Origin of the sequence: Pseudocitrobacter faecalis (assembly GCF_965231525.1) — a bacterium.
Classification (GTDB): Bacteria; Pseudomonadota; Gammaproteobacteria; order Enterobacterales; family Enterobacteriaceae; genus Pseudocitrobacter; species Pseudocitrobacter faecalis.
Map to the genome: position 1 here is coordinate 1 of NZ_CBDDNJ010000003.1, position 53,409 is coordinate 53,409.

Genomic DNA, 53,409 nt, shown 5'->3' on the forward strand with positions numbered 1-53,409 from the left:
TCTAAAGTAACATAAATCGCCATACTCACGATATCTAAAGGCATACAAAGGTGGGTTACTTCTCCAAAGTATGGCAAATTATGAGGTTAACTACCCCTTAAACTTAACGTAATTCCTATGGCTATAAAAAACGAACTCTCAATTCTTACCAAAGCTGAGCAGCTTGATCTATATTCTCCGCCACTATTAACCCTTGAACAGCAACGATTGTATTTTACGCAAAACGAGATCGAGTTAACAGAGTCGAAAAGCATTCGCCTAAGGAGCCATCGATGCTATTTCATTGCGTTATTAGGGTATTTTAAGTCTAAGCCTGTCATTCTTTCACCTAGCTTTAACCTCATCTTTAACGATATGCAGTTTATTTCAACGCAAGTTCAAGGAGGCAAAGGGCTCAGGCCTTTCAGCATAAATAAGATGCAGCGTGACCGTATTTATCAAAGAATACTGAGGCTACTAAACTATCAGAAATGGGAAGAAAGTCTGCACTTTGCGCCGTTGTACGATCATCTTGTAATGGTCGGCAAAGCTTGGCTTGAGCCTCGTTATCTATTTGATGCAGCCGCTGAATATCTAGCAACGCATAGAATTGCCATCCCTAAATATACTGTCGTACAAAAGCTTATCAGTCGTGTTATCCAACAGGTCAAGAAGACGTTAAATAATAAGCTTCGTATTCATGTTTCATCTGAACTACACGGATTTCTAAATACTATTATCGATGACAAAGATGGGCTCTCCTTAAGCCAGCTTCGAGCAGGTGCAAAAAGCGTTATGGTGACAGAGCTAAAAAAAGAACTGATTGTTTATCATCAGTTACAGCCTTATACAAGACAGATTGATGATGCTGTTAAGGACTTAGCCTTATCGTCTAAAAACCAACAACACTTCGGTGAAATGGTGGATTATTATGGTAGTAAACTAAAACGCTTTAAGCGTCCACAGCAACACCTATGGTTGCTGTGTTTTCTGACTCAACGCATACGGCAAAGCTTAGAGCGACTGACTGATGGTTTTATTCATCATATCCGGAAACAACAAGAAGCTGCGCATGCGTTTGCCCAACAGGCAGTGTTTGATTCATGGAGGTCAGCTGCGGACAATGTCACCAAAGCTGCAGAATTACTCCATCTGTTTGTTGATGACAGTATCGACGATAATCAACCATTTGCAACGGTTAGGCAACAAGCATTAAGTGTAATGAATAACCAAGATATAGAAACGCTATGCCTGTACTTAAAAAAGCAAAAACGCACAGTAGAAGAATATCAATGGCAATATTATGATGATCAAAACACCTTACTTGAACAGTTATTAAGGCCCGTGTTTCTATGTCTTGAATGCCAAGCAGGTAAAGGCTCAGAAGTATTGGTGACACAGCTCAGAACCACAAAAACAGAACTATTAGCAGGTAATACATTGCAAACAATGGATAGTACACTTATCCAACAAAAACATCGTCCATGGTTACTCAACAACGATGTTGTTCATCCACAGCGATACGAATGGTTGCTTTACCGTCAACTGGCTTCTCGGCTTAATGGTCGAATTTACTTATCAAACGTCACTAAATATCGTGCGCTAGAAGACGACTTAATTGCATCGTCAATACAGTCTGATCTATTGGCATCGTCAACGTTGGAAAAGCTAAAGCAGCCGATTCAGAAGCTACTGCAAGTAAAACAAATACGCTTAGCAACATCCCTAGAAGATGTTGCTCGTCACATTGATAATGGTGATAACCGCAATGTGATCATGAAGAGCCGAAGTGGCGCACGATGGCGACTGCCAGTTAAAGGCTCCCGATCATTTGTCAACAACCCCTTCTTTAAACAGATGATCCCCGTCAGTATTGCTGATGTGTTGCGTTATGTTGAACAAGAAACCAACTTTATGCAATGCTTCGCACACGTGCTGCCAATCCAAAAACAAGTAGGCGCCAATCAGGATGATTTATTGGCTATTCTCATTGCGAATGCGACACATCGTGGCGTATATGGGATGGCACAAATATCTGATCGCAGTTATGATCATCTAAGCACTATACAAGCTAATTATATTAGGCCTGAAACCTTGCAAGAGGCAAGTGATATCATCAATAACGCAGTAGCGGCACTCCCTATTTTCCGTCACTATCACATCCAAGAAGACGTCCTACACGCCAGTACCGATGGGCAAAAATTTGAAACTCACCTTGAGACTTTTAAAACTCGCTACTCCTCGAAATACTTCGGCACCAACAAAGGTATTACGGCCATGACGTTAGTTGCCAATCATAGTGCGTTAAATGCCCGTATAATAGGATCTAATGAGCATGAGTCCCATTATATTTACGACTTACTACAATCTAATACTAGTGATCTTAAGCCTGACGTACTCTCAACCGACACCCATGGTGTTAATCATGTTAATTATGCCTTATTGGATTTATGCGGTTATAGTTTTGCGCCTAGGTATGCTCAGTTCACCAGTGTGATCAATGACCTATTTAACGTAACTGAAAGCGACGACGGAAATACGCATCTGGCGCTGAAAAAGCCGATAAAAATGAATGTGATTGAGGAAGGCTGGCAGGATATTCAGCGTATTGTGTTATCCCTTCAAGAAAAACGCACAACACAGGCATTGCTAGTACGCAAATTATCTGGTTATCCATCTGGACACCCTATATTACAAGCATTAACGGAATATAATAGGCTCATCAAAGCCCAATATTTACTTGATTATATTGATGATGCAAGTCTGCGCCAATATGTTCAACGAGCACTGAACCGAGGCGAAGCCTGGCATTTCCTCAGGCGAGCCATTGCATCGGTCAATCGTGACCAGTTCCGCGGAAAAAACGAATCAGAAATAGTCGTTTGGAACGAGTGTGCCCGTTTGACGGCAAATGCAATTATTTACTTTAACTCGATGATCCTAAGTCATCTACTACTGCACTTTGAAGACGTTGGTGACGAGGAAAAAGCTGCAATAACTCGACAAGTATCACCCGTTGCATGGCAGAATATTAATCTAAGCGGCACTTATCAGTTCGCTAGTAACCGCAAACTACCTGATTTACAGGAAATAACTAGGCCTATTGTTCAAAATGAAGTCTAAAATGAAAGGTAACCCAGCTCCACAAGCCACTAACTGCTTGGGTTATGGCGATTTATGTTACTTTAGAGGGGAAAATCCCTAGAACCCCTGTTGCGAAGTCTACCAATGCTTGATCGACTTCGGTTCCGCAAACACCAGTGCTACAGCATAATGCGGGATCAAATACTTCTAATTTTTTCATATCTCAACCTTATATATGTTTTTTCGAATATGTTAACTTAAAAATTTTTATATAGAACAGCTACTCGCAGGTTCTTTTGTCTCTAAGCTTTTGAGTAAATCTGCAACTCTATTTTTCTCTGTGGCATAGGTGACATCAATGATACTTTTCACCCACGGTAGTAATGCTGGAGATAATCGATAATGAACCCATTTACCCTGTTTTGAATCGAGCAAAAGACCCGACTCTCTAAGCATTGCTAGATGTCGAGAAGTCTTTGGTTGCGATAAATTCAAGGCCGTATAGATGTCGCAAACACACAGTTCACCAGATGCTTTTAGCAGTAGCACGATATCCAGTCTGGTTTGGTCGGCTAAAATTTTAAACAGCAGTAGTGGTTCCATACTTTCTCCTATATTTAATGTGTGTAAGATATACCAAGGAAATACATTCGTCAAAACATATATATTGGCCTATGAATTATCTAAACGAACGCTATCTTTATTTATTGATAATTCCTTACTGAGGAAATTAGAACCTTTAATTTTTCAATGTAATAGTATCAAGTGTTAATACTGTCGTATAACACACTATCTGTAGCCCTTGATATTACAGGGCTAGGAGCAAACTTTGGACTTTTCGATGAAATGGGCACACAACCCCAAACAATTCCAATCGACAGCAGCATGATATATAATTATGATAATTACCGTATTATCGTAATTATCGTAAACATTACAAATTAAAAGGAACGTTCTCATGGCAAGAAAATTGGTTGAGTTTGACGATGTAGCGGCTGCGGCCCAAAAGCTCAAGGACGCCGGTAAACGCCCAACGGTCATCGCTATCAGAGACATCATTGGCAAGGGGAGCTTTACCACCATTTCAACGTATCTCAAACAGTGGTCAGAGGAACACTCCCTCGATGAAGAGCTGGTAGAGGTAGTCCTTCCAGAATCGGTTATGAGCGATGCTGAGCTCTTCCTACAGAAGATCTATACGGTAGCCAAAGCAAGCGCCGATGAACAGCTTGAGCGCGAGCGTGAACTGCTACGACAGAAAGAAATTGAGTACCAGGAAGATATGCAGCAAGCCGTGGACATGGCAAATGATGCCACCGAACGGGCTGAGCTACTGGAGGAACAACTTGAAGCTCTCACCAACAAAAAATCAGAGCTCGATGCGGCCCTTGGTAAGGCAGAAAACTCGCTATCCCTCAAGTCTGCGGAGCTAGAACGCTCACTGGCTGACATTGATAAGCTGGAAAAGCGGATCGTTGAGTTGGAGGGCAAGCTGGAGGCGAAAGCCGCAGATCTGACCCGAGCACAGGATCACCTGGAGCAAGCTAAAAGCGAAAATCGCTCTTTGAGCCAAAAATTGGCAACTACAGAGGGTGAGTTGGAGGAGCAAAAAGGCAAGAGTATAGAGCAGACAGAAAAGCTCCGGGCCGCTCAGGAACAAAAAACATCGTTGAAAGAGCAGCTCGAAAATGTACAGGCCAAACTGGCCCAATCACAGGACTCCCTTGCCACAGCCAAAGCTCATGGCGAATCCGCTGAACGAGAGTGCCAGCGCCTATCTGGAGAGGTAGAAAAGCTGGACGCCAAATTATCCAGCGCCGAAGCAGAAGCTCGCGCTCTTGTTCAAGACAAAGGCATGATGGCTGGTCAGTTGCAGGAAAAAGACCAGCAGGCCAAGAGCCTCGAACAAAGACTCAATGATGCACTGACCAAAATTTCTGGGTTGGAGCAAGAGCTCGCTAAAGCTGGTAAGGGAGGGAAAAAGAAAGAGGAAAACTGATGGCGCGAAAGGCTAAATATTCAGAAGAGTGGCGACACAGAGCTGCGGCTCTTCAAACCAAGATTGAGGAGGCTATGACACTAGCCACCTCATCTATTGGCGACTATCGCTGGTTACACCGTCTCCATAGTTGGGTTACGGAGGTGGCTCAAGGTAAAGCCCCAGACTGGTGGACAGATCTGGATTGTGAAGTATCCCTCCCCCGAGAAGAAAAGCGGATCAGTACGTTCCTCTCGACACAAAAGAAGCGCATCACTCTCCAGATGTGTTTGTCGTAGGGGGCCTCATGAAACAACTTCCTCCTGACACACCAGAACAATCACTGATCACTCAGTACAAAGGGCCTCGCCTTGTCGTTAAGGCCTACGCTGGAACGGGTAAAACCACGACACTGGTGAAGTACGCCCACAACAACCTCGATTCACGTATCCTCTACTTGGCATACAACAGGGCTATCCGCGACGAGGCAAGAGAAAAGTTTCCTGCAAACGTAGACTGCAAAACGTCCCACCAGCTTGCCTACGCCACTATAGGAAGGGGCTACCAGCACAAACTCTCCGGCAACCTAAGGCTCACCGATATTGCCCAAGCGGTGAATACCAAGAACTGGACGTTTGCCAAAGATATTCTCGATACGCTCAACGCCTTTATGTGTAGTGCAGACATGCGGATTCTTTATACGCATTTTGCTCGCGCCGATACGGGTAAAGTGCTTACGTCCAAACAGGAGAGATACCAAATCCAGGTGGTCGAAGGTGCTGAGCTCATATGGAAACGGATGACAAACGTTCAAGATCCGTTCCCGACCGTACACGATTGCTACCTCAAACAGTATCAGCTCGGGATGCCGAATCTGTCTCGCCGGTACACCACCATTCTTTTTGATGAAGCACAAGACGCTAACCCCGTAACAAGTAGCATCGTCCTACAGCAGAACTGCAAGGTAATCCTGGTTGGAGATCGCCACCAGCAGATCTATAGGTTCAGAGGCGCAAACAACGCCCTTGATAGCAAAGAGCTCATGAACGCCGACCAACTCTATCTCACTCATAGCTTCCGCTTTGGCCCCAACGTTTCGCTGGTGGCAAACGCCCTTCTTGAACTCAAAGGTGAAACACGACCTGTTGTTGGCCGGGGACCAGCAGATCAGGTACTCATGTTTTTACCAGGTGACGTGGGCCACCGCGCAATACTTCACCGAACCGTCATGGGGGTTATAGAGACGGCGCTCTCTGCGACCGAATCCGGAGCGCAGGTATTCTGGGTCGGTGGAATCGACGCTTACCAGATCAATGAGCTCCAGGATTTGTACTGGTTTTCGATGGCAGAGCCAGACCGGGTAAAGAATAAGAAACTGCTTGATGAGTATGAAGACTACTTCGAGTATCAAGAAGTAGCGAAGGCGACCAAAGACCCTGAGATGATGAGGGCTGTCAAGATCATCAACAGCTACGATGAAATCCCTGAACGACTCACCACTCTACGACGCAATACAGTCAAAGAAGAGTTTGGGGCTGACATTACGGTCTCAACAGCTCATCGGTGCAAAGGGTTGGAGTGGGACTTTGTTCAGCTCTATGACGACTTTCCGGATGTCCTGGACCCAGAGCTCGACCCAATGGCCCGTGACGATGAAATAAACCTGCTCTACGTTGCATCCACCAGAGCGATGCGAATCCTTGCGTTGAACAGCGCTGTCGAGATGGTTATCCGCTACATCACCCAAAAACGCATGGTCGAGAAGCAGATGAAGATGGCCGCAGAAGCGACAGAAGTTGAAGAGGACACGACCAAATAGTTTGGTCAATTCTTTCACATGTGAAAGTTGACAAATAAAACGCTCTAAGCGCCCTAAATGGGCGCTTACACCTGCCTAATTTCACGCCTCCCACCTCTACCATATCGAGCATGGGAAAATACGTGCGTGAGACTATGAAAAAATCACCTTTGAATTTACTGCTCCTTGCAGCGCTCACGCTGGGGGCATCACACCAGGCTTGGGCTCAAGATGGCACAAGACCTGGTTTTTATGAGCGAAAGGAAGAGGGTTGGTTCTGGTACAAGGAAGAGCCCAAAGAACCAGAGAAAAAACCCGAAAAGCCCAAACCAAAGCCTGTGGCAGAAGCGAAGCCTACACAGCCTAAGCCTGCTGCTCCGCTTCCGAGCGGCCCAGAAATGTTCTCAGCGGAATGGTTCCGGGAAAACTTACCCAAGTACAAAGACCTTGCTTGGAACAATCCTACCGTTGAAAACGTCAGGACGTTTCTCTACTTGCAACGATTTGCGATAGATCGCTCTGAACAATTTTCCGATGCTACAGAGCTGGCGGTCGTAGGTGATCCTTTCTTGGATGAAATTACTCGACGTCCTGCTGCCACGTTTGCCTCACAACAAGTTGATCGTGACGCTGGTAACGCCAAAAACATGCTACTCAAAAGCGTAGCCGAACGCGTAGGGATATTCTTCTTCTACAAGTCCGACGATGACTACAGTGACTTGCAAGCACCGCTCATCAAGATGTTGGAACAAGGAGAAGGATTCTCGATCATTCCTGTATCTATGGACGGCAAACCACTCCCCAGTGGGCTTTTCCCCCATTACAAAACCGATGAAGGCCATGCCAAACAACTTGGTATCGTAACTTTCCCTGCTGTTTACCTCGCATCTCCAGACGGTCAGTTCGCTCCTATAGGACAAGGGCCAATGTCTCTTCCTGAGCTGAATCACAGGATTTTGGTCGCAGCAAAACGCAATGGTTGGGTCACAGACGAAGAGTTTAACCGTACACGTCCGGTACTCAACCTGGAAAACAACATAGCCGAACGCTTGGCCTCACCAGAGCTGGGCTCTGACCTCAAACAGCTATCTCAAGCGAGCGGTGATAAAGACAACTTTGTGCCACCGGAACAACTCATGAAGTACATCCGGGACAAATTACAGGAGAACTAAGATGGTCACGCACAAGACATTAAAAAGGAGCCTGCTTGCCCTGAGTGTGGCGGCCAGTCTCGTCATGGCACCGACAGGGGCGATAGCCGCTAACGGCCTCCAATCACAGATGGACAAACTCTTCAATGAAATGAGCAACACAACACCACCTGGGGTTTATGAAAGCCAACGACGTGGCGTTTTAGCTGGTGGCCGGTTCACTGCAAAGACACGAATCTTCGACGAGAACCTGGTGAGCTTTGCCCCTCCATCATGGAAAGCTGGTTGCGGTGGTGTAGATCTGTTCGGCGGTTCGCTTTCCTTCATTAACGCGGATCAAATTGTCCAACTCCTTCGGGCTGTAGCAGCCAACGCCAAGGGCTATGCCTTCCAGCTTGCGCTCGATAACGTTTTCCCGGACGGAGCGAAGTGGATAGAGAACTTCCAGAAGAAAGTGCAAGCGCTCAACCAACATCTGGGCAACTCCTGCCAGCTCGCTCAAGGTTTCGTGAACGACCTAACCAGCGGCATGGACCTTAAACACAAAACTGATGCTTCTATAACCGCGACAACTTCCGGCCTGTATGAAGACTTCTTCGGGTCCAAGCAGGAAACCAGCGGCAAGAGTCCTCTGGAAGAACTGAAAGCCAACAAACCTGACGAATACAACAAGATGATTGGCAACATCGTCTGGAAGCAACTCAAGAGCAACAACGCCAACACCTGGTTCCAGTACGGGGATAACACCCTTCTTGAAGCGATCATGTCTTTAACCGGCACAGTCATCATTGGTGATCTGGTAAACGACCCGAACTCAACCGGCACTGGTGCGAAAACAACCCCTCTGACGACCCTACCAGGTAACAAGATCACCTTGTCAGACCTGATTTCAGGCGGTTCTGTTGAGATCTATTCCTGTGATTCTGATACGACCAACTGCCTGAGTGCTGGCTCCAGCAATAAAACTGTCGTGCTCAAAGGTATCAAGAACCAGATCACCGATATGCTGTTAGGAACAAGCTCTACACCTGGTGTGATCTACAAATACGCAACGAACTCTGGAACCTTAACCGACCCAGAAAAGGCCTTTGTTTCTAACCTCCCCGGAGGGATTGGCACCATTGTTCGTAACTTGTCTGTCCTTTCACAGGACGGCGCTAACCTGTTCGCAACAGAGTCATCAGGAGCGATAGCCCTGACCATGATGTATAGCTTCTCGGAAGAGTTCTTCCGCGCAGCTCGCATTGCGATGGCTAACAGCAAATCACCCTACAAGAAAGAGGCACTAGAGCTTCTCGCGCAATCGCAACAGCAAATCCGTGCTGAATACACAATCCTGTCCTCTCAATACGGCGATCTGGCAAGCCAAATTGAGAAATACAACAACCTACTGGACAACATCCGCAAGCAAAAATACATGCTGGCAACTTTGTCCAATCCTCCTAGCACGAACTAAGGAGCTATTGGAATGGGATCTTTTTCAATCCACTCTATCGGTGACTCTGCTTTTCTGGAGCAAATCCTGATTGCAGTATCAATGATCACCGGCACCGGGGATTTCGAGAAGATGGTCAGTATTGGCCTGCTTCTTGGGGTCTTGATGATCTGTATTCAGTCCGTCTTTCAGGGCGCAAAGCAAATCAACCTCCAGCAAGTGCTGGTAGGTTGGATTCTATATGCCTGTTTCTTCGGCCCAACCACAACTGTGACTATCGAGGACGCTTATACAGGGCAGGTTCGAGTCGTCGCCAATGTCCCTATTGGGGTAGGCTTTGCTGGAGGTGTCATATCCAACGTGGGATACACCATCACCAATTTGTTTGAAACTGGATATGGGGTAATCGTACCCAATGTCACGGAAAGCCACTTTTCCGAAACACTGAAACTGTTGAATGACGTCAGACGGCGAGCCTATGACACAGGAGTTTTTACTGCGCTTAACTCAGCAAATGGAGGCGGCTATGTTGACGTGAGGCGTTCCTGGAACAATTACATTCGGGAATGCACGTTAACCAAAGTCGATCTCAACCTAATGTCCCTTGATGAGTTGATGAACCGTTCAACTGACTCAGCTTTGCGATTCAACTCACAGCTCTACGGAACTAGGTTGTATTTGTCTACAGCAAACCCTGACGGCGCTGACTACACATGTACTGACGGATGGGTGGCTATTAGCACTGCAACCGCCAACCTAAGCAGCCCGGTTGTTGTTGATGCTCTTAACAGCCTACTGGGTATTGACACGTCAACTGGAGACAACGCTCTAACGAAGCTGACCGATTCGCTTCAAGCGATGGGTGCCACAACTACGTCATCAATCGACTATCTGAAAGCCGCCGTTCTGGAGCCCCTCTATTATGAAGCCGCAGCAGGACGTTATCAGGACCTCCAGGATTATGGCTCTGCATTGATGGTCAACCAGGCTATTCAGCAACGGAACACACAGTGGGCCGCAGAGCAGTCGATGTTCATGACCGTCGTCCGACCAATGCTGACGTTCTTTGAAGGCTTTATTTATGCTATAACCCCGATCATTGCTTTTATTATCGTGATGGGCAGCTTCGGCCTCCAGTTAGCCGGGAAATATGTACAAACCATCCTCTGGATTCAGCTATGGATGCCAGTCCTCTCAATTATAAACCTGTTTGTTCATACCGCCGCGTCAAATGAGATGTCTAGCCTCAGTGCTGGTGGTCTCAACTCCATGTACGCTCTTTCCTCAACTGGAGATGTTCTGCAACACTGGATTGCAACCGGCGGCATGTTGGCTGCGGCCACTCCGGTGATTTCCCTGTTTATCGTCACAGGTAGCACCTACGCCTTCACCAGCTTGGCATCGAGAATAAGTGGTTCTGACCACGTTGACGAAAAGATGCAAACGCCAGATCTACTCAAGCAAGGTCCGGTTATGCAAAGTCAGCCAGCGTACAATCACAACCAGTTCAGTGGTGCGATTGCAAACGGCGCAGAAAGCATGATCAGTACCTTCTCGCTTGGCTCCACCTTGGCATCAGGCGTGAGCTCCGCACAGGCATTACAAAGTCAGAAATCGGAGGCTTTCCAAAGCACTCTTGGTCGAGGTTTTTCTGATGGAGTAAGTCAGGATCAAGCCTATTCAAGACTCTCCAATGTCGGGCGCAACGTTTCGTCGCAAAACACAGCTCAAAGCCAATTGATCAACCAGCAAGCCAAGAACTTCATGGATAAGTTCCAGGTGGATGATAGCCACTCTGATGCTGTCAAAGGTGCTTTTGCCATGCAGGCTATGGGCACACTCGATGTTGACGAAGCTGCGTCCATGCTTATGCCTATGGTTGGCAAGGCCAGGGCAGCAATGAAGGCCGCTGCTGGTGTGAAATCAAACAGTACAGCCCTAGTTCCTGCTGGTGGTAATGGCGAATCAGGCGGCGGCAGTGATGTCCTGGACATCAAAGCGCAAGCGAAGGGAGCAACAGAGTCATCAACTCAAGACTCTTCAAGCTGGTCAGCGAGTGATGTGTCCCAGTTCATGAAGGGTGTGAGCTATTCGCAAACCGATAGCCAGGCGTTGACAAATCAATTAGCGCAGGGTTTCAGCCGTTCTGGAAGCGAGTCATTCAAGCAAACCTGGGGCGATAGCTTATCCCAGAACCTATCCAAGTCCGCTTCTGAACTGGTGTCTGCATCGGACACCTTCACAACAATGAGTCAGCTCCAAAACCAAATGGGCTCCATGACTAATACCGACTTTAAAACTCTCGGTGGTGCAGTAGCACAAACCCCTGCGGCCATGAACCAACTGAATGACTATTTCCGAAATGCCGCGCCGCAATCGGTTAAAGACGAGGCGGCTTCACTACAGCAAAGATACCAAGCCTACGGAATGTCTCCTCAAGTGGCCCAGGCAGCAGCGCGAATGACAGCAATGACCAACTCCAAAAATTACGAACAGGGTAAGGAGCTTGGCGGGTATCAAGCCGCACTACAGGCGATCAATACCGCGTCCGGTCGCAACGGAGCATTTAGTGGTGATGCTTACGGAAATAACGGCATTGAAGGCCCGAATGTTCAAGGCCTACCAGGTCAGGTTCAAGGGGCTGTAGGCAGTGGACCTAACATCCCAACCGGATTCCGGGAGAATGTGGCTGGGATGGCTGGAACTAATCCGGCATCAGAAGCTGGGCAGTTACCAACGAATAGCCCCCTTGTTCAAAATGAACATGCAGCCGGTACGTCAGCTCTTCATAACCAAGCACAGCAAACAGAGCGAAATGTATCTGCTCCTGAACTGAAAAAAGCCCAAGATAACCTTATGAACTCGCTTCCGGAAATGTCTTGGAGCGCTTCGGCGTGGGGAGCGTGGGACAACTCCAGTGATTGGATGGGCCGCAGAGCTGAACAAGCAGGTGGAGCTCTCATTGCTGGTGGTCAAGCTGGCGCTGATGCGTTCTCAAGAGCGATGGATCAAATGAGAACGATGACACCTGAACAACGCGACCAATTCATCGCGGCCACTCAACGCGGCGACCAGGCCGTGCAAGAGGAGTTTGGCTGGGCCGGTGATGCGATGGTCGGTATGGCTAAACTTGGCCGCAACGTCATGGGAGCTGCTGCAAGCGGCTATGATGCAGCGAAGGAGTGGTTAACTGGTAAATCTGATCTATCGGAAGCCGCTAAAGGGATGAGCATTGAGGAACGCGGCGCGTTCTATGCAGCAGCGCTATCCTCTGCCGCAGAAGCTGGTGGTGGAGCCGCGCAGCAGTTTATGAACCAGTACGGTGATGAGTTCAAAGAAACGATGCAGTCTATCGCTCAAAGCCGTTATGGGCTGACTGAATCCCAAGCCGCTGTTTATGCCGAATCGTTTGACACAAACGAAGGTCGCATGAACCAGGCTGTTCAGAATCTGAAAATGGAGTATGCAGAACGTAACCCGGATGGCTCACCGATGATGCAAGGAGGTCAGCCTGTTCTTTCTCAGCAAAACGAAGAGTTTACGGACAAGCTGGTAAACGTATTGCAGAACTCGACGGAAGCTGGAGACCGTTCAGGTAGCTATTTGACTGCCGTCAGGGGGTACAACATAGCAAATCAAAGGTTCTAAAAGACCAACCAAATAATAAGGGGGCCAGCAGGCCCCCTTATTCGTCTCCAGCTCCAATATGGAAGCGCTGGTCAAAATCATAGGAATCTTGAAACCCACCAGTTTGTTTTTTTCTGCGCCGGGTAGGTGGTGCCTCTTTATATGCTGACCGCGCAACGCGGATAAAGCACGTTAGTCCAAACAGAGCCCCGACAACCAAAGCAACTTGCCACTGGAAGTAAGCGATCCCTCCCCAAAAGATAACAGCAGCCCAAAGGCTTTTGTGAACCAGAAATAGGAAACGAGCACCCCAAACGCCGAAGGGAGCCAGCGCCACACCAAGTCCCCAAGGTGTGTCAGCCATCATGGCTATTCCCAGAAGCACCATTCCCAGCAGAAGAATATTGACCACATGTTTCATATCAACCCCCTTACTCTTTACCTCCAGTTTACCACGGCATCAAAAAATGCAACTGTGAAAGTTTGACTATTTTTTGCTAAACAACCATTCCATTGGCAACTTCTTCGATTAGAATTTGCCCTCAAACTTTCACATGTGAAAGTTTGCCCTTACGGAACAAGGCGTTTATTGACAAAGCATTACATAGTTGAACATGTCAAACAAATCGCATACACTATGGAATAGGCCATTGCTAACGCTTTGGTCCCCATCTGCAACACCGCAGAGTTCTCTTTCTCAAATATCTCTTTCTGTAAACACCATCATCCTTGTGTGGTCGGGATGCGCCTTTGCCTTCCCTGCCCTCCTCAGCTCCTGCTGTATTCGCAATTTCAGCCCTCGCTGTATCCCTAAAATCACTTATACCTAAACGCTATTTAATATCACAAAATACCGCACTCCCCGTGCGCTATTTCCGCCATTCTTTTGGCGCACTTTCCATTACTATCGCAAAAATATCCGTATCCCATTGATTACTAAAAGTATTGTAACTTTGTTCCGTCGGCACAAAGTTAAGTGTATGTTTTTAAAGGTTTTTTATTGTTAACAGCATCATTATTTGGGCTTATAAAGGCGCAAAATGTGTCAGTTTGTGACAATAGAAGAACTCTAAAAGCGTTCATCGAATAACGCACTTTTTGTATGGCTAACAACGCAGTTTAAAGGGTGGCAAACAATGGATAAATGCCAATTGATAGACATCCCAAGCGACCCAGAGAAGAAACGTGAGTGGATCAAGTACAAACTCAAGATCCAGGGGCTTTCTCTGGCCGCATTGGGCAGAAAACACAAAACATCTCGGCAGGTGGTGTCTACGGCACTCTATAAGCCCAGTCCACGCTGGGAACATGAGATAGCTACAGCTTTGGGTGTGAAGCCGTCTGAGATTTGGCCGGAGCGGTACGACGAAGAACACGAAATACCCCTCAGACATAAGGAGGCAAGCTGATGAAGAACAAAGCCAAGGCGCTAGTTCTGTCTGCGGCTCTCCTTTCATCAACAGCGAATGCTATTGACCTGAGCGGAACCATCTTCGACAAAGCAGCGAAAGCATATAACCTCGACCCTCTTCTAGTGTATTCGGTCGCATTGGCCGAATCTGCATCAGGGAGAGGTAATGGCTCTATAAGTCCTTGGCCTTGGACGCTTCGCGTTCCTGGGCTTCCTTTCTATGCTAAGTCGGAAGATCAGGCAAAGGCTAAGCTCGCTGAGTTTCAGCAGCAGTACGGTCGTGCCATTGATGTCGGGTTTATGCAAGTGAGCATCCGGTGGAATGGTCATAGAGTTTCTTCTCCAGCAGATCTTCTCGACCCAGAGACCAACGTCATGGTTGGGGCAGAGGTGCTATCAGAAGCCATTCAGTCATCTCCAAATGACTTGGAGCTTGGCGTTGGCCGCTATCACGCCTGGGAAGACGAAATCCGAGCCAGAAACTATGGTAGCCGAGTCTTGGCTATCTATCGCAACCTTCGTGATTTGTGAGGGGGGCGGAATGTTGGAACTGGATATTATTGGTGCGTGGGATGCAAGAGCCGTCAACCTCGATCAAGAAGAAGCTGATAGAAACGTCTACGAGTTCGATCTGACATTGTGGAACCTGCTATCCACTCTGGCAAAAGAACGTCCAGATGATGCGGCCTCACAATTTTCTTTGGGCATGGACACCGTTCAAAAGCTGTCACTGGCAACACCTTCCCAATTGGAAGCTCTGGCCTCTGGCGTGTTGATCTCTTTCAAACTCGAAACAGCAGAGCAGAACATCATCACGCGACTCTCTGGCGACTACGACCCTGTAGTTTTTATCAACCATAGTGTTGATGAATTTGATGCTGCCTACTGGTTGCTATTTAACCGCGTCGCATCGAGAGACCCGGAGATGGCAAAGGAAGTTTTCGGGGTTTCGAGAGAGCTTGCGGAGCTGGTGGCTAAGGCAACAGACAGCCAGTTGCGCCACATGTCTGGAACAACGGTTACGCATTTTACGCTTCGTTTTGCTCCGAGCATCATTGAAGAAATTCTCGATGACAGCCGGGAAGAGTTAACACACCCGGTATTGAAAAAACTGCAACAGTCTCTACAGGGACGTGGGAGGTGGAGATGAACATTGGCAACTCTGGTACATTGGGTCGCTGGGTTACAGCTCGACACATGGCCCTTGCTGGGTACATCACAAAAATCATCATGATCGAGACTGGTCTGACCTACAAACAGGTCAGACGGCTTTACCAGGATCTGGAGAGGGACGGATATACTCTGGAACGAAAATCCAGAACTTTCCGGGGTGGTGCGACACTGATTCATAGTCACACATCCAAGATACAGGCCTCTCTTCTAATGCAGCTCTACTTCAACATTGGTGGAGAAGCCGTGTTGCGGTCTGTGAACATCAAAGCCTTGAACAAGGCATTTAGAATGTATCACGCAATCCGCAAAGAAGTGCCCGGAATGAAAGGTGCTCGGTGGGCTCCGTTTGATATTACTGATGCCTGGTGTCTTGCTTCGGAGCTGAGAAGTGGGGACGCAATGCTGGAGGTGTGCGACAACTGCAAGTGTACGTACTTCACCTCTGTTAATCAAAGAACCTGCGTTGAATGTCCGTTCTGCAAAGAACAAGGAAGGCATGGTGGTGGGGAGAAAGAGTGTGCTTGAGTAGACTATGACATTTCGGACCAGAAGATGAGCGCCCAAACTTTGCGGCGCTCATTTTTTTACTTCTTCTGTGGGATACGGTAGCGCTCCAGCTCGACAGCTCCCAACCCCTTGAAAGCATCCGGGCGACGTCCTTGCCCACTCCACGAAACTCCGTCTTTTGAATATTTAGCATTATCAGGTTCTGATCTGCTCGTGAACATTTCGTTGAGCAAGCCGATGTCCACACCGCAGGATTCCATGTCGCTCATTATTCGCTCAGCCTGAGCTCGCTTTTCTTTTTCTTCTTCTTCTCGCTTTTTGTACTCTTCCTCCAGTTCATTGAGAACGCCCTTCATTCTGTCAATGATCTCCCGAACTTCATCTAACGGGAGTCCTCGCAACAGGGTGCGAATGCGGCTTTTACGCTTTAACTCTGCGATTATTAACTCTCTACGTTCAGCCGCTGATAGCGTAGAGAACTCCTCGTGGTCTTTCATGTCATACGGAGCCCATCAGTTTTCCTTTAAGTGAATCACGTTGAGAGTTCAGTTTTGCGTCAGTCTGCACTGGCGAATTTTGATGCTGTGCAGGTTGACTCTCTGAACTCTGTTGCTCAAAAGACCCAATGTTGCCAGAAAATCGAAGAGAATAAAGACCCAATAGAGCAAGGGCGCGGAGCCGATCACTACGCGCCTTATGCTGCATCTGGGACAGTTCACGATAGAGCTCCGGAAAGGCTTGCTCCGATATGTTCAGATTAGATATTTTTCCATCCCATTTGCTACCAGCCACAACGACCTCCTATCTATCAGCCGCAGAACCAGAAGCCCCTGGCATTGGATGCCACGGATTCGTTGGGCAGTACGATCCTGCTCTTAGGGAAAAGCTCCTTGGCCGCATCTTGGTAAGCCTCGGCACCGCCGCCAGCCAGCAGAACTACGTCAGCATCCATCCCGTCCTCACGCATTGACTTCCGCATAGGGATCAAGGCGTTTTGAGCGACTTTGGTTGAGGCTTTCTTGAAGTAGTCTTTGATCGATACCTTTTCACCGTAGAGGAAGATTTCGGCCTTACCGGCACGAATAGCTTTCTCGATCTTTTCGATGCCAGGGGCACCGCCGTGGTCTTCCTGAATTAGCCGGTCCGTTTCCTGTAGCAACACCGACATCGCCTTGAGGCTGGTGCCAGATGAGTGATAGCGGACCTCTCCCTCTTCAAGAGCTACCCAGTCTACAGAAAAGAACCCAGGGTCAATTACAACGGTTTTTCCTCCCTGGATAATCTCCAGGAGGTCTTCATCTTTGGTTGAACTTACAACATCCATGTAAGCACCGGCAGGTTGAGGTACAACCACGACAGACTTAACCGCTACCGATCGTTTTGGCGTGATCTGGTGTTCACCCTCAAGCCGAGATTTCAACGCCTCTCTGCGCTCTACGTCCATGTACTGACTAACAGGCAGGCCAGTCACCAGCACATCGATCTCCTTCTGCTCGGACATCAGGAGTGCAGCGTAGAAAAGAGCCTTGTATGGATTGGTCGAAGGATAGTCGCCGTGAAGCTCACGCTCCCATCCTTGCAATCGGTCAGGCTCGACGCCTGCAACCCATTTCTCTCCATCAATCACAACCTGAATGCAGGTCCCTGCACCGCCAGTTAACTGTTGTGGCATCAGTTCCAATGGACCTGCCCCCACCGGCATGACGACTGTGCGAGCTTCCTCACCTTTATACCCCATTGCCATTTTCAGGTTGGAGTAACCAATATCCAAACCCAGAACAAATTGACTCATGAAATCCTCCAAAGATTGCTTTTAGATTGCTTTTCGATTGCTTGCCGCGTGTTGGATAGAGAATAAGGCTAAAAGCGGGGACAGATGGCCTGTGTAATTGCCCAAAAGGGGCATATAGGTTGCTTTTCGGTGGCTTTTTGATCGTTGAGTAAGGGAACCTATGGGAACGCTGCACGGATAGGCTCAGATAAACAGACCTTACCCTCGCATCGAGAACCGCTTGCCCTCCAGCATCGAGAGACGGTGGTAAAGAGGCATTTGGAATCTTTGATGCCATATCCAATATATCTGGAATCTTTAAATATAGATTCATATGTAAAGAGGCTGTGAAAGAATAAGAGCATCAAGATTCCAGATAGATAGAGGGAAATTTGACAAATTCCAAAGATGGGTTAGCCTAGTGACAGAACTAGATTCCAGTATTGGAATAATCAGCTTTAAATTCCAGATAGATAGTTATGTGGATAGGAATTGGATAGGAATTGGGAGGGTATTGAGGTGAGTCTACCAACAGAGCGATGGCTAGATCTGCTAGATCCGAAGCTCGAAGAAGAACGATCCGAGATAACAGAGGATCTGCTAGAGGCAGAGGGACGAGAGTTTGTTGCAGAGGTACGGAGCAAACTGGATCACGCCTTAGCGGTTCTTGCTGTCGAGGCGCAGCAGGAAGCGGACATGTACTGGAACGCGCACAAATCAGCGCGTGAAGAAGCGTCAGAGGACGAACAAGGGCGTGTCGGTACACGGGTTCGCATTCTAGGCGTATCACTCGTTGCAGAGTGGTATCGCAACAGATTTGTCGAACAAGTTCCCGGACAAAAGAAAAGGGTTCTATCGACACATATCAAGAAGGGTCGCGGTCATGCCTACAGCATGTCGCACTTCAAGAAAGAGCCTGTCTGGGCACAAGAGTTGATCCAGCAAGTTGAAACCAGGTATGCCGTGTTAAGACAACGCGCCACTGCCTTAGCAAAAATTCGCCGGGCGCTAAACGAGTACGAGCGCCAGCTAAACAAGACACATAGCGACGAGGTGTGACAACATGACAGCATCTGTAGCGGCCACTGAATTGGCGAAACTGGGGAAATGTGAAGCGATGATCAAGAAAGTCGCCAGCCATCCTCGCCCTGCCCTGTCAAAGCGCCCACAATCGCCACAGGGGACAGATAGCACCCTTCGGGGTGAGTTCGCTCATTTCCGATATGAAGCGGCAGCCCTGCGTTTTATGAGCGGCACTGCGGGGGCTAAGCGTCGCATCTACCAGCTAGTGTTTTCAGCGACGGTAGCAGCGGGAGCATTGACAATGCTGGCGGCATGGACCACCAGCTAGAAAGTATCGACGGAACAATCATGAGCAAGAGAACCAAAGACAAAGACCTGGAGAAACTCGACGTAATCAAAGACTCACCGCAAATGAGCCTGTTTGAGATCATTGAATCTCCGGCCAAGAAAGACGACTACTCCAACACCATCGAGATCTACGATGCGCTGCCGAAGTACATTTGGGACCAAAAGCGTGAGCATGAAGATTTATCCAACGCTGTAGTGACACGACAATGCACCATCAGAGGCCAGCATTTCACGGTGAAGGTGAAGCCAGCCATCATCGAGAAGGATGACGGAAGAACCGTGCTGATCTACGCGGGACAGCGAGAGGAAATCCTTGAGGATGCTCTACGCAAGCTCGCAGTGAACGGGAAAGGCCATATCATCGAGGGCAAGGCTGGAGTCATGTTCACTCTGTACGAACTCCAGAAAGAGCTCTCGAAGATGGGTCACGGGTACAACCTGAACGAAATCAAGGAAGCAATCCAGGTTTGTCGTGGCGCAACACTCGAATGTATCAGTGATGACGGTGAAGCCTTCATCAGCTCCAGCTTCTTCCCGATGGTGGGACTGACCACCAGAGGTGAGTTTCGCAAGAAAGGCGGGAACGCCAGGTGCTATGTGCAGTTCAACCCGCTGGTAAACGAATCGATCATGAATCTGTCGTTTCGTCAGTACAACTACAAAATCGGAATGCAAATCCGCTCCCCTCTTGCACGGTACATCTACAAGCGAATGAGCCACTACTGGACTCAAGCATCACCAGATTCGCCGTACACGCCATCGCTTATCAGCTTCCTGACCCAGAGCCCTCGTGAATTGAGCCCACGGATGCCGGAGAACGTCAGAGCCATGAAGCTCGCTCTGGAGGCCCTCATCAAACAAGAGGTCATAAGCGACTACGACGCGAACCAGATCAAGGATGGCCGCAGAGTCATCGACGTGCGGTACGTCATAAGGCCTCATGAGAACTTCGTGAAGCAGGTGATGGCGTCCAACAAGCGTAAGCAGCAGACAGAGCTACGGGCCATCAAGCACGGCATGATCGACCACGACATCATTGATGAACCCCAACGTAAGGGGAGATAGCCACCAGAATCTCCCACCCCCCAGGGAAAAGAAAGATAGGCGCGTCAGCGCCTTTTTTTATGCCAGAAGAAAGCGCACAAGGTACGCCCACCAGGCAGGACCGGAAACGGAATGCCTCCGCATATGGGGGAGCTGCACGGATAGAGCGAACGTGACCCCAGATGCAGCGTGGGCTGGGGCTCTATATATGGGATCGCTGCACGGTAGTCGCAAGCTGAGTCTCAGTATCGTGCAAGCGTAAGCCACGACGAAGGATAAGTGCCATGCTGCTCCAGTGGTTCCCGTAGAGTGGTTCCCGTAAGGTATTGATAGTTAAAGGGTGAGGATGTGGGGGACCTGCACGTTATGAGATTTGATATGTGGGTACGTTGCACGAAAGCAGGTCCTGAACCTCTCGATATATGGGAACTCTGCACGATTGACGAAGCAGAACAAAGATTGACAGATCAGGACAAACCTAAAAAAGCAGTCAAAATGACTCTAATAGTCCATAAAGTGATCACGCGCACACAAAAAGAGGCCAAAAGTTATCCACATTTCCTGTGCATAAACGGGGTTTTGGTATATGGGAACGCTGCACGATCATATGTGGGTACGCTGCACGGTGCAAAAAACGACCAAAATTGACATGTGGGTACGTTGCACGTTCAGAAAATTGTATATGGGGCGACTGCACGTATGACCTTAGACATGTGGGAATACTGCACGAACACCAGATCTGATATGTGGGAACGCTGCACGAAAGCTCTGTTTTGTAAGGATTTTGTGGAAAAAAGAGGGGTTCCGTGTGGATAACAGTGGATAAGATCCAAGGGTATGTGGGGACGTTGCACGGCAACCTATGGGAACGCTGCACGGCAACCTATGGGTTTGTTGCACGGAATAAATATGAAAACACCAGTAATATCAATGTGTTGAGTGGTGATTTAGAACGCCTAACCTGTCTTTAACCGTTTTTAATCCTTTATACAAAGATCTAAAGATCTTTATATTTATCCTTTTGATCACTGAACAAAAAATAATCAACACTGTTTTTTTAGAAAAAAGTCTCGTATGCAAGGCCGAACAGGACGAGTATCACCAACAAGATAAGCATCGACAGCACAAAGTAACCAGACTCGTACATCACAGCTTTGATCACAGAAACGACGCTGATCGATCTTCCAGAGATCCTCCCGATGATCCACTGAAACGCAAAGAACGAACCAAGCCCACAGATCAGAACCACCGCTACGGAGACAAGTGCATGTTCCCTCAGGACAGACTCACTCAGGAAACCATACTGCATCCCCATCAATACAAGCCTGCCAATGCCAAAACCCAGGCCCAATGCAACAGCTCCACGAACCAGCACGACCTTCAACGACTGGAGCCATGTCAGCTCAAGATCCATCCCCTTACGGGAAGACCGACGCACCAGCACCGTAGATATGCCCAACCCCAAAAACACCAAAAAAACAAAATCCAACATTGCCACCTCTGCACAAATCAATCAGAACCACAGGCCTCTCGGCCAAATGCGCCACCAGGGAGAACCCACTTCTGCCCCTCCGGCACAAAAATCGGGAGCGTGTAATCTTCTCTGGATACCTGCTCCAATGCCTCAACATCACTAATCTGTATCGGCGCAACAGCAGAACCTAAATCTATTACGTCGATTTTTTTTCTTGATACCGTCACACCAAAGGTTTGTTCATACTGAGCAATTTTCCCAGCTCGTTCAGGCCAGTAGTGACGGATCGTGGACCAGATACGCTGTGAGTTGTAGATGCAGGTCATACACGACGACCGGCTCCAGCCAAGGCGATAAGGGACTGGGGCCAGGATGCGGTGACGCTCGATTACTTCCCATACCTCCTCCTCAGTCCAATGAAGAACGGGCCTCCAGGCATCAACTAACCGTGCAGTCTTCCCATATCTTCTGTCACAGGCATGAGCCTCAAGCTGGTTGTACTTGGATCTGTTTGCACTTTCCTCCCGGCGCTCACCAGTGATGAAAAGGATCTTCTTCCCCTTGAAGCGCTCCTGGTTATTAAGAGCTCTGCGGCCAACATCGATCTTCAAGGCTGATGAGCACCACCTTGTTTGGAGTGATGGCGATTGCTGAGGGAAACGAAGGCGCGTACCAGGCTTAGAGCGCTTATGGTCTCTAGGCAGCACCAGAAGCCCCTCAGGCGTCTCTACACGATGGGGGTGGCTATAGGCATTGTCTTTGAGCATTTCGCCCTCAAAGCCGCCCTCAAGCCACGAGAAGTACATTGGGATACCCAGTTCTTCCCCGAGCTGACGACAGTAATCACGCATGAAGGCCCAATCCATCAACGAACTGCCTTCCTGACCATCAACATCATGGTGCCAGAACTCCACCTTTGACTTATCAACACCCATGTCCACCAGCCGCAAGTACGCAGCAATCGAGTCTTTGCCTCCAGACAGGCAAACAATGATGTGATCGTACAAACTCAGGTCCACATCCGGAGCGGAGAAGTACGTTGTTCTATCGTCACAACGCTGACTGGAAGATATGCCGGTAAGAACCGACTCCAGTGATGGCAACACCACCTGGTCATCGAACAAATCTCCTTGGTTTTCTCGTCTCAACATAAGTCGCTCTTTTTTCTTTACTGGGTTGTTTTTATGATTTACAGTATTATAAAATGATACTGTGAAAAGTAAAGTTTTCAGAACGACTAATCACTCAGGAGAACTTGATAAGCACCAGAAAGCAATCTAAAGGTGGTTTTTCGGTGAGGTTAGTTCAGGGGCAACCTGCCGCTGCTGATTGGAAATCATCAAGAAGTGGCTTTTTGGTGGGGTTACGGTTTGAAGGGGTGAGTATGTGGGAACGTTGCACGGTTAAAGGGGGCCGCACATGAAAACGATAAAGCGGTTCATCGTATGGGTGAATTACGGTCTTGAGGGTTGGAGCATTTTCGGATCGAGCGATGACTGGGATGAAGCGGTATCCATCCGTTCGGAAGCGATAGACGAATGCAATATTGACGAGGAAGACATCATCTTGGCAGAAAACAAAAACGAGCTGGTGGTAAAACCTGCGGCCAAGCAAATGACGGAGTGGCACCGGGAACTGGAAGCCGTCCTTATGACCTTGGATGACTGCCAGATGGAATGTGACGGTATGACATGGGCAGTAAGCCACCTACTCAATGAAGCGGGTGTACCTCATGACTGCATGTATGGCTTTGTGCGAAACGAACAGACCAAGGACATCGTGACACCGCATTTCTGGGTTGTCCTGGATGATGGGTGGCTGGTGGATCTGAGGCTACGCATGTGGCTGGGCGATCACGACAACATTCCTCACGGGGTATTCCATCCCGATAACGAGCCAGGACTTTTCTACAAGGGAGACCCGGTTCAAAACCATAAAGGGATGAGACTGGGCAAAGCCGTCCTGGACATCATGACCGACGGAAAACTTTCACATGTGAAAGTTCCTGAACGACAAGACGGAGAGTAATAGCGTGGAATTTGATTACGACAAGTCAGTATCAAACGCACATCTTGAGGCCGCAGGCTGGGGTATGGATGCCTTTAACCACTCCAACCCATTTGAGAGTCATGTCATCTATGTGCGTGACTACCGCAACGATCACATCCGCCTGTTCACCATCAAGCAGGCTGACTTCGACACGATAAAGCTGCCGCTTCACCTTACCTCCGACATGCTGGCTTCGGTGATCGCTGAGTTCGTATCGAAGGCAGCAAAAGGGAAGTTGAATACGAAGGAGTCCGACACGCTGGCTCCTGCCTTGGTTGGCTATGCCAAATCAACAGAAACCTACCGGAGCTGGCGGAGAGTTTCTGGAGCAACAGAGCGATTGCATATGGTCATCAATATCTATGCGGGTTCTGAATTGCTGAGACCTTTCATCGCTCGGGCTCCTGAGACCGTCCTGACGACCCAAGAGCTACTGGTCTTCTCATCACAGGTTAAGAGCATGGATGTATCCAATCATCCAGAGTGGTTTAGGGGCCGGAGGTAGTCATGAAGCCAGTTCTCTGGATATTCGTCCTGATCATCGCCCCTTTCGTCATTGCGAAAGTGGACCAATGGCGCAAACGCGGCATTGGAGACACCTGGGCGTGGTGGAAATCAGAGAACATGCCTTATGAGCTGCGCTCGGCCACTCTGTTTTTGTCCGAACAGGACATATCAACCACACAGCCGGTGCCCATGCACGGCAGGGTTGATCAGGTGTACCAAACCAAGAATGGGGTTCTCATTCCCTTGGACACCAAGCTGCGCCAGGTAAACCACATCTATGAGTCGGACATTATCCAGCTCTCGGTTTACCGGGTAATTCTGTCACACAAGTACAAGGCACCCGTTGCCAAGTACGGCTATGTCCGAACCGTTGTTGAGACAGCGGACGGGGATAGAGTCCGTTACATCAAGACAAACCTTCTCAGCGAAAAAGAAGTGGTCAAGCTGTGGCACCGCTATCAATCCATCCGTTCTGGTCAGGTAAAAACCTCCTGTTCCTGTGGCGGAAAGTTTCACATGTGAAAGTTCTGGATTGAATCAGGGTTGCCCGAATTGGGCAGCTAGGCGGGGTTGCATTTTTGAAAAGTCCTGTACGCTGGTTGGTATAGGAGGTGAATAGTGGCCCAGCTTAAACATAACCGCTTCGTCATGTTGGGGTCCTTGGTAGCGACGGTCGTAGCTGCCGCCAATGGCTTGAGTTTTCTCACCCTTATGGCTGGTGGAATGACCCTTCTCCAGTTCATGGCTTGGAAGCAACAAGATGCTGTCCGGAGCCGGTTTAAAGCTGCGAAGGATGCGTTTGAAGCGTTGAACGTCATTGCGTTCGACAAGCACTGGGTAGGTTCAACCGCGACGGTCGCCAAAGTGTCGAACATGATCACTCCGCCCGAACGACTGGATAAGCCCTGGGCGGTGCAAGTTCTGGCCGTGACCAAAGGTGGGACGTGGTTCGCGGTGGATCTGCAAGTGACCGGCACTGACAAGGTTCAGATGCTTAGCCTCCACCAGCTTAGTGAAAAGGCGGCAAAGACCATGCTGGCCTTCGACCTCGAAGTGTATGAGAAATTTTTCGGAAAACCTGATGTTGCATGAGGACAATGTGATGGAAAAAGTCAAAAGCGTAGATGCCGTGGAGTTCACGGCAGCAGATAAGAAGGCGATGACCCATGCGGCATACGCCCAGTGTTTCTTCATTCTGGCCCAAGTGATGGCATTCCCTTCCCTGGGGGTGGCTGGCGCTATGGTTGCTGCTCTGTGCGGCATGATGCCGTGGTTGACCAAGTTCGCCAAAGAGGCTCCATCGAAAGCCTTTGGCATGGTGATGGCTTCACTCTGCCTTGCTCCTGTGTACGGGAAACTCTGTGAGCTGGTGGTCCACGCGATTCAGGGAGCTTGAGCTTATGGGGGTAGTACGAGTTCCCTACCTCTTGGCTGAGCTGAAAGAACGCGGATGTGCTGATGAATCTGCTCTGGCGCAGGTTATGCAGCCTGGATGCCGAATTGGAGAGGAAGACCTGCGGAAGTTGGCCGCAAATTTAGGGCTTGAAGTGTCCGAGCTGGCACCAGCGCCAGAGAACGCGGCCAACACCCGGTTCAAAGCAAAGCTGAGAGGAGGTTTGGCCTCCTTTCTTTTTGAGTACGACGGCTGTTTCCGACATGCAGAAGGCTCCAGCCATGCAGAAATGTTGGGTATCGAGCAAGAAGACGACATAGGTCTTCCGAGTCGAGCTGCTGACGCCATGCTCCTGGAGAAGACGCTTTACCAGGTAATCGCTCGGGCTAAGTACATGCTCGGCAAAATCGACAGCAAGTTTGTCAGGTCAGAACAAGCAATCGAGTTCCGTGAGCAACTTGCTCCTGGGATCTTCAAACCAGGTTACAGAGGTTTCCGATTCAAGGAGGCTGCCGCTGGTGATTTGCCTACTGTCATGATTGACGGTCGGAAGTTCAACTGCGTTGCCAGCATAGCCAGAGCACATGGACTTGATCCGGTAACGGTGCGTAGGCGCATTGCGGACACCGGGAAGGCCGCAGACAAACTCTCCAATGATGAGTGGAAGCTCATCCTCGCCAAGAAAAAAGGTAAAGGGAAACCCTTCACCTATCTGGACAGGACCTACAGCAACATTGCTCAGTTCTGTCGTGAGCATCAGCTCAACACCAACCTTGTTTACCAGAAAGTCAAAGACCGGGCTGATAGCGCTGATGAAGAGTTCTGGGGACTGATAATCGAAACATGCAAAAGGAAAAACTAATGGCAGAAAACAAAGAGATCCCCTGGGAGAAAGAACTCATTGAGAAGTACATGTTCACCCTGCATAAAGAGCAGGTGAAAGACCGGCGCTGGCGGACCATGTTGCGTGTGCTTCGCGCATCTGGTTTCGTGCTTCTCATGATCGGCTTCATCATTTTGGCATCTAATCCGGGTGGGATGCCGTGGCAAAGCGCCAAGGCAGGAGCCCCTCACACCGCGTATATCAACATCCGTGGTGAAATTGCTGCTGGCACTCTGGCCGATGCTGATCACCTTATCCCGTCCATCCAAGCTGCATTCGACAACCCGAACTCACAAGCTATCGTGCTTCGCATAAACAGCCCTGGCGGTAGCCCGGTTCAAGCAGGACGGATTTATGACGAAGTGAAGGCGCAGCGAGCCCTTCATCCGGAGAAAAAGGTCTACGCCATCATTGATGACATCGGTGCCTCTGGCGGTTACTACATCGCCTCTGCTGCGGATGAAATCTATGCTGACCGCGCCAGCCTTGTCGGTTCTATCGGCGTCATCAGCTCGGGGTTTGGATTCACCGGCTTGATGGACAAGCTCGGCATCGAGCGCCGGGCTATCACTTCCGGAGAGCACAAAGCGCTTCTCGACCCATTCTCCCCTCTTACCTCTGACATGAAGAAATTCTGGGAGGGCGTTCTATCGAAAACCCACCAGCAGTTCATCGAACGAGTGAAGGCTGGGCGGGGTGATCGACTGAAAGACGACCCAGAGGTGTTTTCTGGATTGCTCTGGAACGGGGAGCAGGCCAAAGACATTGGGCTGATTGATGGCCTGGGTAGTTTGAACTCCGTGGCGCGAGACGTCATCCACCAGAGCAACTTGGTGGACTACACACCAACCGAAGACATCATCCGGCGACTGACCCAACGAGCGAAGCTCGAAGCCAGTTCCTTCGTGCAAGAACTCAGCGCTGTGAAAGTTTACTGATAGGAGCAGTTTGATATGACAGAACAAAGTACCAAATCACTACGTCTCGGGGTTGTTGCCGCCATTCTTTTGGGGCTCGTAGGAACCGGGTTCGGGATCTACCAGTTCGTGAAAGAGAAGGATCTGGCGCAAGAGATCGCCAACGTGAAGTCTACGGTCAACCAGGTGAAGGATGCCGAAGGCGTCACCTTCAAAAGCAAGGCAGAGTTTGAAGCTGCTGTGGCCGAAAGCATCAACAAGTTTGTCGCGCAGAAACAACAAGCCGACATCGATCAGAAGTATGCCCAGTTCGAGGCAGCACCTGAGAAGGTCGAAGAAGGCAAACACATCTACGGGGACCTTGGTGCTCGGTTCACGCTGGTGGAGTTCTCCGATATGGAGTGCCCATTCTGCAAGCGATTCCACGACACACCCAAACAAATTGTGGATGCCAGCAAAGGCAATGTGAATTGGCAGTGGAAGCACATGCCTCTCGATTTCCATAACCCGGCAGCTCACAAGGAAGCTCTGGCCGCTGAATGTATTGCTGAGCAGAAGGGCAACCGTGGCTTCTGGGTCTTCGTTAACGACATTTTCCACCATACCCAGGGGAATGGTGGCGGTGTTGCTGACCTGGCCTCTGTTGTCACTGGTGTTGGTGCTGATCTGGATGCGTTCCGGGAGTGCCTCGGCTCAGGAAAGTACGAAGACAAGGTTGAAGCTGACATCCAGAAAGCCAAGAGCTATGGCGTCAACGGGACACCAGCCACTTTTGTAGTGGACAACCATACCGGCAAGAGCCAGCTTCTCGGCGGCGCTCAACCGGCGCAAGCCATCATGGCCGTGATGCGAAAAATGATGATTGAGTCGCAACAAGACGACTCCGCGAACCAATAAAAACTTTCACATGTGAAAGTGGAGTGAGAACTGATGATCAAGATTACAACTAAATTGGGATGCCTTCTGGCGGGGCTGCTTGTCCTGTCGGCTTGCTCAAGCGTCCCTCAGCCAAACAACGAATACGCGAAGGCCTTGGATGATACCAAACAGGTATGCGCTGCCTGTGCCCTGGTTGGTAATGACCTGCTGGTTGCCCTCAACAAGTCATGCGACACCCCAATGACCCCCGAGACTCTTACAAGCGTCATGAACAGTAACCCGATGTTTGCCGCCATGATGGCAATTAACTCCATAGGTGGAACCGACTTCTATCAGGTTTACCGTGATGCGGCCATAGACACCCTGCGGTGCAATGAAATGGACAGTTGGCCTGATCGGACCAAGGTGCGTTTCCAGCAGCCCGACATGCAAAAGGCGCTGGCCTTGAGGGTTTCTGCCAGACAGCAGAAGGCAAATTAACTTTCACATGTGAAAGTCAGGCTCTCCGGGGCCTGATTTCACTATGAGGTGAATCTATGGAGTTACAAGAAGCAAAAGAGGCTCTCGATAGCCTTCATCCACACAAGGCCTCAGCGCCTTTGAGGCTTGTCATCCACCAGCCAGGTGGGATTGGTGGAACCCCTACAGTGGGGGTGAAAGCTATTCACGCAGGCTTTGACTGGGACAGCAACACCATCCTGATCTATCCGGAAGAGCAGCTCACCCGGTTGACGCCGGATGAGGTCGCCGCCATCACGAAGTCAGTATCGAAAGGACAGTCCTGGCATTCATATCAGCAGTTCAAGAAGTATCGGGAGCAGTTGGCCGAAGCCACGGAAGAAATTAATAGGCTCAGGGCTGAGCTGGGCAGGTATCAGAATAACGGGAGGGGGTAATGCTAAAACGCGGAATTATCAATCTCGCTGCTAGTTACATCATTGTTGATGCCCTACTCCGGAATGCAGCAATTTGGATCTTTGGCTTGTCCTTCTCCGTTGGTGGCACTTACGTCACTGGCGAGGCCAGTACATGGGTCGTTTACCTAGCCACTTCTGGTGCCATGACACTCTGTTCTGTCGTAACAGCCTACCTGCTCGTGACCTATCACCGCTGGGGGCTGATGACGGCCAGGGTCTGGTTGCTATTGAGTGCCTGCCTAAACGGCTATGCCGTCTATTTGAGTAGCCACAACATCCAGTTGGTGGTGGCACTGCTTTCCAGCCTGTTTATTGCTTTGTGGATGCTCAAGACCCTTGAGCAACCAGCAGTGAAGGGGACGTACAAGGTAATCGCTGATCTTCACCGTCAGCTATGGGGAATGTTGAAGGGGCAAACACAATGACGACGAATACTCAAAACGCGAACGCCAACCAGGTTCGGTCTTTACGCGACATGCTTGTCCCCGCCCTGTTGTTCTATGTGGTGATGACGGCCATGTTTGTGGGTCTTGACGCATTCATGGATAAACCCACCAGCATGAACCTGCCATTTATGCCGTTCCTTGTCTCGATGGTGAGTTTTACCAGTGACGCACGTCGAGCGTGGGACTGGCGAAACGGGACCAAGGTTGTAGCTGTATTGACTGCGGTAGCCATGCTGTTGGCATTCATCTATCAGCTCGCGGTCGGAGAGATGAATCTCTTAGGGGTTGGTATATACCCGGCCACAGCCATCCTTCTGTTGGCAATCTCCTGGGTGATTCGCGCTATCGGAAAGACAGCACCTTTCCAGTTCCTGGGGAGACACCTGGCGCGGTTTGGTGCATCGAAGTGGGTCCAGCGTACCGCCGCAGTCATTGTGCTCGCGGGAGGCCTTGCCATCACTATCTATGCCTACTGGCTTAACCACGGGAGCTGATGATGATCATTGCAACGAAGAACGGCTTTCTGGTGGCCGCAGAACTAATCAGGGAAGAGGCCGGGTACTGGCTACTACAGCCTCGTGACCAAAAGACGCCGGTCAGGGTGAATAAGCAGGATAACAATAAACGCGCTTTCACGCATATGGGAGACGCCCTTCGCTGGGCCGGTGATCCTGAGCTTGCAAAGCAATTCGATGCCGAGGGGGAAGAACATGCAAATTCGTGACTACATGACAAAGTTGTTTGACGCATTTGGTGATGTGGAGGAAGTCACCCGAGAAATGCTTCTGGAGCAGGCGGAGCTCATTCATACGATCAGCGATAAGTGTCAGAGCACAGGCCTGTTTCTGGATAGTCAGGTTCGTTTCAACCAGTTCGTTCAAGAGATTGAGGCTGACGACAAGGTAGAGGATCGGTTGCTTCATGCTTGGTGCTGGGTAATGGACCGAATAGTGAAGGCTCCAACATCCTTTCACATGGATGGGGCTGTGATTTTGACAATGCCTCTGGTCGCCAGATACCTGCCACCGGTTGAACAGGAGCCGGAAACCATCGTGGTGAATCTCGATGAGGACTACAAGGCTCCTGTAGGCAACCAAACGCTCTGCGAGCTCGTTATGGAACGGAGGCATTGGCCGCAAGGTGCAACCTGTGCGACCCAAGAAGCGGACGGGGGAGTCCTCTACTGGGACGCCCCGGTTGATGTGGTAGAGGAAGGCAGAAAGGTCGCCGGTAAGCACGGCATGATGGCCGAGATCGGATTGAAACATCAGGTTGATGCCTGGTATGCAGATATGGACGAAACACGGCTCGCAACCGATTGGAACACCGCCGTCATTACGCCTCACTGCTTGCTGCTTTCCTATCTGGATGTGCTTCAAAAGAACAAAGTTCCCTTTGATGAAGGTGTGCAGCTCGCTGCCGAATGGGTGAAGCAACTTGGCGGGGAATTTCGTGAAGACACTGAGGAAGCGCCGGAAGCTGAGGCTTCAGTGCTTTCCCTGGGGAGAGCCACGGCTCATTGCTTTAAACCCTATCCGGACACAAAAAATTTCTATTACGAGGCCTAAGCCTCACCCAAACAGGAGGATCAACATGCGATACCAGGTATTTAAAACGAAGGAAGGGGGCCAGCCGGTGTTTACGGCACCGTGGTACTGGTTGGCCTCTGCCATTGCTCACTGGTCATCTCTTAACTGGGATGCCTGTCGAATCGTAGACAGCAAGGTGGATGAAACAAGGCTCTGTTGGGCCAAGGCTCTACCGGCTGGGAAAAAAAAGTAATTTGGATGGAGTGATTATGAGGTTAGGTTTTGTGAAAAATACGGGGGTTTCAGCGTTCCTGGTAGCCATGCTGGTGGTGGCCCCTCAGGTATGGGCAGAAACCTTTACTGCGAAGGTTGTGGGGGTGTCTGACGGTGATACGGTCAAGGTCCTGACTGAACAAAGCTGTGACTCCGGGAAAGATTGCCGGAGCGGCAAAATCCAGTACCGGGTAAGGCTGGCGGAAATCGACACCCCAGAGAAGAAACAACCCTACGGCTCAAAGGCGAAACAGGCGTTGTCCGATCTGGTGTTTGGTCGAATGATTAAAGTCGAGCAAATCGACAAAGACCGTTATGGCCGTCTGGTCGCCAACCTTTATGTCGATGGCAAATGGGTCAATGCCGAAATGGTCCGTTCTGGGAGTGCGTGGGTGTACCGGCAGTACGCCAAAACACCGGAGCTGTTCAAGCTGGAGGCCGAAGCCAAAGCCGATAAGCGAGGTCTCTGGGCATTACCGGAATCGGAGAGAACTCCCCCTTGGGAGTGGCGAAGAAAGCACTAACCACACCCCAGAGTATGCAGGTGTAAACAGTAACCAAGAAAACAAACAGGAATAACGATGAACAAAAGTGAACTGATTATGAAAGTGGCCGAAGACGCTGACATTAGCAAAGCAAAGGCCGAAGCTGCGGTAAATGCGCTGATCAACTCAGTGACAGAGGAGCTTAAAGCGGGTGGGACAGTAGCGCTCACTGGGTTTGGTACTTTCCACGTTAAGGAACGCGCAGCGCGAACCGGGCGGAATCCCCAGACTGGAGAGAACATCCAGATCGCGGCGGCCAACATTCCTGGGTTCAAAGCTGGTAAGGGGTTGAAAGACTCCGTGAACTAGATCTTAATCATGTGACACATGAATAAGGTTTACATAAGGCTCCTTCGTGGGAGCCTTATTCATATCAGACATGAATAAGGGGAAGGGATGAGATTGTCGTCAACTCAAAAAGACGTTTTGTTCATTCTATACGCAATTGAGGCCGGTGGAAAAGCCGAGCCTGTACCAGGTGTAAAAATACTGGAGATGATCAATTCAGCTCGCCAGAGCGGTATTCATGGAACGAACTTCCGAACGTCATGCCACACGCTGGTGGAGAACGGCCTGTTGAACAAGTACCGGAATGCTTCTCTAAAGCTGGCCTTTAGGCTGACCGACGATGGCAGGGAACGTGCAGGAGAGATATACCGAAAACGGCTGGAAGAAGAGCAAGAGAAGTAATACGCCCCATAACGGGGCGTATCGAGTTAAACGGCAAAGCCGTAGTGGGTGCCGTCCGGAAGTTCAACATCGAGGCGTAGCTTGCCACCGGAGGCCTCAACGTACCGCTTAATGGACGACAGCTTGAGATCTCGTCCAGGTTTTTCCATCTCGGAGACTGTCGGCTGTCTCACACCCAGAGATGCAGCAATTTCCCCCTGGGTAAGGTTCATGCGATCACGAAGCTCTGCCAAGTGGATGTTCAGTAACATCTCAGTGGCCGCTTTCTGTGCTTTGGCAACAACCTCAGGCTTTTCTGTTGCCAGCATTTGGTCAAGAGTTCTTGCCATAACGTCACTCCTTCTTCAATTTATCCAAGTGCGCCGCAAACTCACGGTCTGCAATTGGGATCATTACTTCATAAAACCTTTTCTCGTCCCCGGTCTTGTTACCGGCGCAGAGAAGAATCCCCTTACGCTTTGGATCGAACGCAAAGAACGCTCTGATAGGATCTCCTTTGCTTTGGACCCGAAGCTCTTTCATGTTGCTGTAGGATGAACCGTTAACAGTATCCGCGTATGGCCTCGACAGCATGGGGCCTCTATCTCGCAGCACCATCATCGAAGCCAGCACGTTTGCTCTATCGGTATCATCCAGAGCATCGAACCACTCATCAAAGGTGTCGGTTGTCTCGATGACCCACATGATTTCTCCTTACTTAATATAGGTGCAATCCTATATAGATTCAAACCTATAATCAAGAAAAATCGGCGGCGATGGGGGCCGAAATGTCAGTAAGTAGTCATGTGACTAAAATAGGGGGTAGAATAAGCCTCGATATAGTCATGTGACTAAAAGGTGTCCTGAATGAACAACCTACCCCTACTGCTCGATGCAAGAGAAGCCATTGACTACTACCACCAGCATCCAGGCATGACTGATGCAGAAAAGGCCTATGTGGTCGCGTTCCTAAGCGGAGAGGGGCGTTCAAACAGTCAGATCAGAGAGGATCTGGGTATTGAGAAGGTCTATACGGTTACACACCTGAAACGCGCCGGTACGCTATCGGAGGAAGAGCTAACACTCTGGCTCAGAAATCCACGCAAGATCACCCTGGGGCATGTGAGGGCCGTGGCTAAGTTACCTTTCAGCAAGAGAGAAAAGCTCCTGAGGGATCTCCTGCATACCAGGACACCGGTTCATAAATTTGAGGCGATAGCGAAGGGCAAAGAAGTGGACAGGGATGCAGACATTAAGCGCCTGGAGACCCTGATGAGCGATGCTACGGGTAGGCCTATCAAAGTTCGCTATAACCCCGCGAAGCGCTCCGGGGAACTGACGCTGGGATTCTTCACGCTCGATGACCTGGATGACGTGTGCAAGGCTTTGGGGTTTGATCCAAGCGAGCAGATGTAAACCAGAAAACTTTCACATGTGAAAGTCTTGCAAGGTGTCTTTTTATTGTTTACAGTATCATAAAATGAATCTGTAAAGGTGCGCGATGAATGTGCTTCCAACGAAAAGCTGGCCTTGGGCGTTATAACTCAACCAGACCTGAGTGGCTGGCGGCGTACCGAAACGCAAGATGTATGAGAAGCTCAGGTAAAGAACCTGATGCTTCTCTTTCCGGGATAGCTTGGAAGGCGCAACTCATTGTTGCCCATGAAAGAGGCAGAATTGACAGCCTGGCTGTCCCTTTGGATGCCAGATTGATAGCAAAGAACCTCATCGACGAGATCCTTGCTGAGGAGAACTGATGGACGAAAAAATTACCTACGAAGAAATGCTTGAACAACTCGACCAGAAAGGCATCCGCGTCACCAACGGGGCGAGACGGCTTTATGTCGCGTTGAACAACGGAGTCAAAGCTGAGGTGCTGGGTAACTGCGGTCCCGCCACAATCAGCTTGGTTGACGGGATGATTGTTGTGGAAGAGCAGACTCTCCACTAAGGGCAGCAGCATGGGCAAAAAAGTACACATCATTTGTGGAAAGTGCGGCAGTGACGAGATGAACTTTGTCATCAATGAACACTGTCCAGACGATCCCCAGAATGTTGCCAGTATGTCCTGCTCAAATTGTTGCGAACTGACAGGCATAGCCGAGTGGTCGGAATTTAATGGACGTGAGCTGAAAGGTGAAGCCGTCGCCCTATCAACACCGGCAAACGTGAATGCTCTTCTAGGATTGCTTCGCCAGGCGATGGACAGCGTTGAGTATCGCCTCTATGGCGGGGACATGTCATTGAGCGGTAATGATGCTGCCGAACTCATAGACCTCCAGGAGCGAGCTGAGAAGGTCTTGTCTGTTCTTCGGAGTGATCAGCATGAGTGATTTATACGAACCGCTTGAGTTTGTGTTCTGCGGCTTTAGGAAAGGGGACGCTGGGCTATTTATCTCGGTAGCCACTTTGCGCGATGGTGTTTTAGGCCGTGAGATGTATTTCTCAAAGGGAAAAAGCAAAAGGCGCTGGGTTGTCGGTGGCATTTACTCAGGGGCCTCGTTTTCGGACAACGGAGCAAAAGGTCTGGATGATGCTCATTACGTTAAAGCATGGGAAGTGCAAGGCGACAAGATAGAGTGGCAAGCAAAAAGCGAGCAAGCCGAAGCCTTGGCGCGAAGCGAGAAACTTGAAGCCGACGATAGGAAGCGCAATGAACTCGAAGAGCTGATGCTACCCATCAGGAAGCAATATGGGGCATTAACAAAGCGACGTGATAGGGCAGGGGCCGCAGCTCTTGAAGAAGCTGTCCTGAGAGCGCTGAGAGCGCCCATCAGGAAGGCTGAGGAGAAATAACCGTGGAGCCAGTCTTAGCTAAAGCATTCGCCGGTTTTAAAGTCGTAGCTGTAAGTGCCCATCAGATTGGCTTTTCGGCTTTTCTTGCCATTGGTGTTTGCTGGCGCTTTAGGGGTCGCAAGTACGCCATAGAACAGGATACCAACAAGTGCCGCTTGCCACGCGAAAACAGCAACCAGAATCCAAAAAGCAGCAGCCAGAACCGGCAGTTTGTGCAGAAGGTTGAGCACCGACTTGGCCCAAATCACTGCCGGGATAGCCAGCACTGCGTAACCCCAGTTGGTGGCCTCAAGCATAGCCAGGCCAAGAATAACAACAGCCATCAGCGCGATATTCAGTACATGTTTCATGGTCATCTCTCCTTTTCAACTTACACTTTTATCCTATCACAGCATTAAAAAATGCAACTGTGAAAGGGCATTTTTCATTCAAAAAGAGGTGACACTTTGAGTGCAATTATCAGCAAGTGCGGCATGTACAGATACCGTCTGGAAAGGGATGTGCAACCCGAAGGCCTTGTGTTCGGTTATTTTGGTGTAAACGGCTCTACGGCCACGGCCACCGAGGACGATCACACGGTCAGAAAGTGGATAGGGTTTACCAAGGTCAACGGAGGGAGGCGATTCATAGTCGGTAATGCTTTTGCTTTTCGGGCGACCGACGTTCGAGAGCTGGCTACGGCGGTTGATCCTGTCGGGCCTGAAAATGAAATCCACTTGGAAAGGATTATTCGGGATGCTGATGTCTTGGTGCCCTGCTGGGGGAGCCGAACTAAGCTGCCTAAGTCTTTGCATGTTCATTTGGACAGGCTTTTAGAGCAGCTCGTTGCATCTGGGAAGCCGGTATTGGCATTTGGCGTGACTGGTTCGGGGGACCCGAAGCACCCACTAATGCTTGGATATTCGACAAAACTTGTGCCCTGGGGAGGAAAATAATTATGTCGATGCTTGAAGCACGTTACTTCGTGGCAAAGATAAGCGATGCACAGGCCGTGCTCTGCGATGAGGAGCTGGCGACACTGGAAAGGCTGATCCGGAAGGTTGATGATGGCCGCAGAGCAAATGGCAAGAGCTCGCTTACTTGCGTTGTTGTCGAAGAAGATTGGCCGAACTGGCAGCAAACGGTTGACTCTGTACTTTCACTTGCTGACGGGAAAGACAACGATTGGACCAATGCCACACCAGAACAAATCAAGGCCTTTTGGGTCGATGACTCAGTTTGGAAAACTCTGGATGGCCGGGATAAATGGATTGAAGATCTCGACCTGCTGGTGGACGGTTCCCCGGTGGCTTCTGAGTGGGAACCTTTTGGCTTGGAATCAGGGCAGTCTGTCGTCATACGAGGCGGATGGATAGAAGGGAATGCCTTGAGTGATGATGGCGTACCGCTAGTGCAGGCATTCGTCGCTTGGAAACAGGGCCAAGACAACCACTAAAGGAAAATTACTTCGGAAGGGCGGCTATGGCCGCTTTCTTTTTAATATTTACAGCATCACATAATGATACTATGATGTTGTTAATTTACTTGGGGAGGCGCTTATGCTCACTGCTAAATGTATAGGGTGCGGATGCACCGATGATCACGCTTGTGTTGAAAACGGTCAACCGTGTCACTGGCTTCGCGTGAATAGAGTGGAAGGTATCGGGGTCTGCTCTTCGTGCCCGGATGCTCTCAATCAATTCGCATCGACCAGCCAGGAACAAGCAACTGGACAGGATGACTACCGGAACAGTCCAGAATGGAAGGATTTTTCATCACGCATTGGTAATGCACTATGCGGGGGCCGGAGCAAAGCAAAGTAAGGTAAAAACGGCTATGCCGTTTTTTATTTGTCTATTACGGCATCACATTATAAGCCTGTAAATGCTGAATCTGTAATTGCCCAAAATGGGCGTGAGCAGGGGCGGGGTGTGAGGTCGTTCTAAGGCAAAATACTTTGTACTGGCAGAACAAAGAAAGAATGAACTTTCACATGTGAAAGTTTTTGGGGTACGGGATGGAACAAGCAATTCAAAGTTACTTGGCTGACGACCGGCAATATCAAGACAGGATTACCGCAGCTCTCAGCCAGGTTGAAGAGAAAGGTGCAGAGTACGAAGCTCTTTGCCAACAGCGTGCTCAGTTGGGGATCTGGCAAAAAATTATAACGTTCTGGCAGTTTCGTCGAGACATCGCCGTTATACGTTCAGCACTAAAAGGCCATAACAGCGATTTGCGGTATTTGCGCCGTGGGAGAGACCAGCTCAAAGAGGGATTGGTTTCTCGGGCCGTGAAGCAAGCGATTGACGGTAGCCAGATTCTGGAACGAATCACCCAAGCTCAAGATAGGCTTGACGCCGCATCTCGACTCCACGAGAGCAACAAGCGACTGGTGGACATGGGGCAAAAAGCCTTACGTGAAATCAGTGAGGCCTCTTCCAGTGTTTCATCAGCACAAACAATGGAGGTTCTCGACCTTGTGACTGACAACAAGGGCATTTCCGTCATGTCGTCGATGTCAAACTCCTCGGCCAGCAGTGAAATAGACGATGCGAAGAGAGCTGTGAAAGCCTTCGCAAATGCGCTGGGGGATCATCGTGACATTGTGGGCTCACTGCACCACTCAATGGCAACTGAGTTTATCGATCTGGGTATGGACTTTGCCGGTTTGAATGATGGTTTCGACTTTGGGAGCGTCTTCTCGCTGTTCAGCTTGTCGTCTGCCAGTTCCTCTCTGGACAAAGTAGAGTCTCGCGTTGAATCTCTGATGCCAGATCTAAGACGAGCCGCCTCCAATTCGGCAGCAGAGTATGCCCGTGTTAACGAAGAGTTCTTTGGCCTGAAACAACAGGCCTGTTGCCAAGTGCATGAGTTGCTGGTGACAAATGGTATAGACGTGTCAGTCAAGCGCGTTGAGTCCGCCGTGAACAGCTACAGAGTTGGAAGGTGATATTTACAGCATCATAAAATGAACTTATGATGTGAGGTGATCAACAAGTCGAAATTTATTTAAAGGATAAGCGATGAGCGATATTACACAGCAAATGGACAAACTTGAGATTCCAATCAAGTTGTCCTTTCCAGTCATCAACGTTAGCACTTTTGAGCTGGGCCGCGCAGAGAGCGTTTTCTCTGACATTGCAAAGAAAGTCGGCAAGCACTTTATTGTAATGCCATTCAAGAAGCTGCCTGATCCAGGCACGATGAAGGCAATGGTGGACGAGTCCAAGAAGTCCTCCAAAAACGGAGTTGTCGTGTTCGACACTTTCTTTTTCGACCGCCAACGTGCAAACCCGGAAACACTCCCAGCCCTCAAGTCATCACTGACCTATCTGGAGAATGAGGGGATCAACTACATCATCGCTGGCAAAGACGTCTTCAATGAAGAGTTCGTTTATCACATCGATCTCCCGGCTATGAGCAATCAGGAAATCCTGAAACTGCTCCAGACCTGTGAAGATAACGTGAAAGATGGTGGAGTCTTCGAGAGCAACGAACGTGCTGTCATCGCAAACCACGCCTTGGGCTTGTCACACACCCAGATGAAGAACGTCTTCACCTACTCCGCTTACTTGAAATTCAAGGGTGAAGAATACCTGGGCGAGATCCGAAAAGAAAAAGCTCACATCTTGCGTGATGTCGGCCTCGATGTGCTTGAGGCCATTGATATTGGGAATGTCGGTGGTCTCGAAAACCTCAAGGAGTTCCTCCAGATACGTAAAGCCGGTTGGGACAAAGACCTTCCGGTAAAAGGTGTCCTTCTGGCCGGTGTACCTGGTGGTGGTAAATCGCTGACGGCAAAAGCCGCTGCCGGTGTACTTGGCACTACCTTGGTTCGCCTGGATATGGGCCGTTTCTATAGCAAGTATCTCGGTGAAACCGAGCGCCAGTTCAATCGTGCATTGCAGACCATTGAGCAGATCGCACCCGTTGTTGTGTTGATTGACGAGATGGAGAAGTTTTTTGGTAATGCCGATGGCGAACACGAAGTATCCAAGCGCCTGCTGGGCTCTTTCCTCTACTGGCTTCAAGAGCGCAAGAAGAAGATCTTCATTGTGGCGACGGCCAACCGGGTTCAGTCGCTGCCTCCTGAATTGATGCGAGCTGGCCGCTGGGACCGAGCATTCTTCATTGATCTGCCAAGTGTGGCTGAGCGCCAGAAGATTTTTGAGATCCACCTCGCCAAGCAGAAGGCCAACATCGCCGCGTTCGATATGCCTACGCTACTTCGTACCACCGAGGGATACACCGGGGCAGAGATTGAACAGGCCGTCATTGACGCGATGTATCTGGCGAACGCTCAGGACAAAGAGCTCAACAATGAAGCGCTGGTGGATGCGGTCACTCGCATTACCCCGACCAGTGAAACTCGCCGGGAAGACATCAACCAGATTCGCAGTTTGCGGGATCAAGGCTTCTATCCGGCCAATAACTTCGATGTTCAAGAGCAGAATGGCTCTGGACGCAAACTTGCCATCGAGGACTAAGCGATGGAGTGGATTTTTTGGACTGCTCTTGCTGTGTCATTGATATTCCACTCAGAAGTCAGCGACTTAATCAATGCTCTAGCTGAGTGGGCTAGGGAGCGAGCTGGTGCGGCCAGGAGAGAGCATCAAAACGGCAGAGAGGAGAATTGACCGTTATGTACAAACAAGACATTGAGAAGGGGATTGAGCTGCTCAAGCTGTGCAGCAAACTCCAGTCAGAAAAAGATGGAGTGGATAGACCAGAGCCTCTGGTTATCGACAAGAGTAAGGTGCTGGACCAGTTCGCCCGAGACGTTTCCACATCGATCACCTACATGAGTTCGTTGTTCAAGCTCATCCCCATGATGGAAAACCTTACCGAGCTTGGCCGAAAGCTGGAGAAAGAAGGAAAGATCGAAGTTTCTCTCGGGCAAGACTATTCCATTGCCGCGCTTAACTTTGTTATGTCGGAACACGGCATGACACCCGAAACAACTCAGGAGTGATGAGATGAGCCATATCGTAAAAGGCAAGGTGCAGGTCGCCTACAAAGACAAAGAGCTGCTGTTGAAGGCTCTGGAGGGAGTTGGCGTTGTTGTTGAAAACGAAAAGCTGTACCGCGTGGGCGCTGGCTACACCTTCGAGAAATACCCGATTGTTCTGATCGACCAGAACAACAAGGAGCACCGGATTGGCTACAAGGAAAAAAACGGTGTTTGGGAGCAGTACCAGGAAAACTACGGCTCTTATGGCCGCTGGACGCAGCAGGCAAGCAGCAAGGTGCAGGATCGCTACATTGCCTTCCACTACGAGCAGCAGTTGAAAGAGGAAGGTTTCAGCGTGACGGTGAAGCAGCATCACGATGGCACTTTGGAACTGGAAGCTGAGGAAGCTGTTTGGTAATAGCGCCAAGGCAATCAGATTAGTTGAACTTAACGACGAGGTGACAAAGTGAAAAAGGTAAACATCAAGATCAAGGGCGGCAAGATTGCTGCCGATTTCACGGGGTTTCAGGGTAAGACCTGTGAAGCGCTGGAACAGCGTATTCGCCCGGAAGAGCTCGAAGTCGAAGAAAAAGAGCTGAAACCCGAGTACCACTTCAATGCTGGTCAAACCCAGCACGAAACGGAACAGAACGAATGGTGATGAGAAGGACAGGGCGCGTCCCCCTTCTTTTGCTGGTTGGTCTCATGGTCGCAGCTCCTGCGGCCTTTGCCAGTGACTTTGTGACTGGCGTTATGGTGGGGCAAATGCTCTCAGATGACTCAGGCAGCAAGAAGATAGAGGACACTGGCCCGGAGAGCAAAACGGTCATTGATTACCATGACGGTCAGCCAGTTGTGACCAAAGTGGAGGCCTTCAAAAGCAATAAATGGCGCAAACTGGATGGCCCTCAGGGCGGCTATTTTGTTTGCCCAGGTGAATACCGTAGCTATTCGGGAAGGCTGCGATGCCGTATTCATGATGACGGGTTTAATGGCTTTATGGGCGGTATGACTGATGCTCAGGAGCTGCCGCTCCAAGAAGCTCTGACCAAGTTGGAAGGTAAACCCATCTCCCTGCAAACCATTGAAGTCCACGGCAACAACCTGGCAGTCAAATACCAGTTAGCACCACCAGCACAAACGCACGTCAAAACTCAGGATCTGGGGGTGGTCAAGCAGGATGGTGAAACGCAGAAGGCTGCCAGCCAACAATCAGCGTCATCCATAGTGACTGCACCAAAGAGTGAACCTCCCAAGCAGATTAATGCTGCACAAGACACTGACCGCAATACCAGTGCGTTTCAAAGTCCGTTCGAGGAGGTAAGTGACTCCATGATCGGTCTAATGGATAGCTCTTTCGTCAAAGTCATAGCGGGATTGATGCTGGTGTTTGGGGTTGCTAGTGGAATTATGAGGCAGAGCCCATCAGGAATTGTGATGGGGATAATGCCTGCAATTATGATCATGACCGCGCCAACGGTTATTCGTACCGTATTCGATACAGGCGCGGCCAGTACCAAGCCAGTGGAAGATAGCGGAAGCTCATTTCCTTTCTTCTTGGTGGCAATAGTACCGGTGCTGATTTTCTTTGCCTATAGAGCTTTTATGAATAACCGGAGCGACTCCGAAATTGATGAGTTGTTAAGAGAAGCCCGACGTGCAGAAAGGGCTGAACGACCAAGCAATGAGCCTCCCTCAGTGGATGAACTCCGTGAGCGCCAGCAACAAAACACAGAAAGAGAACCGGTGGTTGTCAGCTCATCAGCTCCGGCACCAAAGGTGCAAAAGGAAGAGCCAATCGAAGTACAGCCAGGCAAGCGCAAAATTATTTTGGATTAGTGGGGTCGGTTATGAGCAAAAAGCGCATCGTAATCAAAAATGGTGAGGTCTGCGGGTTTGCCGATGAGGTTTCCTTCAAAGGCCTTGAAGTGCAGGAATACAGTAAAACAAGGGTTTCGCGCATCGTGCCGACGAGCGGCATTCTAATGATTGCGTTCTATGTTATTCGCGGACTTTGTTCAGACGAGTCAAAGATTGCGGCATGGACTCGTGTTTGGCGTTGCCAGTGGAAGGTGCTGATCGACGGTAAAAGCTATGGCCCATTCAGCAGTCGTGCGGATGCTATCTCGTTCGAGAAGGACGAGATCTACAAACAAGGCAAATTCTTTGCCGATGCCACTCACGAGGCGGCAGTATGATGACACGGGCGGCTATGGCCGCTCTGTTATCCGCGTTGGTAATAGGCCTTGTGTCTGATTTGGCCGCACAAGAGCTGGTGGTAAGCCCGGTGGCTATAGACAAGTCCACTGAGGTGGAGAAAGAAGCTACCTTCCACAACCGCAAGTGGGTGTTAAGGACGGGGCAGGTTAGTGGATTCTTCATCTGCCAAGGAGATAACAAAGACATTTACTACCGGCATGACAGGGTGGGCGCTCACTGCCAGAAGACATCGACTGGGTGGCGCAATGTACTGGGTCTCAGGGACGATGTTCCGGAAGTTGAGCTGAGCGTGTACCTGGGGACCGTTGAAGGTGTCCCCGTGAAAGTCCTTCATCAGGAAGTGGATGGTTACGATCTGAAAGTGCAGTACAAGGTTGCACGTAAAGGGTCAGCAAATGAGTGAGAGTGTGCGTCGGTCAACGCCGATGGTAAAGATTAAAGTCCTGCCGAGTTTCGTAGGGGTTCCCTTCCCGTCGGTGCTACTTATCGTTGCGGGGCTCCTTAATGGCCCTTTGTGGGGCTTTGCCGCATTCGTCTTTCATATCGTCATCAAGCGGTACATCTACAGAGAATACCGGAGGTTGCCATATCCGATGCCAACCGGCTCAAGGCCTATGGATGAGTTGAGCGATCTCCTTGTAAAGGGGATACCGGAGGAATTTTTCCGGCGGCTTGACGCAGCTTGCAGCTCTGATGCGTCAGTACAAATAACCTGCCCAAAGAAATACCGGCTGCTCAAAATGTCGTTGAATCGCTATGCCAACCGCGCTGGTTGTTACCCGCAGTTCCGGGAGGGGGATGAAATAGCGATTGAGGTAACAGAGCAGAGACCAAGAAAAGCAGGAGCAGGGAAGGGCTTTCCAAGTATTCAAGATCTGAAAGCGTCAGAGGGTGTTCTGAGTGAACCGGAGCAGCCTATCGAAATTCAGAAAGATAAGCGCAAGATTATCTTGGATTGAGGTGGGTTGGAATGCGGTCATTTTTATACAGAATATTGCTTCTTTGCTTCGTCATTATCGTCCAGATAGGGCTAATCGCCATTGATGCGAGCCCGTTGGTTGTTGCTATGTTCCTCTCGCTAACAGCTTTAGTCGCTGGGGTCTGGATGGCGTACCTTCATTCCCGATTTTTGATGGCGGTGACTCCAGTAGTTGTCTCTGTGCTAATGGCGACCCTCGCCATGAAAATGTTTGAGCCGAGACTCTTTGTTTCTGCCAGCGAAAAAGGCTGGTTCCCTTTGTCATTGTTCGTCTCGATACCGTTTTACTTCTACTTGAGTTACTTGCTTGAGATAGAGGAGAAGAGACGTACATTCCGGGCCAATGTAATTGGTTTTTTGCGTGGAGTTTCGGAAGAGATCCGTCGTTCAACTAGAGAGCATAGAGATCAAGGTGAGATAAGACACGGTGGAACAGAGCTGGGGAGTATTGACGAACTACAAAGGGGCGAGGCCAAAGAGCCAGAAGTCATCAGCTCTACATCGGACCAGAAAGAACAAGGCACTCCCAAGCGAGACAAGAGAAAAATCATTCTGGACTGAACATGGAACAAATCAGAAAAGGCTTAACCCTCGAATACGCAAAAGAGAAGCGTGAGAAGCTCTTGGCGGAGCTCAAATCAGATGAACACTACAGCCAGACTGAAACAGTAGCCTATGGGCACCACGACCCGCTCAGCGTTCCTGTGGCAGCCTGCGATAGTTGTCATGGCCGGGCGCAAATGCAGAAGGTTATAGGTCCTCCTGTGCGCTGGAATATGGTCTGCCTGGGTTGTGGGAAGGCGATCCAGCAAATCCAGAAACGACCGTGGCAAGCAGCAATGGCGTGGAACCAAATTAACTTGGGAACACAGGACTACAGACAACTGCCCCTCTTTGGACTTGGGAGTCTGTCTCTTGAGTCAGCAAGACAGAGAATGGTGGGAATACGCAGGAACCTGGAGCTGAGAAAGAGCCTCGCCGGTATCGAGAGGACGATCGCCCACAAGGAAGGTCAACGCCCACCAGGGAAAGAGTACCAGCAACGACTGGAAGCATATCTGCAATGGGCCATGCTGGCGCTGAGGTTGCTCAAAGTCAAAGCAAGTTAGTGGTGAGAAGGAAGAGAGAACCCGGTACTGTAAAGCGCCGGGTTTTTTATGCCGCCCTGTTTACAGTATCAAAAAGTGATGCTATAAAGTGAGCAAGTCACAAGGAGAACCAACGAATGGCTGTTATCAACTCACTCCGCGCTCTCAAAGGCGTAACCGCCCCCGAAGAACTGAAAAAAGGGGATGGATTCACTATCTCTCCTCAGCTTCTGCTGGAGGAAGAAGGGTTTAACACCCGTGGCGCTTTCTGCGAGAACTACTACGAGCGCCCGGACATCAAAGCTGGTATTCGAGTGCTGGCCGATGCTTACAAGCGTGGCGACTATGTTCCGCCGATCATCGTCAAAGTTATCGACGGAAAGGTGTATGTCCGTGAAGGTCATCGCCGTCGCCGCGCCATCCTGCTTGCTATCGAGGAAGGTGCCGACATCCAGTTCGTGCAGGTCGTAGAGCACAAGGGCGATGAAGCCGAACAGAGCCTTCTGATCGCCACCAGCAACGATGGGCTCCCTCTTTCTCCACTTGAGCGAGCCGTGATCTACGCTCGGCTTGCAAACTGGGGGTGGAGCGACCAGATGATTGCCCAACGTGTTGGCCGCTCGGCTGAGCACGTTCGTATCGCCCGTGCCCTTCTGGAGATGCCTCTGGAACTGAAACGGATGATTCAGGAAGGCTCTGTGGCTGCCACCTACGCTCAGGAGCTCTACAACGAGCACGGCACCAACGCTGTTGAGATCCTGAAAAAGGCGCAGGAAGAACAGGCCAATGGCAATGACGGCAAGAAGGCCCCGAAAAAACTGACCAAAAAGTCTGTCGAGAAAGGTCCCCGCCTGGGCAAAAAGGTGGTTGAAGCCATGCACCGAGGCGTGAGCTCTATTACCAGTCGTCTGGACAACATCAAGCCGAACGATGACGGTGAAACGTTCACCCTTACCCTGAGCCGGGAAGATGTTGATGCGTTTCAGGAGCTGAAAGCCAAGCTGGCGGAGCTGGAGCCCAAAACTGACGAGTCCAATGAAGACCAGCAAGAGCTGGATTTGGCGGGTAATCAGTAATGGGGCGCTGTACTGTTGAGGATGCCATCCAGTTACTGGAAGGGGGAACCATTGTTGCGGTCGTACCGGCGTCATCCGGACCAGATACGCTGGTGGTTTCCTCTATCAGGCTTGAATCCGGACTGACAGTACAGTTTTCCCCTCCAGCGGCAGCCAGTGTCAGTGTTCAGCTCGCGGAGCTCGATGATGAACAGTGACAAGAAATCGTCTGAACTAGCCAGGCTGAGGCGTCAGCATCAGCTAGTTTGCTCTGTCATCGCAGCCTTGCTCATCTGTGCAGGTATATATGGGACCGTTGCACGTTTGGGCTTCATCCTGATGGTGCCATTGTTTGTTATCGCCTTAGGTGTGTTAGTCGATGCGTTCCTGCCAAGGGTAAGTTGGTTCTTCTGTGTGCGGGACGTGAGAGACATATTTGGGTGGAGAAAACGATAGTGGCGAAGTTGAAGGTTTATGGCGGGATCACTTATGGGGTCGAGGGGCAGTTCAGAACTGTCGTTGCGGCCACAAGTAAGAGCAAGGCTGCTTCAATTCTGAATATCACGATTTACCAGATGAATAGCTGGTGGACGGAGACTTTTAACAAGTACGAGGTCGAGGCGGCGATGTCTGAGCCGGGGGCTATTTTTTCAAAGCCTCTCGATGGCAGAGGCCCATTTGTAAAGCAGGAAGGATAATTGTGAGAAGTGTTTTTGTATGGTTGAAGGCCGGGGCAATACTGGCTTTCCTATTCATCGGTATTGCTGGTGCTGTCAACCGGGTCTATTGGGTTAACAGCCAAGGTTTGAGTCAGGGGTCGATGTCATCCACATGGGTTAAAGAAAAGTTTGGCCTAGACCTTGGTGCAATGTGCCGTTATGACAAACCCCAGCATGTCGAGTTCAAAGTCCTTCCTGATCAGACAATCCAGTTCCGCTGCTCATGGTTTGAAGGTGGCGGATTAACCTGGTGGCCTTTCTACACCGAGCATGATGTAAAGAGCGCCGAGGCGACCTCTGTGCTCAATGACATCTTCCAGGGTACGGAGGGGCATGATGAGTAGCCAGCTAGAACTTTTTCATGTCCAAGAGGCGTATGCCAAGGCCGATAAGCCGCTATCGAATGAGGAGCTCTACGATTCAGTGGCAGAGCTCGCTGGAATCCCGAAAAGCGCTCTGAATGAACAAAGTGAAATTGGCAAGGCAAAGATCAAGCGGAGCAAGCTGAAAAGACAGATACGCTGGTATCAGCAAACCCTCAAGTCGATGAACCTTCTCCAGAAGGTGGACGGCGAGCGGGGTGTCTGGGAGCTCTCAAGCAAAACCAAGAAGGGCCTGCATGAAGCGCTTGGTGGCATTCGACTTGTCGCCTATTCAACAAATCTTGGGCTGGCGGTGTGGTCAAACAACAAGAGCTTTTTCTCTGACCTCGATGAGCCGGTGCATCTGTGTGTGACATCTCCGCCGTTTCCGCTCCGAATACAGCGTGGCTATGGAAACGTTGATGAAGCCAAATGGGTGGATTTCATAACCCAGGCGCTCGAACCGATAGTCAAGAACCTGGTGCCAGGAGGAAGCGTTGTCCTGAATGTCAGCAATGACATCTTCGAGGCCAAGAGCCCCTCCAGATCTCTCTATGTTGAAAGAATGGTGCTGGCGCTCCATGATCGGCTCGGGCTGTCTCTCATGGATAGATGGCCGTGGATCAACCTGTCAAAACCACCAAGTCCAACCCACTGGGCTTGTGTGAACCGTTACCAGTTGTGTGCCGGGTGGGAGCCTGTTTATTGGTTCACCAACGACCCTGACAGGGTGCGTTCTGACAACAGAAGGGTCCTGATCCCTCATACAGAGAAACATCAGAAGCTGATGGCTCAAGGGGGGGATAACCGAGTGGTCAGTTATGGTGACGGGGCATATCGACTGAGAGGGAACGCATTCTCTAATGTCACAGAAGGACGGATACCGAAAAACGTTATCCAGCGCGGCCACCGTTGTGCGGATACGCTGGAGCTTCGGAGAATCGCTAGAGAACTGGGGTTGCCACCGCACCCGGCAATGTTCCCAACAGACATACCTGAGATGGCTATCCGCTTTCTGACGGAAGAGGGCGACCTTGTTGTTGATCCGTTCAGTGGGTCGAATAAGAGCGGGTTGGCCGCAGAAAGGAATAACCGGCGCTGGATCGCCTGTGACATCATTCTTGAGTACATTCGTACCCAGGCGGAAATGTTCACCGGCTTTGATGGATTTTGGATTAACCCAGCCATAGCAACAGTGGGCGGGGGAGCGTTGAATTAAGAGAACAATACCTATGAGTTTAAGTTTTATTGCAAGAGTCTTGCGCCAATTGGCAATTATGTTTGTCCTCTCCGTGCTTATTGTGGCCGGATATATCTACTATGCCGGTAAACAGCATCAGCAGGCAGCAATCAACTTTTGGGGTGAGCAATACCAGCCTGATGCCATCTCGACGCAAATTGATTGGGGGTTTATCGGTAACTGGGTTATTCCTCGCGGGGGGCCAATTATTTCTCCGGGCATTGCTGGAGTGTGTCCCAATACACCACTTCCCGTTGTGCCTCTTAAAATTGGTCCTGATGGCCGGGGTTACGTTCTCTGTGGTATTGGAAGTGAGGCTGTCTCTACCAGCTTTGATGTCAATGACATCCAGGATGAAGAAATACGAAACACATTAAAAACGATGTTTGAGGAAGAATTTGAAAAAACAGTTAAGGGGGATAAATGGACGCTAAAGAACTGAACCACATGATAGCTGAGGCCTACAGCCGGGATTTGCAAAAGCCTGAGCTGGTATCGTTCAAAGAGGTGAGTCGCTGGGGGCGTAAGTACGGTTTCCCCGTCGTATGCACTCTGGCCGATGAAAGTGAAGAAAAGCAGATCCACTGGGCTGCCAGTTTGCTCATTCAAGTAGCCGGTACTTGGCCGCGAGAAGATATGCCGGAATTGCTCACACCGGAACGGGGCTCCGCGCTGTTCAACGATGCGATGCAGTTATTGGCGAATGGGCTTGGAGCAGCAAATCAATTGCGCTGACAGCACAAACCTTGTCAATAAGCGGCCTTCATGGCCGTTTTTTTGTTTAAAGTTTGTTTTAACAGAACCATAATTAGATATTGCAGTATCATTTTATGATCGCTACAATCTTTCACATGTGAAAGTTTGGGGGTGGTCTTGATCACCTGCGAGAAACCAAAATAGAGGTGGGTATGGCAAAAGTAATCAGCTTCGCCAACCAGAAAGGCGGAGTGGGTAAGAGTACCCTCTGTATCCAGCAGGCCTTTTATCTGGCGTTACAGAAGAAAAAGAAAGTGCTGGTCTTGGATATGGATGGTCAGGGGAACACGTCCTCTCGACTGGCCCCCAGACGAGAGCTTGAGGATGGTGACTACGAGCCCATCCTCACAGGAACCAAAACCGCAGAGCTGTTCGCTTACGAGCTGGACGGCATTGAGGTCATGCACTGCCCTTGCGGTGCAGACCTCATTCATACGCCGAAAAACGACCCGGATCTGTTTGAGATGGAGGCTGTGCCTCTTGACCAGGCCATGAATCCGGCTCGCCATTTGGCTGAGCTGTTTGAGAACTACGACTACGTGCTGATTGATTGTCCGCCTAGCCTCGGCAGAAAGCTGGTGGCAGCGTTGGTGATGTCTACCCATGTGGCATGTCCAGTAAAGCTCTCTGGCTTCGCTGTGGACGGCGTAGAAGGTCTCCTGAACACGATTATTGGTGTGCGCGAGGCGTACAACCAAGATTTGGAGATCCTGGGCATCGTGATCAACGACATGGACCGCTCTGTCAATCACGACAAAGCCCTCAAGTCGCTGGAGAACACAGTTCCGGATCTGTTGTTTGAGAACAAAATTATGCACCGGCCTCCGCTCGATACGGCGACGACTGATGGCATCCCTGTCTGGGAGCTTCGCTATGGACATGTCGCGGCCAAAGAAGTTGAGGCGGTGTTGGAAGAACTATTAGAGAAGGTGGGCTAAGCGATGGCATTGAACAATTTAAAAGGCCTGTCCGAACTTGCTAAAGCCGCCAAAGGCAAGAAAGGCAAAGAGGTTCTTACCGTACCTGTTGACGACGTTGTATCCAAGGTCCAGGTTCGTAAGCGCTTCCGTAACATTGAAGAGCTGGCGGCAACCTTGCTGACCGAAGGGCAGCAGTCTCCGATCATCGTGTTCCCGAAGAACGAAGAAGGCAAGTTCGTCATCCAAAAAGGGGAGCGGCGTTGGAGAGCGTGTAAACACGCTGGTATCGAGACCATTGACTTGGTGGTGAATGATAAGGTCCAGAACAACTTGGACGAGACTGCTGGTGAGCTGATCGAAAACATCCAGCGGGATGACTTGACTCCGGTAGAGATTGCCGAGGCGTTAAACCTGTTTATTGAAGAAGGTTGGAAGCAAAAGGATATTGCTGATCGGCTCGGTAAGAATATCACTTTCGTATCTACGCATCTGTCGTTGCTCAAGCTACCTGACTGTGTGCGTGAGTTATACGATAATGAAGTATGTTCTGATACAGAGACCTTGAATAACCTTCGTCTCTTGTTCGATCTGAATGAAGAAAGATGTCGCGCCGTCTGCGCGGTGGCTATGTCTGACGGGATTACTCGTAAACAAAGCCGTGAGCTGCTGAATGATGCCAAACGTATCAAAGACGAAATGGAAAAAGGCCCACTGACTGGCTCCCACCAGAATGATGAGCTTGGCGCTGGCAACACCGACGAGCAATCCCTCAACTCGGGTGGGGATGGTACGTCGGAACAAACCGGGAATGACGACCTGAACCTTGCCCAGGAGGAACTGGAAGGGGGTAAAAATTCCAATGGTCAGGACGATGATGACGAAGACCCTTTGCGTGATGAAGAGGGTGAGCACAAAGATCCTGTCAAGCAGCCAGATAACAGCGGCAAGGACAAAGATGAAGAAGGCGGTGATGCTCTTCCTCCTCTGCCGAAGGACAAGGAATGGAAGAACGTCCGGGCTGACAGTTTGATTTTTGCTGTCAACGTTAACCTGGATGGCGAGACCAAACGTGGAGTCATCATGACCGACCGTGTTGCTCTGGTTCCGTCTACTGTCTGGGTTAAAACGCTCGATGGCGAAGGCAAGGAAAAGCATGTTCATGTGCCTGTGTCAGACATTGAACTCCTGAGTGTCGAAGGCTAATAAAGGAGGCCCAGCCAGAGAGGTTGGGCCTGTCAAGAACAGGTGAATATGAAGATCTCACAGGACATGAAAAGAAAATTTGCTTTGGTGAATGCCCTGTCTAAAACGGAGAAGCCAAGTCTCCAAGACCTTCACAAGGCAACAAATATTCCTGAATCAACGATCAAGAGACAGTTGTCTGCCCTGCGTGATGAGTTCGGAATGAATATCTTGTTCGTCAGGGAGTCTACCGGCGAACGAGGTGCCACCGGCTACTACATGCTGACAGACTGGGGGATCTTAGACAGGTCTTCGTTCTTGAACCGGTACGGAAAACTGTAAGGTGCCATAGAGCAGCGCATTGAATGCAAAACCCGCCAATCGGCGGGTTTTTTTATGCTGCCACGGTAGCGGCGGTTGCTGGAGGTTTTTCGGCGTAGTAGGCGATGTTCTTGGTTCGTCTGCTAAGGGTGTCTATGCCGACGATACTCAGCGTTTTGGGAGTGGTATTGCGGGACTCGAAATAATGGAATAGCTGGATCATGCAGCACTTCACCATCAACGGATCGATGTCTTCCAGGTAGATTGAGGCTTCTCTCAATGCTTCGGGACCGTGGTTCTCGATCAGGTTTTCCATCCAGTGAATGGCGTTGATGCCAGAACCACAGCAGGGCTCATAAAAGTCTGCCGAAGACTGTGAGCCAACAATGAGTGACATCAAGCGGCCAATCTCTGGAGGAGTGGGGAAGTAATTGGTGCCCTTCTTGTGGAAGCCAGACATGCTTAGGACGTAACCCAAAACATCGCTGGTGGGGTCGCGCTTAATGGCGGCAGACAGGACGTGAGAGAGCTCGAAGGCGACCGGCTGAAGTTCTTCCGGGATCTCCTCCTTGGCTGGGTATAGGCCAGTCTGCAAGTATGCCCACTGGTCAATAAAGGCCTCAACAAACCGAGATGTGCCCATTCTGTATCGGGACTGCTCGATGAGAGATAAAGCCTTGGATGTAAGTTGCTGTGTTTCTGGTGACATAAGCGCTCCAGTTTGTTCTGACGAAACATTCAAGAGGTAGAAACGAAGAACCCCGCCGAAGCGAGGTTCTTTGCTTTCCTGCCTGATCGCCTTAATGCCGAAGCAAAGACGTCTTGATAAAGTCGGGGCAACCGGACATTTCCCGGTCGATGAAGTCCTGACGTTTCGCCAGCGGCCATTTCATGAACGCCGCGAGCGGGATGCGCTTATTCGTGTTAGTATTGCCTTGCAGCATAACAAAGCTCCTTAATTGCTTGATTGTGTTGTAAGGGCTGCAACGAAGGTCGAAGAGCGATGCGGCCCTTATTTATGATTATTACAGCATCATAAAATAATATCAAGGGACAATAAAACGATACCAAGAAACAAAACTTTCACATGTGAAAGTCTCCCCGCTGTCCACCTCGCACACTCCAAACGCCCAAATAACTTGTCTATCTGCCCAAAATGGGCGCGTAAGCGTCCGATAGAAAGTAATTGTTAGTGAGATATTGACTACACGGAATATGGCTATATCATAGAATCATAAAATGATACTGTAAAAGTGATATGTATGCCAAAGCAAGCAAATCATCTCCGTTTGAAGAAACCTTGCGCCAACTGTCCATTCCGGAAGGAGGGCGCTATCGAGCTGGTCCCTGGGCGATTAGAAGGCATCATCAACGACATCGTTGAAAACGACATGACGACGTTTCATTGCCACAAGACCGTGCATTCAAAGTCAGGTGGTGAATGGGATGAAGAGGGTAACTATGCACCTTCGGGACAAGAGTCGATGTGTGCCGGTGCTGCGGCTTACTTGATGAAAATAGGCAGGCCGACAGTGGCTATGCGAATTGCCTTTGCGTTTGGTGATGCAAAGGTGTCCGACTGGGACGAAGCTCAAGAGCTGGTTGTCGAGCCTTTGGTACAAGGGGACCGAAATGAGTAAGCGATATGCGGTAGTGCCGCATCCGAAACTGAAACGAGAGTACAAAGGTCGGCTGGTCAGAACTACTCGGGTACTAAAAAACGGCTGGGGGGTGATCCCTCTAGGGGCTGTGGCAACGGTCACGCATCAGTCTCCCAAGGGATCAGAACTGACCTTTGAACCATGCGACTGCTGCGGCCTGAAAGCCATTATCAGTCATGTAAGCATGGACTCCATTGAATTTATCGAACCGATTACTGAGGAAGAAGATGGACGAGAACAAGCTCAACATTGAAACGGTCGATGGGCACAACGAGCTGGTAGTCAGCTTTTTGTCCAGAATGGTAAGCCTGAGTGACGAGGAAAAGCAGACAGTATTGTCCTGCCTTCCGGGCACCGGCAAACAAACAAT

At 49.9% G+C, this 53,409-nt stretch carries 72 protein-coding genes and 1 pseudogene (1 of these 73 only partly in view); 60 read left to right on the forward strand and 13 right to left on the reverse strand.

Annotated elements, in window-relative coordinates; translation table 11 throughout:
- The first annotated feature begins 117 nt into the window (after window positions 1-117).
- The gene (locus ACOXYR_RS23685) at window positions 118-3,102 is read left to right on the forward strand and encodes a Tn3 family transposase (protein ID WP_042849130.1); all 2,985 of its coding nucleotides are present in this window, start codon (window positions 118-120) and stop codon (window positions 3,100-3,102) included.
- Between the two features lie 82 nt (window positions 3,103-3,184).
- Here ACOXYR_RS23685 and ACOXYR_RS23690 read toward each other — a convergent pair.
- A pseudogene (locus ACOXYR_RS23690) lies at window positions 3,185-3,283 on the reverse strand (arsenic metallochaperone ArsD family protein); the annotation flags it as partial.
- A 47-nt stretch (window positions 3,284-3,330) separates the two neighbouring features.
- Window positions 3,331-3,666, reverse strand: coding sequence for a metalloregulator ArsR/SmtB family transcription factor (locus ACOXYR_RS23695; protein ID WP_421355904.1), 336 nt, complete (start codon window positions 3,664-3,666; stop codon window positions 3,331-3,333).
- A 355-nt stretch (window positions 3,667-4,021) separates the two neighbouring features.
- Here ACOXYR_RS23695 and ACOXYR_RS23700 point away from each other — a divergent pair, with 355 nt between their 5' ends.
- The 5 genes from ACOXYR_RS23700 to ACOXYR_RS23720 all read left to right on the forward strand — a co-directional run bounded on the left by ACOXYR_RS23700 (window position 4,022) and on the right by ACOXYR_RS23720 (window position 13,073).
- Window positions 4,022-5,062 (forward strand): DNA-binding protein, encoded by a 1,041-nt coding sequence (locus ACOXYR_RS23700; RefSeq protein WP_000101568.1) that lies wholly within the window; start codon window positions 4,022-4,024, stop codon window positions 5,060-5,062.
- 286 nt (window positions 5,063-5,348) lie between these two features.
- Window positions 5,349-6,860 (forward strand): UvrD-helicase domain-containing protein, encoded by a 1,512-nt coding sequence (locus tag ACOXYR_RS23705; protein WP_000811656.1) that lies wholly within the window; start codon window positions 5,349-5,351, stop codon window positions 6,858-6,860.
- 134 nt (window positions 6,861-6,994) lie between these two features.
- Entirely contained in the window at window positions 6,995-8,011 is a 1,017-nt protein-coding gene (gene traF / locus ACOXYR_RS23710; RefSeq protein WP_000749520.1) for a conjugal transfer protein TraF, read from the forward strand.
- Between the two features lies 1 nt (window position 8,012).
- Window positions 8,013-9,446, forward strand: a complete 1,434-nt coding sequence (locus tag ACOXYR_RS23715; RefSeq protein ID WP_000256129.1) for a conjugal transfer protein TraH — start codon at window positions 8,013-8,015, stop codon at window positions 9,444-9,446.
- 12 nt (window positions 9,447-9,458) lie between these two features.
- Window positions 9,459-13,073 (forward strand): conjugal transfer protein TraG N-terminal domain-containing protein, encoded by a 3,615-nt coding sequence (locus ACOXYR_RS23720; protein ID WP_000534551.1) that lies wholly within the window; start codon window positions 9,459-9,461, stop codon window positions 13,071-13,073.
- A 37-nt stretch (window positions 13,074-13,110) separates the two neighbouring features.
- Here the strand turns inward: ACOXYR_RS23720 and ACOXYR_RS23725 are convergent, their stop codons facing one another.
- Window positions 13,111-13,473, reverse strand: a complete 363-nt coding sequence (locus tag ACOXYR_RS23725; protein ID WP_000683483.1) for a hypothetical protein — start codon at window positions 13,471-13,473, stop codon at window positions 13,111-13,113.
- Window positions 13,474-14,188: 715 nt separating this feature from the next.
- On the opposite strand from ACOXYR_RS23725, the gene ACOXYR_RS23730 reads away from it, so the two are divergent.
- The 4 genes from ACOXYR_RS23730 to ACOXYR_RS23745 are packed head-to-tail and all read left to right on the forward strand — an operon-like array spanning window position 14,189 to window position 16,161.
- Entirely contained in the window at window positions 14,189-14,461 is a 273-nt protein-coding gene (locus ACOXYR_RS23730) for a helix-turn-helix domain-containing protein (RefSeq protein WP_000356489.1), read from the forward strand.
- The gene (locus ACOXYR_RS23735; RefSeq protein WP_000790610.1) at window positions 14,461-14,994 is read left to right on the forward strand and encodes a transglycosylase SLT domain-containing protein; all 534 of its coding nucleotides are present in this window, start codon (window positions 14,461-14,463) and stop codon (window positions 14,992-14,994) included. Before ACOXYR_RS23730 ends, ACOXYR_RS23735 begins: the two co-directional genes overlap by 1 nt.
- 10 nt (window positions 14,995-15,004) lie before the next feature.
- Window positions 15,005-15,613, forward strand: coding sequence for a hypothetical protein (locus tag ACOXYR_RS23740; protein ID WP_000891157.1), 609 nt, complete (start codon window positions 15,005-15,007; stop codon window positions 15,611-15,613).
- Window positions 15,610-16,161 (forward strand): FlhC family transcriptional regulator, encoded by a 552-nt coding sequence (locus ACOXYR_RS23745; protein WP_001020646.1) that lies wholly within the window; start codon window positions 15,610-15,612, stop codon window positions 16,159-16,161. Before ACOXYR_RS23740 ends, ACOXYR_RS23745 begins: the two co-directional genes overlap by 4 nt.
- Window positions 16,162-16,220: 59 nt before the next feature.
- Here the strand turns inward: ACOXYR_RS23745 and ACOXYR_RS23750 are convergent, their stop codons facing one another.
- The 3 genes from ACOXYR_RS23750 to ACOXYR_RS23760 are packed head-to-tail and all read right to left on the reverse strand — an operon-like array spanning window position 16,221 to window position 17,935.
- Window positions 16,221-16,640: an H-NS family histone-like protein gene (locus ACOXYR_RS23750; RefSeq protein WP_000651490.1), complete on the reverse strand. Its 420-nt coding sequence runs from the start codon at window positions 16,638-16,640 to the stop codon at window positions 16,221-16,223.
- Between the two features lies 1 nt (window position 16,641).
- Window positions 16,642-16,935, reverse strand: a complete 294-nt coding sequence (locus ACOXYR_RS23755) for a hypothetical protein (protein WP_000919078.1) — start codon at window positions 16,933-16,935, stop codon at window positions 16,642-16,644.
- A 16-nt stretch (window positions 16,936-16,951) separates the two neighbouring features.
- Complete coding sequence (locus ACOXYR_RS23760; RefSeq protein ID WP_000077458.1) at window positions 16,952-17,935, reverse strand: ParM/StbA family protein; 984 nt, start codon at window positions 17,933-17,935, stop codon at window positions 16,952-16,954.
- Window positions 17,936-18,433: 498 nt separating this feature from the next.
- Here ACOXYR_RS23760 and mobI point away from each other — a divergent pair, with 498 nt between their 5' ends.
- Genes mobI through ACOXYR_RS23775 form a run of 3 tightly spaced genes read left to right on the forward strand, consistent with a single transcriptional unit; the run spans window position 18,434 to window position 20,350 of the window.
- Window positions 18,434-18,973 carry a conjugative transfer protein MobI(A/C) gene (gene mobI / locus ACOXYR_RS23765; RefSeq protein ID WP_001447712.1) on the forward strand — a complete coding sequence of 180 codons (540 nt, stop codon included), beginning with the start codon at window positions 18,434-18,436 and terminating at the stop codon, window positions 18,971-18,973.
- Between the two features lie 4 nt (window positions 18,974-18,977).
- On the forward strand, window positions 18,978-19,265 hold the full coding sequence (locus ACOXYR_RS23770) for a hypothetical protein (protein ID WP_000127321.1): 288 nt from the start codon (window positions 18,978-18,980) through the stop codon (window positions 19,263-19,265).
- A gap of 20 nt (window positions 19,266-19,285) precedes the next feature.
- Window positions 19,286-20,350 carry a RepB family plasmid replication initiator protein gene (locus ACOXYR_RS23775; protein ID WP_000044787.1) on the forward strand — a complete coding sequence of 355 codons (1,065 nt, stop codon included), beginning with the start codon at window positions 19,286-19,288 and terminating at the stop codon, window positions 20,348-20,350.
- A 1,036-nt stretch (window positions 20,351-21,386) separates the two neighbouring features.
- On the opposite strand, the gene ACOXYR_RS23780 is transcribed toward ACOXYR_RS23775, so the two are convergent.
- On the reverse strand, window positions 21,387-21,821 hold the full coding sequence (locus tag ACOXYR_RS23780) for a hypothetical protein (protein ID WP_421355905.1): 435 nt from the start codon (window positions 21,819-21,821) through the stop codon (window positions 21,387-21,389).
- Window positions 21,822-21,838: 17 nt separating this feature from the next.
- On the reverse strand, window positions 21,839-22,954 hold the full coding sequence (locus tag ACOXYR_RS23785) for a phosphoadenosine phosphosulfate reductase domain-containing protein (protein ID WP_000946102.1): 1,116 nt from the start codon (window positions 22,952-22,954) through the stop codon (window positions 21,839-21,841).
- Window positions 22,955-23,222: 268 nt separating this feature from the next.
- On the opposite strand from ACOXYR_RS23785, the gene ACOXYR_RS23790 reads away from it, so the two are divergent.
- From ACOXYR_RS23790 to ACOXYR_RS23870, 17 genes are all read left to right on the forward strand, one after another.
- Window positions 23,223-23,831 carry a hypothetical protein gene (locus tag ACOXYR_RS23790; RefSeq protein ID WP_000849071.1) on the forward strand — a complete coding sequence of 203 codons (609 nt, stop codon included), beginning with the start codon at window positions 23,223-23,225 and terminating at the stop codon, window positions 23,829-23,831.
- Window positions 23,832-23,835: 4 nt separating this feature from the next.
- On the forward strand, window positions 23,836-24,357 hold the full coding sequence (locus ACOXYR_RS23795) for a hypothetical protein (RefSeq protein ID WP_000393785.1): 522 nt from the start codon (window positions 23,836-23,838) through the stop codon (window positions 24,355-24,357).
- 2 nt (window positions 24,358-24,359) lie between these two features.
- Entirely contained in the window at window positions 24,360-24,881 is a 522-nt protein-coding gene (locus ACOXYR_RS23800; RefSeq protein ID WP_000805800.1) for a hypothetical protein, read from the forward strand.
- Window positions 24,882-24,977: 96 nt separating this feature from the next.
- Entirely contained in the window at window positions 24,978-25,451 is a 474-nt protein-coding gene (locus tag ACOXYR_RS23805; RefSeq protein WP_000057877.1) for a hypothetical protein, read from the forward strand.
- A gap of 10 nt (window positions 25,452-25,461) precedes the next feature.
- Complete coding sequence (locus ACOXYR_RS23810; RefSeq protein ID WP_001370730.1) at window positions 25,462-25,755, forward strand: hypothetical protein; 294 nt, start codon at window positions 25,462-25,464, stop codon at window positions 25,753-25,755.
- 4 nt (window positions 25,756-25,759) lie between these two features.
- Complete coding sequence (locus ACOXYR_RS23815; RefSeq protein ID WP_000539392.1) at window positions 25,760-26,614, forward strand: hypothetical protein; 855 nt, start codon at window positions 25,760-25,762, stop codon at window positions 26,612-26,614.
- The gene (locus ACOXYR_RS23820; RefSeq protein WP_000829616.1) at window positions 26,614-27,573 is read left to right on the forward strand and encodes a S49 family peptidase; all 960 of its coding nucleotides are present in this window, start codon (window positions 26,614-26,616) and stop codon (window positions 27,571-27,573) included. The genes ACOXYR_RS23815 and ACOXYR_RS23820 overlap by 1 nt, the downstream gene beginning before the upstream one ends.
- A 15-nt stretch (window positions 27,574-27,588) precedes the next feature.
- Window positions 27,589-28,449 carry a DsbA family protein gene (locus ACOXYR_RS23825; RefSeq protein WP_000139698.1) on the forward strand — a complete coding sequence of 287 codons (861 nt, stop codon included), beginning with the start codon at window positions 27,589-27,591 and terminating at the stop codon, window positions 28,447-28,449.
- A 33-nt stretch (window positions 28,450-28,482) separates the two neighbouring features.
- Window positions 28,483-28,911, forward strand: coding sequence for a hypothetical protein (locus ACOXYR_RS23830; RefSeq protein WP_000591074.1), 429 nt, complete (start codon window positions 28,483-28,485; stop codon window positions 28,909-28,911).
- 56 nt (window positions 28,912-28,967) lie between these two features.
- A complete protein-coding gene (locus tag ACOXYR_RS23835; protein ID WP_000422768.1) occupies window positions 28,968-29,327 on the forward strand; it encodes a hypothetical protein in 360 nt (119 codons plus the stop codon).
- Window positions 29,327-29,773: a Fe3+-siderophore ABC transporter permease gene (locus ACOXYR_RS23840; protein ID WP_000919345.1), complete on the forward strand. Its 447-nt coding sequence runs from the start codon at window positions 29,327-29,329 to the stop codon at window positions 29,771-29,773. Before ACOXYR_RS23835 ends, ACOXYR_RS23840 begins: the two co-directional genes overlap by 1 nt.
- Window positions 29,770-30,288, forward strand: a complete 519-nt coding sequence (locus ACOXYR_RS23845) for a nitrite reductase (RefSeq protein ID WP_000210756.1) — start codon at window positions 29,770-29,772, stop codon at window positions 30,286-30,288. The genes ACOXYR_RS23840 and ACOXYR_RS23845 overlap by 4 nt, the downstream gene beginning before the upstream one ends.
- The gene (locus ACOXYR_RS23850; protein ID WP_000972663.1) at window positions 30,288-30,518 is read left to right on the forward strand and encodes a hypothetical protein; all 231 of its coding nucleotides are present in this window, start codon (window positions 30,288-30,290) and stop codon (window positions 30,516-30,518) included. Before ACOXYR_RS23845 ends, ACOXYR_RS23850 begins: the two co-directional genes overlap by 1 nt.
- Window positions 30,505-31,362, forward strand: coding sequence for a hypothetical protein (locus ACOXYR_RS23855; protein WP_001167032.1), 858 nt, complete (start codon window positions 30,505-30,507; stop codon window positions 31,360-31,362). Before ACOXYR_RS23850 ends, ACOXYR_RS23855 begins: the two co-directional genes overlap by 14 nt.
- Before the next feature lie 161 nt (window positions 31,363-31,523).
- A complete protein-coding gene (locus ACOXYR_RS23860) occupies window positions 31,524-32,120 on the forward strand; it encodes a thermonuclease family protein (protein WP_000809130.1) in 597 nt (198 codons plus the stop codon).
- 57 nt (window positions 32,121-32,177) lie between these two features.
- On the forward strand, window positions 32,178-32,450 hold the full coding sequence (locus tag ACOXYR_RS23865; RefSeq protein ID WP_001043047.1) for an HU family DNA-binding protein: 273 nt from the start codon (window positions 32,178-32,180) through the stop codon (window positions 32,448-32,450).
- 87 nt (window positions 32,451-32,537) lie between these two features.
- On the forward strand, window positions 32,538-32,831 hold the full coding sequence (locus ACOXYR_RS23870; protein WP_001239997.1) for a chromosome segregation protein ParM: 294 nt from the start codon (window positions 32,538-32,540) through the stop codon (window positions 32,829-32,831).
- Between the two features lie 26 nt (window positions 32,832-32,857).
- On the opposite strand, the gene ACOXYR_RS23875 is transcribed toward ACOXYR_RS23870, so the two are convergent.
- Window positions 32,858-33,160, reverse strand: coding sequence for an XRE family transcriptional regulator (locus ACOXYR_RS23875; protein WP_000124640.1), 303 nt, complete (start codon window positions 33,158-33,160; stop codon window positions 32,858-32,860).
- Between the two features lie 4 nt (window positions 33,161-33,164).
- Window positions 33,165-33,515: a type II toxin-antitoxin system RelE/ParE family toxin gene (locus ACOXYR_RS23880; RefSeq protein WP_000270043.1), complete on the reverse strand. Its 351-nt coding sequence runs from the start codon at window positions 33,513-33,515 to the stop codon at window positions 33,165-33,167.
- 162 nt (window positions 33,516-33,677) lie between these two features.
- Here ACOXYR_RS23880 and ACOXYR_RS23885 point away from each other — a divergent pair, with 162 nt between their 5' ends.
- The 4 genes from ACOXYR_RS23885 (at window position 33,678) to ACOXYR_RS23900 (ending at window position 35,606) form a co-directional block, all read left to right on the forward strand.
- Entirely contained in the window at window positions 33,678-34,226 is a 549-nt protein-coding gene (locus ACOXYR_RS23885) for a transcriptional regulator (protein WP_001061574.1), read from the forward strand.
- 340 nt (window positions 34,227-34,566) lie between these two features.
- Window positions 34,567-34,761: a hypothetical protein gene (locus ACOXYR_RS23890; RefSeq protein ID WP_000343597.1), complete on the forward strand. Its 195-nt coding sequence runs from the start codon at window positions 34,567-34,569 to the stop codon at window positions 34,759-34,761.
- Window positions 34,762-34,771: 10 nt separating this feature from the next.
- On the forward strand, window positions 34,772-35,143 hold the full coding sequence (locus ACOXYR_RS23895; RefSeq protein ID WP_000516916.1) for a hypothetical protein: 372 nt from the start codon (window positions 34,772-34,774) through the stop codon (window positions 35,141-35,143).
- Window positions 35,136-35,606 (forward strand): hypothetical protein, encoded by a 471-nt coding sequence (locus tag ACOXYR_RS23900; protein ID WP_001281821.1) that lies wholly within the window; start codon window positions 35,136-35,138, stop codon window positions 35,604-35,606. Before ACOXYR_RS23895 ends, ACOXYR_RS23900 begins: the two co-directional genes overlap by 8 nt.
- Before the next feature lie 14 nt (window positions 35,607-35,620).
- Here the strand turns inward: ACOXYR_RS23900 and ACOXYR_RS23905 are convergent, their stop codons facing one another.
- A complete protein-coding gene (locus ACOXYR_RS23905) occupies window positions 35,621-35,962 on the reverse strand; it encodes a hypothetical protein (protein ID WP_001326176.1) in 342 nt (113 codons plus the stop codon).
- A 90-nt stretch (window positions 35,963-36,052) separates the two neighbouring features.
- On the opposite strand from ACOXYR_RS23905, the gene ACOXYR_RS23910 reads away from it, so the two are divergent.
- From ACOXYR_RS23910 to ACOXYR_RS24020, 23 genes are all read left to right on the forward strand, one after another.
- On the forward strand, window positions 36,053-36,541 hold the full coding sequence (locus tag ACOXYR_RS23910) for a DUF1643 domain-containing protein (RefSeq protein ID WP_001273096.1): 489 nt from the start codon (window positions 36,053-36,055) through the stop codon (window positions 36,539-36,541).
- A 2-nt stretch (window positions 36,542-36,543) separates the two neighbouring features.
- Window positions 36,544-37,041 (forward strand): hypothetical protein, encoded by a 498-nt coding sequence (locus ACOXYR_RS23915; protein WP_000062185.1) that lies wholly within the window; start codon window positions 36,544-36,546, stop codon window positions 37,039-37,041.
- Window positions 37,042-37,602: 561 nt separating this feature from the next.
- Window positions 37,603-38,535, forward strand: a complete 933-nt coding sequence (locus ACOXYR_RS23920; protein ID WP_000434071.1) for a hypothetical protein — start codon at window positions 37,603-37,605, stop codon at window positions 38,533-38,535.
- Between the two features lie 73 nt (window positions 38,536-38,608).
- Window positions 38,609-40,072, forward strand: a complete 1,464-nt coding sequence (locus ACOXYR_RS23925) for an AAA family ATPase (RefSeq protein ID WP_001280522.1) — start codon at window positions 38,609-38,611, stop codon at window positions 40,070-40,072.
- A 155-nt stretch (window positions 40,073-40,227) separates the two neighbouring features.
- Entirely contained in the window at window positions 40,228-40,557 is a 330-nt protein-coding gene (locus ACOXYR_RS23930) for a hypothetical protein (RefSeq protein ID WP_000277953.1), read from the forward strand.
- A gap of 4 nt (window positions 40,558-40,561) precedes the next feature.
- A complete protein-coding gene (locus ACOXYR_RS23935) occupies window positions 40,562-40,954 on the forward strand; it encodes a hypothetical protein (RefSeq protein WP_000018404.1) in 393 nt (130 codons plus the stop codon).
- 48 nt (window positions 40,955-41,002) lie between these two features.
- On the forward strand, window positions 41,003-41,197 hold the full coding sequence (locus ACOXYR_RS23940) for a DUF2997 domain-containing protein (RefSeq protein WP_000757530.1): 195 nt from the start codon (window positions 41,003-41,005) through the stop codon (window positions 41,195-41,197).
- Window positions 41,198-41,241: 44 nt separating this feature from the next.
- The gene (locus ACOXYR_RS23945; RefSeq protein ID WP_000225028.1) at window positions 41,242-42,375 is read left to right on the forward strand and encodes a hypothetical protein; all 1,134 of its coding nucleotides are present in this window, start codon (window positions 41,242-41,244) and stop codon (window positions 42,373-42,375) included.
- Between the two features lie 11 nt (window positions 42,376-42,386).
- Window positions 42,387-42,734, forward strand: coding sequence for a hypothetical protein (locus tag ACOXYR_RS23950; protein ID WP_000039129.1), 348 nt, complete (start codon window positions 42,387-42,389; stop codon window positions 42,732-42,734).
- Window positions 42,731-43,159: a hypothetical protein gene (locus ACOXYR_RS23955; RefSeq protein ID WP_000988987.1), complete on the forward strand. Its 429-nt coding sequence runs from the start codon at window positions 42,731-42,733 to the stop codon at window positions 43,157-43,159. Before ACOXYR_RS23950 ends, ACOXYR_RS23955 begins: the two co-directional genes overlap by 4 nt.
- The gene (locus ACOXYR_RS23960; protein ID WP_000004673.1) at window positions 43,152-43,715 is read left to right on the forward strand and encodes a hypothetical protein; all 564 of its coding nucleotides are present in this window, start codon (window positions 43,152-43,154) and stop codon (window positions 43,713-43,715) included. The genes ACOXYR_RS23955 and ACOXYR_RS23960 overlap by 8 nt, the downstream gene beginning before the upstream one ends.
- 11 nt (window positions 43,716-43,726) lie before the next feature.
- Window positions 43,727-44,296, forward strand: a complete 570-nt coding sequence (locus tag ACOXYR_RS23965; protein ID WP_001256128.1) for a hypothetical protein — start codon at window positions 43,727-43,729, stop codon at window positions 44,294-44,296.
- Window positions 44,297-44,298: 2 nt separating this feature from the next.
- Complete coding sequence (locus tag ACOXYR_RS23970; RefSeq protein WP_000435224.1) at window positions 44,299-44,844, forward strand: hypothetical protein; 546 nt, start codon at window positions 44,299-44,301, stop codon at window positions 44,842-44,844.
- Window positions 44,845-44,960: 116 nt separating this feature from the next.
- Complete coding sequence (locus ACOXYR_RS23975) at window positions 44,961-45,899, forward strand: ParB/RepB/Spo0J family partition protein (RefSeq protein ID WP_000268395.1); 939 nt, start codon at window positions 44,961-44,963, stop codon at window positions 45,897-45,899.
- The gene (locus tag ACOXYR_RS23980) at window positions 45,899-46,096 is read left to right on the forward strand and encodes a hypothetical protein (protein ID WP_000532167.1); all 198 of its coding nucleotides are present in this window, start codon (window positions 45,899-45,901) and stop codon (window positions 46,094-46,096) included. The genes ACOXYR_RS23975 and ACOXYR_RS23980 overlap by 1 nt, the downstream gene beginning before the upstream one ends.
- A gap of 237 nt (window positions 46,097-46,333) precedes the next feature.
- Complete coding sequence (locus tag ACOXYR_RS23985) at window positions 46,334-46,576, forward strand: hypothetical protein (protein WP_001096362.1); 243 nt, start codon at window positions 46,334-46,336, stop codon at window positions 46,574-46,576.
- Window positions 46,577-46,578: 2 nt separating this feature from the next.
- Window positions 46,579-46,941 carry a hypothetical protein gene (locus ACOXYR_RS23990; RefSeq protein WP_001258027.1) on the forward strand — a complete coding sequence of 121 codons (363 nt, stop codon included), beginning with the start codon at window positions 46,579-46,581 and terminating at the stop codon, window positions 46,939-46,941.
- Complete coding sequence (locus ACOXYR_RS23995; RefSeq protein ID WP_000098293.1) at window positions 46,934-48,178, forward strand: DNA-methyltransferase; 1,245 nt, start codon at window positions 46,934-46,936, stop codon at window positions 48,176-48,178. The genes ACOXYR_RS23990 and ACOXYR_RS23995 overlap by 8 nt, the downstream gene beginning before the upstream one ends.
- Window positions 48,179-48,191: 13 nt before the next feature.
- Window positions 48,192-48,641 carry a hypothetical protein gene (locus ACOXYR_RS24000; protein WP_000058870.1) on the forward strand — a complete coding sequence of 150 codons (450 nt, stop codon included), beginning with the start codon at window positions 48,192-48,194 and terminating at the stop codon, window positions 48,639-48,641.
- Window positions 48,623-48,934: a hypothetical protein gene (locus ACOXYR_RS24005; RefSeq protein ID WP_000338945.1), complete on the forward strand. Its 312-nt coding sequence runs from the start codon at window positions 48,623-48,625 to the stop codon at window positions 48,932-48,934. The genes ACOXYR_RS24000 and ACOXYR_RS24005 overlap by 19 nt, the downstream gene beginning before the upstream one ends.
- A 173-nt stretch (window positions 48,935-49,107) precedes the next feature.
- The gene (locus ACOXYR_RS24010) at window positions 49,108-49,893 is read left to right on the forward strand and encodes a ParA family protein (protein WP_001151304.1); all 786 of its coding nucleotides are present in this window, start codon (window positions 49,108-49,110) and stop codon (window positions 49,891-49,893) included.
- A gap of 3 nt (window positions 49,894-49,896) precedes the next feature.
- Window positions 49,897-51,078 (forward strand): ParB/RepB/Spo0J family partition protein, encoded by a 1,182-nt coding sequence (locus ACOXYR_RS24015; protein ID WP_001207227.1) that lies wholly within the window; start codon window positions 49,897-49,899, stop codon window positions 51,076-51,078.
- Window positions 51,079-51,126: 48 nt separating this feature from the next.
- Window positions 51,127-51,399 (forward strand): helix-turn-helix domain-containing protein, encoded by a 273-nt coding sequence (locus ACOXYR_RS24020; RefSeq protein WP_000703827.1) that lies wholly within the window; start codon window positions 51,127-51,129, stop codon window positions 51,397-51,399.
- Between the two features lie 52 nt (window positions 51,400-51,451).
- Here the strand turns inward: ACOXYR_RS24020 and ACOXYR_RS24025 are convergent, their stop codons facing one another.
- Window positions 51,452-52,087, reverse strand: a complete 636-nt coding sequence (locus ACOXYR_RS24025) for an N-6 DNA methylase (RefSeq protein ID WP_000074431.1) — start codon at window positions 52,085-52,087, stop codon at window positions 51,452-51,454.
- A 91-nt stretch (window positions 52,088-52,178) separates the two neighbouring features.
- Window positions 52,179-52,322, reverse strand: coding sequence for a hypothetical protein (locus ACOXYR_RS24030; protein ID WP_000939033.1), 144 nt, complete (start codon window positions 52,320-52,322; stop codon window positions 52,179-52,181).
- Between the two features lie 318 nt (window positions 52,323-52,640).
- Between ACOXYR_RS24030 and ACOXYR_RS24035 the strand changes: the two genes are divergently transcribed.
- The 3 genes in view from ACOXYR_RS24035 to ACOXYR_RS24045 are tightly spaced (each overlapping or abutting the next) and all read left to right on the forward strand, a layout consistent with a single transcriptional unit that may run on beyond the window.
- Complete coding sequence (locus ACOXYR_RS24035) at window positions 52,641-53,018, forward strand: hypothetical protein (RefSeq protein ID WP_001125905.1); 378 nt, start codon at window positions 52,641-52,643, stop codon at window positions 53,016-53,018.
- Window positions 53,011-53,292: a hypothetical protein gene (locus tag ACOXYR_RS24040; RefSeq protein ID WP_000044824.1), complete on the forward strand. Its 282-nt coding sequence runs from the start codon at window positions 53,011-53,013 to the stop codon at window positions 53,290-53,292. The genes ACOXYR_RS24035 and ACOXYR_RS24040 overlap by 8 nt, the downstream gene beginning before the upstream one ends.
- Window positions 53,267-53,409, forward strand: partial view of a thymidylate kinase gene (locus tag ACOXYR_RS24045; RefSeq protein WP_000344151.1) — the start only. It continues 532 nt past the right edge of the window; 143 of the gene's 675 nt are visible here — the first part of the coding sequence; the start codon lies at window positions 53,267-53,269; its stop codon lies off the right edge, out of view. The genes ACOXYR_RS24040 and ACOXYR_RS24045 overlap by 26 nt, the downstream gene beginning before the upstream one ends.

Coding starts and splice junctions, on each gene's coding strand:
- ACOXYR_RS23685 (WP_042849130.1), top strand. CDS start 118: ATGGCTATAAAAAACGAACTCTCAATTCTTACCAAAGCTGAGCAGCTT.
- ACOXYR_RS23695 (WP_421355904.1), bottom strand. CDS start 3,666: ATGGAACCACTACTGCTGTTTAAAATTTTAGCCGACCAAACCAGACTG.
- ACOXYR_RS23700 (WP_000101568.1), top strand. CDS start 4,022: ATGGCAAGAAAATTGGTTGAGTTTGACGATGTAGCGGCTGCGGCCCAA.
- ACOXYR_RS23705 (WP_000811656.1), top strand. CDS start 5,349: ATGAAACAACTTCCTCCTGACACACCAGAACAATCACTGATCACTCAG.
- traF (WP_000749520.1), top strand. CDS start 6,995: ATGAAAAAATCACCTTTGAATTTACTGCTCCTTGCAGCGCTCACGCTG.
- ACOXYR_RS23715 (WP_000256129.1), top strand. CDS start 8,013: ATGGTCACGCACAAGACATTAAAAAGGAGCCTGCTTGCCCTGAGTGTG.
- ACOXYR_RS23720 (WP_000534551.1), top strand. CDS start 9,459: ATGGGATCTTTTTCAATCCACTCTATCGGTGACTCTGCTTTTCTGGAG.
- ACOXYR_RS23725 (WP_000683483.1), bottom strand. CDS start 13,473: ATGAAACATGTGGTCAATATTCTTCTGCTGGGAATGGTGCTTCTGGGA.
- ACOXYR_RS23730 (WP_000356489.1), top strand. CDS start 14,189: ATGGATAAATGCCAATTGATAGACATCCCAAGCGACCCAGAGAAGAAA.
- ACOXYR_RS23735 (WP_000790610.1), top strand. CDS start 14,461: ATGAAGAACAAAGCCAAGGCGCTAGTTCTGTCTGCGGCTCTCCTTTCA.
- ACOXYR_RS23740 (WP_000891157.1), top strand. CDS start 15,005: ATGTTGGAACTGGATATTATTGGTGCGTGGGATGCAAGAGCCGTCAAC.
- ACOXYR_RS23745 (WP_001020646.1), top strand. CDS start 15,610: ATGAACATTGGCAACTCTGGTACATTGGGTCGCTGGGTTACAGCTCGA.
- ACOXYR_RS23750 (WP_000651490.1), bottom strand. CDS start 16,640: ATGAAAGACCACGAGGAGTTCTCTACGCTATCAGCGGCTGAACGTAGA.
- ACOXYR_RS23760 (WP_000077458.1), bottom strand. CDS start 17,935: ATGAGTCAATTTGTTCTGGGTTTGGATATTGGTTACTCCAACCTGAAA.
- ACOXYR_RS23770 (WP_000127321.1), top strand. CDS start 18,978: ATGACAGCATCTGTAGCGGCCACTGAATTGGCGAAACTGGGGAAATGT.
- ACOXYR_RS23775 (WP_000044787.1), top strand. CDS start 19,286: ATGAGCAAGAGAACCAAAGACAAAGACCTGGAGAAACTCGACGTAATC.
- ACOXYR_RS23780 (WP_421355905.1), bottom strand. CDS start 21,821: ATGTTGGATTTTGTTTTTTTGGTGTTTTTGGGGTTGGGCATATCTACG.
- ACOXYR_RS23785 (WP_000946102.1), bottom strand. CDS start 22,954: ATGTTGAGACGAGAAAACCAAGGAGATTTGTTCGATGACCAGGTGGTG.
- ACOXYR_RS23790 (WP_000849071.1), top strand. CDS start 23,223: ATGAAAACGATAAAGCGGTTCATCGTATGGGTGAATTACGGTCTTGAG.
- ACOXYR_RS23800 (WP_000805800.1), top strand. CDS start 24,360: ATGAAGCCAGTTCTCTGGATATTCGTCCTGATCATCGCCCCTTTCGTC.
- ACOXYR_RS23810 (WP_001370730.1), top strand. CDS start 25,462: ATGGAAAAAGTCAAAAGCGTAGATGCCGTGGAGTTCACGGCAGCAGAT.
- ACOXYR_RS23815 (WP_000539392.1), top strand. CDS start 25,760: ATGGGGGTAGTACGAGTTCCCTACCTCTTGGCTGAGCTGAAAGAACGC.
- ACOXYR_RS23820 (WP_000829616.1), top strand. CDS start 26,614: ATGGCAGAAAACAAAGAGATCCCCTGGGAGAAAGAACTCATTGAGAAG.
- ACOXYR_RS23825 (WP_000139698.1), top strand. CDS start 27,589: ATGACAGAACAAAGTACCAAATCACTACGTCTCGGGGTTGTTGCCGCC.
- ACOXYR_RS23830 (WP_000591074.1), top strand. CDS start 28,483: ATGATCAAGATTACAACTAAATTGGGATGCCTTCTGGCGGGGCTGCTT.
- ACOXYR_RS23835 (WP_000422768.1), top strand. CDS start 28,968: ATGGAGTTACAAGAAGCAAAAGAGGCTCTCGATAGCCTTCATCCACAC.
- ACOXYR_RS23840 (WP_000919345.1), top strand. CDS start 29,327: ATGCTAAAACGCGGAATTATCAATCTCGCTGCTAGTTACATCATTGTT.
- ACOXYR_RS23845 (WP_000210756.1), top strand. CDS start 29,770: ATGACGACGAATACTCAAAACGCGAACGCCAACCAGGTTCGGTCTTTA.
- ACOXYR_RS23850 (WP_000972663.1), top strand. CDS start 30,288: ATGATGATCATTGCAACGAAGAACGGCTTTCTGGTGGCCGCAGAACTA.
- ACOXYR_RS23855 (WP_001167032.1), top strand. CDS start 30,505: ATGCAAATTCGTGACTACATGACAAAGTTGTTTGACGCATTTGGTGAT.
- ACOXYR_RS23860 (WP_000809130.1), top strand. CDS start 31,524: ATGAAACAAGGCTCTGTTGGGCCAAGGCTCTACCGGCTGGGAAAAAAA.
- ACOXYR_RS23865 (WP_001043047.1), top strand. CDS start 32,178: ATGAACAAAAGTGAACTGATTATGAAAGTGGCCGAAGACGCTGACATT.
- ACOXYR_RS23870 (WP_001239997.1), top strand. CDS start 32,538: ATGAGATTGTCGTCAACTCAAAAAGACGTTTTGTTCATTCTATACGCA.
- ACOXYR_RS23875 (WP_000124640.1), bottom strand. CDS start 33,160: ATGGCAAGAACTCTTGACCAAATGCTGGCAACAGAAAAGCCTGAGGTT.
- ACOXYR_RS23880 (WP_000270043.1), bottom strand. CDS start 33,515: ATGTGGGTCATCGAGACAACCGACACCTTTGATGAGTGGTTCGATGCT.
- ACOXYR_RS23885 (WP_001061574.1), top strand. CDS start 33,678: ATGAACAACCTACCCCTACTGCTCGATGCAAGAGAAGCCATTGACTAC.
- ACOXYR_RS23890 (WP_000343597.1), top strand. CDS start 34,567: ATGGACGAAAAAATTACCTACGAAGAAATGCTTGAACAACTCGACCAG.
- ACOXYR_RS23895 (WP_000516916.1), top strand. CDS start 34,772: ATGGGCAAAAAAGTACACATCATTTGTGGAAAGTGCGGCAGTGACGAG.
- ACOXYR_RS23900 (WP_001281821.1), top strand. CDS start 35,136: ATGAGTGATTTATACGAACCGCTTGAGTTTGTGTTCTGCGGCTTTAGG.
- ACOXYR_RS23905 (WP_001326176.1), bottom strand. CDS start 35,962: ATGACCATGAAACATGTACTGAATATCGCGCTGATGGCTGTTGTTATT.
- ACOXYR_RS23915 (WP_000062185.1), top strand. CDS start 36,544: ATGTCGATGCTTGAAGCACGTTACTTCGTGGCAAAGATAAGCGATGCA.
- ACOXYR_RS23920 (WP_000434071.1), top strand. CDS start 37,603: ATGGAACAAGCAATTCAAAGTTACTTGGCTGACGACCGGCAATATCAA.
- ACOXYR_RS23925 (WP_001280522.1), top strand. CDS start 38,609: ATGAGCGATATTACACAGCAAATGGACAAACTTGAGATTCCAATCAAG.
- ACOXYR_RS23930 (WP_000277953.1), top strand. CDS start 40,228: ATGTACAAACAAGACATTGAGAAGGGGATTGAGCTGCTCAAGCTGTGC.
- ACOXYR_RS23935 (WP_000018404.1), top strand. CDS start 40,562: ATGAGCCATATCGTAAAAGGCAAGGTGCAGGTCGCCTACAAAGACAAA.
- ACOXYR_RS23945 (WP_000225028.1), top strand. CDS start 41,242: ATGGTCGCAGCTCCTGCGGCCTTTGCCAGTGACTTTGTGACTGGCGTT.
- ACOXYR_RS23950 (WP_000039129.1), top strand. CDS start 42,387: ATGAGCAAAAAGCGCATCGTAATCAAAAATGGTGAGGTCTGCGGGTTT.
- ACOXYR_RS23955 (WP_000988987.1), top strand. CDS start 42,731: ATGATGACACGGGCGGCTATGGCCGCTCTGTTATCCGCGTTGGTAATA.
- ACOXYR_RS23960 (WP_000004673.1), top strand. CDS start 43,152: ATGAGTGAGAGTGTGCGTCGGTCAACGCCGATGGTAAAGATTAAAGTC.
- ACOXYR_RS23965 (WP_001256128.1), top strand. CDS start 43,727: ATGCGGTCATTTTTATACAGAATATTGCTTCTTTGCTTCGTCATTATC.
- ACOXYR_RS23970 (WP_000435224.1), top strand. CDS start 44,299: ATGGAACAAATCAGAAAAGGCTTAACCCTCGAATACGCAAAAGAGAAG.
- ACOXYR_RS23975 (WP_000268395.1), top strand. CDS start 44,961: ATGGCTGTTATCAACTCACTCCGCGCTCTCAAAGGCGTAACCGCCCCC.
- ACOXYR_RS23980 (WP_000532167.1), top strand. CDS start 45,899: ATGGGGCGCTGTACTGTTGAGGATGCCATCCAGTTACTGGAAGGGGGA.
- ACOXYR_RS23995 (WP_000098293.1), top strand. CDS start 46,934: ATGAGTAGCCAGCTAGAACTTTTTCATGTCCAAGAGGCGTATGCCAAG.
- ACOXYR_RS24000 (WP_000058870.1), top strand. CDS start 48,192: ATGAGTTTAAGTTTTATTGCAAGAGTCTTGCGCCAATTGGCAATTATG.
- ACOXYR_RS24005 (WP_000338945.1), top strand. CDS start 48,623: ATGGACGCTAAAGAACTGAACCACATGATAGCTGAGGCCTACAGCCGG.
- ACOXYR_RS24010 (WP_001151304.1), top strand. CDS start 49,108: ATGGCAAAAGTAATCAGCTTCGCCAACCAGAAAGGCGGAGTGGGTAAG.
- ACOXYR_RS24015 (WP_001207227.1), top strand. CDS start 49,897: ATGGCATTGAACAATTTAAAAGGCCTGTCCGAACTTGCTAAAGCCGCC.
- ACOXYR_RS24020 (WP_000703827.1), top strand. CDS start 51,127: ATGAAGATCTCACAGGACATGAAAAGAAAATTTGCTTTGGTGAATGCC.
- ACOXYR_RS24025 (WP_000074431.1), bottom strand. CDS start 52,087: ATGTCACCAGAAACACAGCAACTTACATCCAAGGCTTTATCTCTCATC.
- ACOXYR_RS24030 (WP_000939033.1), bottom strand. CDS start 52,322: ATGCTGCAAGGCAATACTAACACGAATAAGCGCATCCCGCTCGCGGCG.
- ACOXYR_RS24035 (WP_001125905.1), top strand. CDS start 52,641: ATGCCAAAGCAAGCAAATCATCTCCGTTTGAAGAAACCTTGCGCCAAC.
- ACOXYR_RS24040 (WP_000044824.1), top strand. CDS start 53,011: ATGAGTAAGCGATATGCGGTAGTGCCGCATCCGAAACTGAAACGAGAG.